Below are 51,578 nucleotides of genomic sequence, written 5' to 3'. Positions count from 1 at the left end.
TCATGGCCACCGGCACCAAGCCAGAAACCGTCCGCATTTCCACCGCAGCCGCCTGAAACGGAGCCGCTTCAGTTACACCCCAATTTCCACCACGTTGACGGACACGACCTCGTTGAATGGGTGAACAGGGTAGTTATGCCAACCAGCGGCGATAGGAATCCCTTCGACCGGCCATTGCCTCGACCTTGGCGCTGATGCGCCGCATCGAACTGCGCGTCGCTCCTGACCGGACAAGCCCATTCAGCACATCGAACAGGTCTTACTCACCGCAGGTTGGTGTCGGGCGCGGTCGCACTTTTGTCAGTCGCGCGGCCGAACTTTCTCGAAATGCTGTTGCGCGGCCGGGCCGGCCTCGGTCTGATGTTGCGAGCGCCACTGCTCGTAAGGCATGCCGTAGACGATCTCCCGGGCTTCGTCCTTGTTGATCGCCACACCGTCTGCTTCGGCTGCCTCGCGATACCAGTTGGACAGACAGTTGCGGCAAAAACCGGCGAGGTTCATCAGGTCGATGTTCTGGATGTCCGCCCGCTGCCTTAGATGATCCCGCAACCGGCGAAACGCCGCCGCTTCGTATTCCAGGCGTTGCCTTGCGCTGATCTCGTCCATGTTTCGCTACTCCTCACGTTGGGTGGCGCCTTCGGCCCCGCCCCGACATATCGAGCCGAACCGAACCGGCATCAAGCCCGCGGCATCGAAGATGATGGTATCGCGCCGCACGGGGCTCGAAAGCCACGCCGGGATAGTCTACTGGCAAGAGCGCCCGTGTAAGCCAGCCGGATCGCCGGGTCCACCTCGTTGACAGGTTCGGCCGCTATGCCAAGACTGAAATCATGAGAACAACCGCCTGTTTCGAGGATGGCACGATGATATCAAGATCCCTGCGCCGGCTGCGGAGCGCGGCCATGCTGTGCCTGTTTGCCGCCGGGTTTTTCCTGGCATCAGCTCCAATCGTCGCGGGCGCCGCGCAAGCGGCGTTCCGCGTATGCAACGGCACCCAGTCTCTGGTGGGCGTTGCCATCGGCTATCGCGCCGATGCGGGCTGGACCACGGAGGGCTGGTGGCGCATTCCGGCAACCACATGCAAGACGATCATCGAGGGACCGCTGTCGTCGCGGTATTACTATGTCTATGCCGAGGACGCGGAGGGGCAGGGGCGATGGGCCGGCTCGGTCGACCTTTGCATCGCCGAGAACGAGTTCAAGATCGCGGGCGTGACCGACTGTTTCAAACGGGGCTATCAAAAAATAGGCTTCCGGGAGTATGACACGGGCGAGCAGGCCAGTTGGATGGTTCAACTGACCGAGGCGCCGCGCGAAGGTACGGGGACAAAATGAGACGCAATCGCAGGGTCAAGATCCTCGCAACTCTGGGCCCCGCATCGTCATCGGAAGAGATGATTCGCAAGCTCCACGAAGCCGGTGCTGACGCCTTCCGAATCAATATGAGCCATGCCGACCACGATTTGATGCGTGAGCTGGTCCGGCGCATCCGCAAGGTCGAAACCGATGTCGGGCTTCCGATCGGGATTCTCGCCGATCTGCAGGGACCGAAATTGCGTGTCGCGCAATTTATCGGAGGCAAGGCCGAGCTCACGGTCGGCCAGGATTTCACCCTCGACGACAATTCCGAGCCGGGTGATTCGACCCGCGTCTTCCTGCCCCATCCCGAAATCCTCGAAGCGGTTGAAGTCGGCCATCGGCTGCTGATCGATGACGGACGGTTGCAGCTGGTCTGCACGGAGACGGACAAGCACCGGATCAAATGCCGCGTCGTCGCCGGCAACAAGATTTCCGACCGCAAGGGCGTCAGCCTGCCCGACACGACGCTCGCCACCGGCGCTTTGACCGACAAGGACCGGCGCGATCTCGACGCCGTGCTGGCGGAAAACGTCGATTGGGTCGGGCTGTCCTTCATCCAGCGGCCGGACGATCTTGCCGAGGCGCGCAAGATCTCGCGTGGCCGGGCGTTCCTGATGTCCAAGATCGAGAAGCCCCAGGCGGTCGAGCGTCTGGACGAGATCATCGATCTGTCCGACGGCATCATGGTCGCGCGTGGCGATCTGGGCGTCGAGATGCCGCTCGAAGCGGTTCCCGGCATCCAGAAGCGTATCACGCGCGCCGCCCGCAAGGCCGGCAAGCCGGTCGTCGTGGCGACCCAGATGCTGGAATCGATGATTTCGGCACCGGTTCCGACCCGCGCCGAAGTCTCCGACGTTTCGACGGCCGTCTACGAAGGCGCGGACGCCGTCATGCTCTCGGCCGAATCGGCCGCCGGTCAATATCCGGTCGAAGCGGTCGCGACCATGGACCGGATCGCCGTGCAGGTGGAAAAGGATCCGCTCTATCCGGGCATCATCTTTGCCCAGCGTCCGGCACCGGAAGCCACCGGCGCCGACGCGGTGTCGCTGGCGGCACGGCAGATGGCCGAAACGCTGGGGGTGGCGGTCATCGTCACCTATACGGCGACCGGGACGACCGGGCTCAGGACGGCGCGCGAGCGGCCGAACATCCCGATTCTGGCGCTGTCGCCCGTGGTCGAGACGGCGCGGCGGCTGTCGCTCGTCTGGGGTCTGCACTGCGCGGTGACGGAAGATGCCCAGGATCTCGACGACATGGTCGATCGTGCCTGCCGCATCGCCGTGGAGCATCGCTATGCCCGGGCGGGCCAGCGCTTGATCGTCACCGCCGGCGTGCCGCTCCGGACGCCTGGCGCGACCAACATGCTGCGCATCGCCTATATCGGCTCGGACGGCCTCTCGGCCGTGTGAGGTTGACAAGCATCGGCGCAACCAAACCGTAACAGCAACGGCAATCTGTTTCCCACGGCGCCCATTTTAGCCGTGACCGTGCCGGTGGTGCAGGTCGGGAAAATGCGGATGTTCGTGCCGCATGGGCGCGTGCCGATGCCAGTGCGAATGGGGCTCGCTCACCGGCCCGTCGTGATCATGACCATGGTGCGGATCATGCGTATGGGCGTGATCGTGTTCCAGAATCTCGTGGGCATGCTCGTGATCATGACGCTCGTTCAGATGCAGCCATAGACCAAGAGCCATCAGCGCTCCCGCGATGGCGAATTGAGCGGAGATCCCCTCGCCCAGCAGGATGATGGCCAGAGCGGCTCCGATGAAGGGCGCGAGCGAGAAATAAGCCCCGGTTCGAGCCGTTCCCAAGTGGCGAAGTCCGAGCATGAACATCACGAGGCTGACCCCGACGCCGAAAAAGCCGACGATAGCGCCAGCCGCGACATAGCCGGGCGAAGGCAGCGCCGCGCCGAGCCCGAAAGCCAGAGCCAGATTGACGAAGCCCGCAACGAGGCCCTTGATCATGGCGATCTGAACTGGATCGGCGGACGAGAGTTTGCGGGTCAGGTTATTGTCGATACCCCATGCGAGGCACGCCCCGGCAATCAGCAGCGCGCCCGTATCGAGTTGTAGGCCCTGGCCGTTCCATGTCAGCAAGACTGCCCCGGCCAGAATGGCGAAGGCGCCGAGCAGCAGGCGCCGGTCGACATTTTCCCGAAAGACCAGCCAGGCGATCGCCATCGTCGCCAGACCTTCGAGATTGAGGAGGAGGGAGCCGGACGCAGCGGACGTCAGGGAAAGGCCGAACATCAGTAGAATAGGCCCCACGCCACCGCCGATGACGACGACAGCGGCCAGCCATGGCAGATCGGCTTTGCGTAAAGGAGCTTCGACTCGCGGCAGTCCGATCGCCTGTCGTGCAAAATGGATCGCGGCCAGCCCGAGGCCCGCGCCCACGTAAAGAATTCCGGCCAGCAGCCACGGATCGACCGTGCCAAGCAACAGTTTGGAGAAGGGAGCGGACGCCCCGAACAGCACGGCCGCGCCGAGCGCAAGCGGAACGCCGGGCCAGCGATGGGAATGCAAGTTTTTCATACCTGAAATTAGCACATGCGGACGGCGCCAAGCACCGCCGTGGCGTGATTTTCCAGAACGCAATCACAGGGGGCAGTTTCAATTCGCGAACCCGTTCCTTAGATCGCCGGGCCGACGAGTTCCTCTGACAGCCGCCCGGCCGCGTCCTGAGCCGATTTCAGGGCCGGATAGACCGCAAGCACCCGCAAATAGGTCTCCAGCGCCTTGTCCTTGCGGCCGGTTCGCTCGAGAATCATCGCCAAGCCCATCAAGGCACCCCAGTGGCGCGGCTCGCGCGCAAGGGTCTGTTCGATGTCGGCCAGCGACTTACCCCAGGCTCCGGTGGTGAAATTGAGGGTCGCCCGGCGGTTCCAGGCTTCGGCATAGCCCGGATCGAGGACCAGCGCCTGATCGAGTACGTCGAAAGCGGCGGTGTTCTTCTGCTCGACCATCGCCTCAGCGGCGCGCAGCATCAAAAGATCGACCGTCGCACTGCCGCTCTTGCGCCACAGCCTTTCGATGCCGGCGGCGATCCGCCGTGCCTTGCTGTCCGACGGCTCCTTGCGCAGTTCCGCGAACAACCGATCGCGCTTTTCCGCTGGCGTCTCGTCAGCGGCGCGGCCCTCCGGCTCGTCGGTGGATTCGCTCTCGGCCGTCGGGGCGCCGCCGAAGGCCTCCGGCGCGTCGGTCGCCTCCTCGTCGGGAGGCGGGATCACCATGGGGGGCTGGTCTTCGGGGTGAGGGGCGGTGTCGGGGGATGCCTCAGGATCGACCTGGAAGTCGAACAATGGCGGGGCGGCGTCCTGGGCTGCCGCGGGCAGGGCGAGGAAGCCGGTAACCGCGAGGCCGATCGCACCGGAGATGACAAAGCTGCGCATGCGGAGAGGGTAATTCTCCACAGCGCAGCGTCAATCAGAATTTTCGTGATCGTCGGGGAAGGAGCGGACGCTCGGCTTCCTTTAGAATCAGCCCTGGCGCGCCTTGAAGCGTGGCGCCACCTTGTTGATGATATAGACGCGGCCCTTGCGGCGCACGAGACGATTGGCGCGATGGCGCGAGCGCAGGGACTTGAGCGAGTTCTTGATCTTCATGACATCACCGGATCGTCTGGTGCGACGATCGGATACCCCGCTCCGCCGCAAAATGAGCGGCGCGCCATCGCTGACGCGCCGAAAAGATTGGGGTCGAGATAGCTTCACCGGGCGCGCTTGTCAATGTTGGCGGCCGTGCGGCGGCTGCTTCGACGTCGTGCGAACTGGCTCTTCCGCTCAGACGTTTGCTGGGCCGGTCAACCGCGTGAAGTGCCCCATCTTGCGGCCGGCCCGCGCCTCCGCCTTACCGTAGAGATGAACCAGGACGGCCGGCTCGGTGAGGAGGCTTGTGGCGCGCTTCACATCGTCGCCTATCAGATTTTCCATGACACAGTCGGAATGGCGGGCCGGCGCGCCGAGCGGCAGGCCGGCAACAGCCCGGATGTGCTGCTCGAATTGCGAGATTACGCAGGCGGCTTCGGTCCAGTGGCCGGAATTGTGAACCCTGGGCGCGATCTCGTTGACGAGCAGGCCGCCGTCGGCGCCGACGAAAAACTCGACGCCGATGACGCCGACATATTGCAGCCGTTGGAGAATACGGGACGCGATACCCTTGGCTTCGCGCGCCACGTCCTCGGTGATTTGGCCCGGCACGGTAGAGCGCTGGAGAATGCCAAGCCCATGCACGTTTTCTGCCGGATCGAAGACCGCGATGGTCCCGTCGGTGCCGCGCGCGCCGATGACCGAGCATTCATAAGCAAAGGGGATGCGCCGTTCCAGAATCGACGGAACGCCGCCGAGGCTTTCGAAGACATTGGCAAGCGGCGCGTCCTTGCGGATCGTCGCCTGGCCCTTGCCGTCGTAGCCGAAGCGCCGCGTTTTCAGGATTGCCTCACCGCCAAGCTCGATCATCGCGTGGTTCAGTTCCGCGACGCTGTCGATCGCCCGCCATTCCGCGGTCGCGACGCCGATGCCGTTCAGAAATGCCTTTTCGACTACCCGATCCTGGGCGATTTCCAGCGCGTCAGCGGAGGGATGCAGTGGAACGGCCTGCACCGCGACGCGGAGCGGTTCGACCGGCACGTTCTCGAATTCATAGGTCACGATGTCGCAACGGCCGACCAGTCTGCCCAAAGCGGCGACGTCGTCATAGGCGGCGACCAGCGTCTCGTTCGCCAACTGCGCCGCCGGGCAGGCCGGATCCGGATCGAGCACGATTGTGCGGTAGCCGAGACGGGCGGCCGCCATCGCCAGCATGCGGGCCAGTTGGCCGCCGCCGATGATGCCGATGGTGGAGCCCGGCGGTAGCGGAGCCGAATTCATTCCGCATCCCTTGGAGCCAACGCAACCGAATCGGTCTGCGCCTTGCGCCAGCTGTCCAGCCGGGCGGCCAGTGCCTCGTCCGACAGGGCGAGGACGCTGGCGGCGAGCAAGGCGGCGTTGACCGCGCCGGCCCGCCCGATCGCGAGCGTCCCGACCGGAATGCCCGCCGGCATCTGCACGATCGACAACAGGCTGTCCTTGCCGGAAAGCGCACGGCTTTCAACCGGCACCCCGAAGACCGGCAAGGGGGTCAGGGCGGCGGTCATGCCTGGAAGATGGGCGGCGCCCCCGGCGCCCGCGATGATGACCTTGAAGCCCGCGGCCTTCGCTCCCTGGGCAAATTCGTAGAGCCGCTGCGGTGTGCGGTGGGCGGACACGATACGAGCCTCAAAACCAATGGCGAGCGCGTCGAGCGTGTCGGCGGCGTTCTTCATCACGGCCCAATCCGACTGGCTGCCCATGATGATCGCGACCGGAACGGGGCCTTCCTGTCGCGTCATGCGCTGATATCCGGAATGATCTCGTCCTCGAGATCCTGCAAGCGGTCCTTGATCGTCAACTTCTTCTTCTTCATTCGCTGCACCTGCAAACGGTCGCAGCCGGTCGCTTCCATGGCGTTCACCGCTGCGTCGAAATCGGCGTGCTCCTGGCGCAAGCGCGCGACTTGCAGCCTCAGGCCCGCCTGTTCCTGATCCTCCATTCCCATCCTTTCATGCGGCCGTGGACGCAACCGAATCGGGCCCTGAGGACTTACTGCCCAAGGCACTTCGCCGAGGATTAGCAAAAAGCCCATTCCGGCGATACCGGCCCGATCTTGCCGTTCGACAGTGTGGACGCATTGTGCCACTTTCGAACAGTCGAGGCCACGGCTCTCGAGGCACGCCGTGGCAAACCTTGAAGGGAGACGCACATGTCCTTGGATACTCATCTCGCAACGTTGGAACAACGCCATACGGCGCTTGATCACGAGATTTCGGCGGCACGGATCTCAAAACCGGCGATGAGCGATGCGNATGTCCTTGGATACTCATCTCGCAACGTTGGAACAACGCCATACGGCGCTTGATCACGAGATTTCGGCGGCACGGATCTCAAAACCGGCGATGAGCGATGCGGACCTCAGGGAGATGAAGCGAAAGAAATTGCAGTTGAAGGACGAAATCGAAAGGCTTCGTCAGACCAAGAACTGAATCAGTCCAATCAAAACCGGGCGCGCTGTTCAGCGCGCCCGGTTTTGTGCGTTCGGCCTGCGACGACGGTCGTCAGCCCACCATCTTGCGCAGGACGTATTTCTGAATCTTGCCGGTCGAGGTCTTCGGCACCTCCTCGAACCTGATCTCCTTCGGACATTTGAATCTCGCCAACGTCGCGCGGCAGTGGGCGATCAGGTCTTCGGCCGAGACGCTCTGCCCGGGCTTGAGCTCGACGAAGGCCAGTGGGGTCTCGCCCCATTTGTCGTCGGGCTTGGCGATTACCGCGGCGGTCTGGACCGCCGGATGCAAGTAGAGGGCGTTCTCCACCTCGATCGAGGAGATGTTCTCGCCGCCCGAGATGATGATGTCCTTGGCCCGGTCCTTCAGTTCGATGTAGCCATCCTCGTGCAGGACGCCGAGATCGCCCGAGTGGAACCAGCCGCTACGAAACGCTTCTGCGGAAGCGGCCGGGTTCTTGAGGTAGCCGCGCATGACGATATTGCCGCGAAACATCACCTCGCCGATCGTCTCGCCGTCCGGCGGGGTCCGCTCCATGGTCCGGGAGTCCATCACCGCGAGGTCTTCGAGCGAGGGGTAGCGAACCCCCTGTCGCGCGGTCTGGGCGGCGCGGGCGGGCCCGTCGAGCGCGTCCCATTCGTCCTTCCACTGGTTGACGACGGCAGGGCCGTAGGTCTCGGTCAAACCGTAGAGATGCGTCACCTCGAAGCCGGCGTCGCGCATGCCGGCGAGCACGGCCTGCGGCGGCGGGGCGGCGGCGGTGTTGAAAGTAACCGTCTGGTCGAAAGGGCGCTTGTCCGTTTCCGCTGCGTCGATCAGGATCGCCATGACCACGGGCGCGCCGCACAGATGGGTGACGCGATGATCGGCGATGGCATCGTACATGGCCTTGGCCCGTACCCAGCGCAGGCAGACATGGGTGCCGGCCTCGACGGCCAGGGTCCAGGGAAAGCACCAGCCGTTGCAGTGGAACATCGGCAGCGTCCACAGATAGACCGGATGCCGGCCCATGCCCGAGGCGATGACGTTGGAGTAGCCCATCAGCGCGGCGCCGCGATGGTGATAGACGACGCCTTTGGGATTGCCGGTGGTGCCCGAGGTGTAGTTCAGCGAGATGGCGTCCCATTCGTCGCCGGGCATTTGCCAGTCGTAATCGGGATCGCCCTCGGCCACGAGCGCCTCGTATTCGATCGTTCCAATCGCGTCGCCCTTCTTGGCCGGCGCATCCTCGGCAAAGTCGGGGTCGTCGTAGTCGATGACGATCGGCGTGACGTTCACCCTGGCCAGCGCCTCGGCCATGACGCCGGAAAACTCGCGGTCGACGATGACCATCTTGGCTTCTGCGTGTTCCAGCTGGAAGGCGATGATATCGGCGTCGAGCCGAGTGTTGATCGACAGAAGCACGGCGCCGGCCATCGGCACGCCGTGATGGGCTTCGAGCATCGGGGGCGTGTTGGCCAGCATGACGGCCACGGTCTCGCCCCGCTTGACGCCGCGCTTTTCGATCGCCGAGGCGAGCTGCCTGGAGCGGCGATAGAAATCGCCGTAGCTGCGGCGCAGCGATCCGTGAATGATGGCGATCCGGTCGGGATGGATCAGCGCCGCGCGCGACAGAAAGGTCAGCGGCGTCAGCGGTTGATAATTCGCCGCGTTGCGGTCGAGATGCTCGTCGTAAATGCCCATCGGTCCTCCCCAGTCGGCGCGGTTCGTCGACGCGCCAGCGCATGAGCTATAGAAGATCGCGCGCCCTGCGTCACGGCAAGCAAGGATCAGGGGAGCATAGCGGCGGCGCCGTCGAAAACGAGCTTGAGGCCCACCGGAACGAGCAGGGCATAGGTGAAAATGTAGAACGCGGCGGGATCGACCTTGCGGACGAGCCAGACGCCGATGAGCGTTGCTACCGGGGCGAGCGGCAATAGCACGGCGGAGGTCATCAGATTGCCGGTCGAAAACTGCCCCAGCAGGGAATAGGGCAGCAGCTTGACCCCGTTGACGCCGGCGAAAAACACCGCCGACGTGCCGACATAGATCTGCGGCGAGAGCCGCAAGGGCAATACGTAGATCTGATACGGCGGGCCGCCCGCATGGCTGACGAAGCTCGAAAAGCCGCTGATGGCGCCCCAGACATTTGCCCGGAGCGGGCGGCTTTCCTTCGACTCGCTTCTGTGGCGCGAACGGAAAAACCAGTCGGCGGCGAACCACAGGGCCAGGAGCCCGAGAAGAAGCCGAACGCCGTCGGCCGAGACGAACGCGGCTGTCAGATAGCCAAGGCCAACTCCGCCGATCGCAGCCGGCAGCATGGAGAGGAGCAGGGTGCGATCGAACCTGCCGCGCCAGGCGTAGAGGCTGATGGCATCCATGACGACCATGATCGGCAGGAGAATGCCGGCAGCGGCGACCGGTGAGATGATCATCGCCATCAGCGGGACGCCGACCAGCGATATGGAGCCGCCGAAGCCGCCCTTCGACAAGCCGATGAGCAGAACCGCGGGAATGGCGGCGAGGTAAAAGATAGGGTCTGTGATCACGTTGCGCTCAACCGGTCTTCGTGCGCCGTTCGGCCATTCGGACGCGCAAAGGATGCTCTACCATTTGGATTGAGCATCGGACCAAAAACCGGATTCCCGCTGACCCTCGAACTGTCGGCCGGCTCGACCGTAGCGCCGCTACACTCGTCGCCATGCTCCACGGGGATCGTCTCGGCGAACCGAGTAATAGAACTGCGTCCCTATTATCGTCCGATGCTCTGGGAAGGCGGTCCGGTCAATTGCGCTGAACGAAAGCGGCCTCCCGTCCTTCGACGGGAGGCCGCTGCGATGTCTTGATCCTGCTTCGGAATGCTGCTGGTCGGCGCTCCCCGACTGGAACCGATCACTTTCATGACGTCGGATCGACTCGATCCGACGTCACCGCGATCTAGTGTTCCGCGGCGCCCTGCTTGAGATCCTCGCGCATTCTCTGCGCCTTGATGATGGTCCGGGCATACTGCTCCCAGGTCGAGCGGACCCAGACCAAATTCGCGGTCAGCGCTTCGGCGATGCTTTCGAGTTCATCCAGCGAGTTCAGGTTCTTGTTGAACTGAGTCGCCAGGTCGCCCGAAATATCGCCGGTCTTCGTCGTATCCAGCAACGCTTTCAACGCGCGGCCGTTTTCCTGAACCTCCGGGACGATCCGGGCAAGAGCCTCGTGCAGCCTGGCATGTTCCGTTTCGGCAGATTCAAGCTGGGGCCGCTGCTGCTCCAGGAGGCGGACCGTATTCCTCCAGTCGCGGGCCCGGCGATCCAAGTCGTCGCCCACGCCCTGAAAGCCACCTGCGATGCGACGGGGTAAACGCGCAGTCGTGTCCGACGCACCTTGCGGCGCGGTGTTTTGCACCGCAGTGCCTTGCGTGACGGGCATGGGAGCGCTCGGGACGTTGCGATCGATTTCTCCCGCTGATCCCTTGATAGGCTTGCTGCGCAATATGTCACTGATGCCTGCGTTGAATTCGTCCACCGCATTTGTCGCCATGATACTCTCTCCGACTACTAATCTCGCGACGTGCTTTCACGTTCGACTTTACATTTGCACGAAGCGCCGTGGCGGGCCACCGCTATGTTAACAAGTGGTTAAAATCGCCGCAGTCTTCGCACCCGACGCAATGAATTCGGAGTTCGGAGAGGAATTTCGACCGCGCGGTCGGCGGGCCGCTGGCGTCGTTTTTGAGCCCCGGAAGGTAAGGCTTTGGCGGGGAGTGATAATCCAGCTTATCCACCGCAAAATCATGCCCGTGCGGCCCTCTGTTCACCATGCTGTGCTATTCGGAACTCCTGAGAGGGAGTTGGGGATGCAGATGGAATTGCGCACCCGCGCGGAGGCGTTGGGCGATCTTGCCGGACAGTTTGAATTGCGGGCGGACAGCCTGTGGAAACTGGGCAGGGACTTCGATCACTGGGGTTTGGGCGAAGAGGCGACAGAGGCGCGAGAATGCGCCTGCGCCATGCGGGTCGGTGCTGTGATCAACCGGGCCAAGGCTGCTGGTCTCAGCGCCGAGTTCGCGGCCCCGGATGATTCGTTTTACTGATCACGGCATCTCACGGAATTCGCTTCCGGTCCCTGCTGATGACCGTCTGGCATGGGCAAGGACCGGGATGTTTTCTTCACGTGGGTGATGCGACCGGCTGAAGGAACCGGTTCGGTTCGCGCGGGCCGCCCCTTGGTCTCTGCGTTTATCTGACATCGAAGGTTTCGCTGCCCCCGGTCAATTTGCTAGAAGGGCCGGGAAGACGGGCTGCCGTCGCCGAAATCGGATCGCCAGAACCATTCCATGACCGTCGACCTTGTTATCCGTCCGAGACTTGTCCTCTTGACCACCGCGCTTGGCGATGCCGGCGCGGAGGCCGCGATGCGCGCGGCGCTCGCGGGCGGTGATGTCGCCTCCGTCATTATCGACTCCGCCGGACGCGACTCCGCCTCGTTCCAGCTCTTCGCCGAGGGCCTGGTGCCGGTTATTCAGGCAGCTGGCGCGGCTGCCATCATCGCCGACGACAGCCGTTGCGCGGGCCGGGTCGGAGCCGATGGCATCCATCTGAGCGCGGGCGATCTTCGAGCCCTGGACGAAGCGATGGAGCGATATTCGCCGAAACTGATCGTCGGCGCTTCCGGTTTCGAGACCCGGCATGACGCTCTGGAGGCCGGTGAGCGGCTGCCCGATTATCTGTTTTTCGGTCGCTTCGGTGGCGACGTCGCCGATCCGCCGCACGAAAAGAACCTGGAAATGGCGGAGTGGTGGGCCGAGATCGTCGAGCTTCCCTGTATCGTCATGGCGGGCCGGAGTGTGGACAGCGTGAGCGCCGCGGCGGACACGGGGGTCGAATTCATCGCGCTTTCCGGGGCGGTGTTTGACAAGCAGCAGGAGGCCGGCGCCATGGTCGCGCGGGCGAACGCGATCATCGATAGCTGGATGGAGAGCGAGGCAGCCTAATGCCGTGGTCTTTTCGCCCGTCGATCCGACTCGTCGCAGCCCTGGCCCTGGTTCTCGGCAGCTTGTCCGGAGCCTTGGCGGCCGGGCCCAGCGCTGAGGAAGCAGCAACGGACGCCGACACGTCAGGCTCGGTGCTCGATGGCGCGAGTGGCACAGATCTGCCGGCGCCTTCGGACGCCGCGTCGGAATCCGGCGCGGCAAATGGGGCGGACGATGGCGCGGCGCCCTCGAAAAGCGAATTGGCCTATGGCGCCTTCCAGCGCGGCTTTTATCTGTCGGCGCTGAAGCTTGCCGAGCCGATCGCCAATCTCGGCGATTCCGCGGCCCAGACGCTGCTCGGAGAAATCTATTCCCGTGGTCTGGGAGTCGCCCAGAACCTGAAGGAGGCGGCGCGCTGGTACGAGGCCGCCGCCGCGTCGGGCAGCCCGGAGGGGCAGTTCCGCTACGCGATGATGTTGCTGGACGGTACGGTGGTGGCCCCTGATGTCGCCAAGGCCCGCGATCTGATGAAGGCGGCTGCCGACGAAGGCTTGCCGCTCGCGCAGTACAATTACGGGCAAATGCTGATCGAAGCGGCTCCGACCGCGGGGTTCCAGGAAGCGAAGGACTATTTCGCCAAGGCGGCCCATGCAGGCGTCGCCGACGCGCAATATGCCATGGCGCAGCTTTATGTATACGGGCGAGGGGTTCCCGCCGACTCCATCAAGGCGCGCGCATGGCTGAAGGCCGCGGCCATCAACGGTCAAGATACCGCCCAGGTGGAATACGGTATCTGGCTGGTCAACGGCAAAGGCGGCCCCGCCAAGCTCGAGGACGGGTTCCAGTTTCTCAAGCGTGCCGCCCTGCGCGGCAATCCCATCGCCATCAATCGCATCGCGCATCTTTACAAGGACGGCATCGGCACCGCGCCTGACCGGATGGAGGCGGCCAAATGGTCAGTCCTGGCCAAGCGGGTGGAGAACACCGACCCGGTTCTCGACGATTTCTTCCGAGGCCTCGATCCCGCGACGCAAAAATCCGCCCTCGAAGCGGCAAACCGCTTTCGCTCGAGCTGACGCCGGGGGCGCGACGGCCGGCCGCCTTGAGCGGCGTTCGGGGCCGACCGGCGGCGCGTCGAGGCTTGAATGGATCGGGGATTTATGGTCTTGAGCGCCAACCGGCAGATACAGCGCACCTATTTATCGTCCGACGCCCTCGCGGCGTTGCTGTCGACCATCTAGCCAATCACTGACGCCGCCACGCTCGGACCTCCCGCCGCCGGCGCCGAAACCTTCGAGAGCTTCGATGAAGATCAACGGAAACGAAATTCGCCCAGGCAATGTGATCGAGCACAATGGCGGCCTGTGGGCGGCTGTCAAAACCGCCCATGTTAAGCCGGGCAAGGGCGGTGCCTTTGCCCAGGTCGAGCTCAAGAATCTCATCGACGGCACCAAGCTGAACGAACGCTTCCGGGCTTCCGAGACCGTCGAGCGGGTGCGCCTGGAGCAGAAGGACTATCAGTTTCTCTATGCCGAAGGCGAGATGCTGGTGTTCATGGACACCGAAACCTACGAGCAACTGGAGTTGCAGAAGGAGTTCGTCGGCGAGCGGGCGGCCTTCCTCCAGGATGGCATGATGGTGACCGTCGAAAGCCACGAGGAGAAGCCGATTGGCATCAAGCTGCCCGATCAGGTCGTGCTGTCGATCATCGAGGCCGACCCGGTGGTGAAGGGTCAGACGGCCACCTCGTCCTATAAGCCGGCTGTGATGGAAAACGGCATGCGGGTGATGGTGCCGCCGTTCATCGATTCCGGCGAGAAAATTCTGGTCGACACGAACGAAATCACCTATCTGCGCCGCGCCGACTGAGGCGCTCGACTTTGGGACTGCGCTGCGGCGCACGTCCCAAGATACCGAATGACACCATGTTTGGCGGCACTCATACCCGACGCCTGACGCCGCTCCGGCGGCCACGCCGCATCTGACGAAAGCAACCAATGGCCCGTTCCGCGCTTCTCAATGTGATGACGCAGGCTGCCATGAAGGCCGGCCGAGCCCTGACCCGCGACTTTGGCGAGGTGCAGAATCTCCAGGTGTCCATGAAAGGGCCGGCGGACTTCGTCTCCAATGCCGACCGCCGGGCGGAGGAGATCGTCTACCAGGAGCTGTCTCGTTCCCGTCCGGACTGGGGCTTCCTGATGGAGGAGCGCGGCGTCATCGAGGGCAAGGACCCCCAGCACCGCTGGATCGTCGACCCGCTCGACGGCACCACCAATTTCCTGCATGGCATCCCGATGTTCGCCGTCTCCATCGCTCTGGAGCGTGACGGCCAGATCGTCGCAGGCGTCGTGTTCAACCCGGCGATGGACGAGCTCTATACGGCGGAAAAGGGCGGTGGGGCGTTTCTCAACGACCGGCGTTTGCGGGTGGCAGGGCGCCAGCGACTGCCGGACGCCTTGTTCGGCACGGGAATTCCGTTCCTCGGGCGCGGCGATCATGCCGGCTTCCTCTACGAATTGCGGCAGATCATATCGGAGACCGCCGGCATCCGGCGGATCGGCGCTGCGTCCCTCGACATCGCCTATGTGGCGGCCGGCCGCCTCGACGGCTTCTGGGAGCGGACGCTCAAGCCGTGGGACCTGTCGGCGGGGGCGATCCTGGTCCGCGAAGCCGGTGGGTTCGTCACCGGCATGGATGGCAAGAAGTTCGACCACATCGCCGGCGACATCGTTTGCGGCAACGAGTTTATGCACAAGGCTCTGATCGACCAGTTGCAGCAGGCGGAGGCAAAACGCCAGGCGGTCATGACCAACTCAGCCGCGCCAGTTTAACGATGAATTAATTCAAAGGCGTTCCGGTAACCGTCGCGGACGTTTGAAAGTGCCGTATTATTCCTTATCCTGCTTCAGGGATCTGGCCGGAATGCGAACCGGTCGACTCACGAGGACGCGGGGCAGCGGTACGAGGCGCCCGGGCCGGCTCGCGGAAGCGGTCGAGGCCGGTGGCCGTGCCAACTGCCGCAGGAGTTGATTGGAACGTAATGCAGGTCTTCAGTTCGCCGAACGACAAGACGGTAAGACCGGACGATTTCGACCCGAATCGGCTTTCGAGTCCCATGGTGTTCTTGTGGTCGATGCTCGTGTTCCTGGCACTCGCCGGGTTCGTCGCGGCGATCCTCAGCCGTCAGATTTCTTCGGCCTTCGCCACCAATCCCGGGCTAAACGGTCTGATCATCGGCGTCCTCGCCGTGGGTATCTTTCTGGCGATGCTGCAGGTCCTGCGCCTGGCGCGGGAGGTGCGCTGGGTCAACGCCTATCGCGAGGGCGCGGCGGATTTCGAGACGCTGAAGGACCCGGTGCTGTTGGCGCCGATGCGCGGGCTGCTCGGTCGGCGGCGATCGATCTCGCTGTCGACCCATTCGATGCGCTCGATCCTCGATTCGATCGCGACTCGCCTCGACGAGACCCGTGACATCGCCCGTTACCTGATCGGCCTGCTGGTCTTCCTGGGCCTGCTGGGAACATTCTGGGGTCTGTTGCGCACGATCGGATCGATTGGCGCGACGATCCAGGGGCTGGATCCCGGCGCCGGCGATACGGCGAGTGTCCTCGACTCGCTGAAAGCCGGTCTCGCGGCTCCGCTGTCCGGCATGGGAACGGCCTTTTCCTCATCGCTGTTCGGTCTGTCCGGCTCGCTCATCCTCGGTTTCCTCGACCTGCAGATCGGCCGCGCCCAGAACCGCTTCTACACCGAGCTGGAGAACTGGCTCTCGTCGGTGACCGACGTCGGGTCGGACATGGTCCTGGCGCCGCATGCTGGCCAGAGTCCCGCCCAAGGCGAGCAATTGCGGGCCCTGTCGGATCAAGTCACCAAGCTTGTCCAGGACCAGGGCGCCAGCCCGCGCACCAGCGCCGCCATGGCCAATCTCGCCGAAAGCATTCAGGGGTTGGTCACGCACATGCGCAGCGAGCAGCAGCTCTTGCGCGATTTCGTCGAGACGCAAGCCGGCGAGCAGCGCGAGTTGCGCCAGGTGCTCGACCGTCTTTCCCGCCAGATCGGCGACATGAGCAAGGACCGCTGAGCGATGGCGCTGGCGCGTAACCGCAGGAGCGAACGCACCGTCGATTATTGGCCGGGCTTCGTTGACGCGCTGTCGACGTTGCTTTTGGCGATCATGTTCCTGCTCTCGGTCTTCGTACTGGTGCAGTTTCTGCTCAGCCGCGAAATCTCGGGCAAGGACGAGGTGCTCGACCGGCTGAACACGCAGATCAATGAACTGACGCAGCTCTTGGCGCTCGAACGCTCGACCGGCCAAGACTATCAGGATCAAATCGCGACGCTGCGCGCCTCGCTGTCCTCTACGGAAACGGAAAAGAGCCGGCTGCAACGCGCGCTGGAATCGGACTCCGGTTCGGCTGCGGCGGCAAGCGCCGAAGTCGAGGGTCTGCAATCTGCCCTCGACGACGAACAGCAGTTCTCCCAGCGAGCGCGATCGCAAGTCGAATTGCTCAATCAGCAATTGTCGGCCCTGCGCCAGCAGATTGCGGCCTTGGAGAACGCGCTCGGCGCGTCGGAGAGCCGTGATCAGGAAAGCCGAACCAAGATCGCCGATCTCGGCCGCCGTCTCAACGTGGCATTGGCGCAGCGGGTGCAGGAATTGTCACGTTATCGTTCGGATTTCTTCGGGCGGCTGCGGGAGATCCTGTCGGACCGCGAGAATATCCGCATCGTCGGCGACCGTTTCGTTTTCCAGTCGGAGGTGTTGTTTCCCTCAGGCTCGGACGTGTTGCAGCCGGCCGGCACCGAGGAGATGGCCAAGCTCGCCACGGCGATCAAGGAGCTGGCGCGCGAGATTCCGTCCGACATCAACTGGATTCTCCGCGTCGACGGACACACCGACAATATTCCGATTACCGGTGGCCGCTTCGAGGACAATTGGGAACTCTCGACCGAGCGGGCCGGAGCCGTGGTGAAATATCTGATCAGCCAGGGCGTGCCGCCAGAGCGGCTGGCAGCGACTGGCTTCGGCGAGTTCCAGCCGCTCGACACCGACGATACGCCCGAAGCGCGTGACCGCAACCGCCGTATCGAGCTCAAGCTCACCGAGCGCTAGAACGCCCCGCACAGCCTCCGGCGTGTCGTAACCGCGTGCGACTGCCCCGAGTCGCTGTCGTTACAAGTGTAACGATTGACGATGCCGCCGCAGCCATGCGAGCCTTTCCTCGAAGGGAAGGGCACCCCTTCTTGAGGACCGCGCATAAAGCGCGGCTGGGAGGAAAAATTGAAACATCTATTACTCAGTAGCGTGGCCGCGCTCGGCCTGATTGCTGCGACACATGCGGTCGCTCAGACTGCCGACAATATGGAAAAACTCCAAGGGATGCAGACGACCGGCACCTCGATGGATTTCAAGACCATCGAACAGACCGGTGAATACGCGGATCAGCTGCGCAAGAATCTCGAAAGCGTCAAACTGCCGGACGGGTTCAAGATCGAACTCTATGCGGTCGTGCCGGATGCGCGGCACATCGCCATCGGGTCGCAGGGCGTTGCCACCTTCGTGGGCACGCGCAAGCAGAACGTCTGGGTGGTCACCGATCGCGACAAGAACCGCGTCGCCGACGAGGTCAAGGAGTTCGCCCCGTCGATCGATTTTACCATTCCCAATGGCGTCTGCTTCTCCAAGGACGGATTCCTTTACATCGCCGAGCAGAACCGGGTGCTGGTGCTGCCGGCCGCCGAGTTCTTCTATGAAAGCCCGGATGTCGCCGTCGGAATCGTGGTGGAACAGGGCAAGCTGGTTCCGACATCGGAAGAGTCGTTCAACCACACCGCCCGTGTCTGCCGGATCGGCCCGGACGACAAGCTCTACATAGCGCTCGGGCAGCCATTCAACGTGCCGCCGCCGGAAAAGGCGGATCTCTATCAGCGCGAGGGCATTGGGGGGATCATCCGCATGAACCGAGACGGCTCGGGCCGTGAGGTTTATGCCACCGGTATTCGCAATTCCGTCGGTATGCAGTTCAACCCGGCAAATGGCGATCTCTGGTTCACCGACAATCAGGTCGACGGCATGGGGGACGACATTCCTCCCGGCGAGCTGAACCGCAGCACGGGATCGGGTCAGAATTTCGGCTTCCCCATCTATGGCGGCGGCAGTGCGCGCACCAACGAGTACAAGGATGCCGAGTTGCCGACCGACGCGGTCATGCCGGAAGTCGAGATGGTCGCGCATGCCGCCGACCTCGGCATGGACTTCTACACTGGTACAAGCTTCCCGCGTCAGTATCGGGGCGGCATCTTCTCGGCTCAGCATGGCTCATGGAACCGCACCGAACCGGTGGGCGCGCGCGTCATGTTCACTCCGGTCAACGATGACGGCACAGCCGGGGAAACGGAAGCCTTCGCGGAAGGCTGGCTGACGCCGAGCGGCGAATATATCGGCCGGCCCGTCGACGTGGAGGTGATGAAGGACGGATCGCTGCTGGTCTCCGACGATCTGGCTGGCGCGCTCTATCGCATCTCCTACGAGAAGTAGGGAATGCCGACTTGAAAACCGGGCGGTCGTCAGGCCGCCCGGGAACTTGCGTGGAGGGCGCACGTTCCGCCCCGCGAGCTATGCGACGAGGACGTCGCTACGATATCGTTTTCAATTGAGGCGCCTGGATAAATTTTTCGCGCCCTTTTCCCGGAATTCCCCATGATCAATACCGTGACCTGGATCCTCTCGGTGCCACTTTTTCTGGCGAGCTTCGTCCTGCCTGGGCAGGCGGGGGAACTGGCAGCCGGTAAGGACAAGGCCGGCATGTGCGCGACGTGTCATGGGCTCGACGGCATCGCTAAGGCGCCGAATGCGCCCAATCTGGCCGGGACGAATGTTTTCTATATCACCGAACAGCTGAAAGCCTTCCGGTCCGGCGCGCGCCAGCACCAGCAGATGTCGATCATCGCCCAGGGCCTCAGCGACGAGGACATCGCGGACCTCGCCGCCTGGTATTCGGCGATCGAGGTCACGGCGACGATGCCGGCGGTCGAATAGACGGGCACCGCTCGGCCCGCCTTCGCTACTCCGCTGCGCCGAGCAGCGTCCCGGCATGACCGGCCTCAAATTGCAGGCGGGCGAGGCGGGCATAGATTCCGTTCTTGGCAATCAGCGAGGCATGGGTGCCTTCCTCGACGACCCGCCCGCCGTCGAGTACCAGAATACGGTCGGCCTTGAGGACGGTGGCAAGGCGGTGGGCGATGACGAGCGTCGTGCGCCCCTCCATCAGCTTTTCCAGCGCCTTTTGCACGAGCTTCTCGCTTTCCGCGTCGAGCGCCGAGGTGGCTTCGTCCAGTAGCAGAATCGGTGCATCGCGCAGGATCGCCCGGGCGATCGCGATGCGCTGGCGCTGGCCGCCCGACAGAGTGATGCCGCGCTCGCCGATGGTCGTGCGATAACCGTCCTCCATCGCCTCGATGAAGCCGTCGGCCAGCGCCGATTTCGCGGCCGCTCTGATTCGATCCTCGGAGGCGTCCGGGTCGCCAAAGCCGATATTGTCCGCCGCGCTCGCGGCGAAAATCGTCACGTCCTGCGGCACGAGCGCGATGCGCTGGCGCAGATGCTCGAGATCGGCTTGCCGCGCATCCACGCCGTCGATGAGAATCCGTCCGGCATCCGGATCGTAGAAGCGTTCGATCAGCGAGAAGATCGTCGATTTTCCGGCGCCCGACGGGCCGACGATGGCAACGGTCTCGCCATGCCGGATCGTGAAGGACAGGTCGTGGACGGTCGAAACGCCCGGACGGCTCGGATAGGCGAAGCTGACGCGCTCGAACACGACTTCGCCGCGCGCCGGGACCGGCAGCGCGACCGGATCGCTGAGCGACTGCACCGCCGCCTCCTCGCCGAGCAGTTCGGTCAGGCGCTCGGCAGCGCCGGCGGCCTGGGCGAGTTCGCCCCAGACCTCCGACAGCTGGCCGAGCGCGCCGGCGGCGAAGACGGCATAGAGCAGGAACTGGCCGAGCGTGCCGCCACTCATGGTCCCTTCCGCCACCTGCTGGGCGCCGATCCACAGGACCGCGACGACCGAGGCGAAGATCAGGAAGATCGCGAAGGCGGTGAGAAAGGCGCGTGCCTTGATCGAGGAACGCGCAGCTTCGAAGGCCCGGTCGACGGCCGAGGAGAACCGACCGCTCGTCGCCGCCTCGCTGGTGAAGGCCTGGACGGTGCGCACGGCGCCGATCGCCTCCGTGGCATAGGCGGTGGCGTTGGCGAGCGTGTCCTGAGCGAGGCGCGAGCGCCGGCGGACCGAGCGGCCAAAGGCGACGAGCGGCAACACGATCAGCGGGATCGCGCCGATCACGATCAGCGACAGGCCGGGGCTCGTCACGATCATCATCGTCACGGCGCCGAAGAAAAGGATGACATTGCGCAAGGCGAGCGACGCGGTGGAGCCGACGGCGGATTTGATCTGCGTCGTATCGGCGGTCAGCCGCGAGATGATTTCGCCGGTCAGCGCCTGATCGTAGAAGCTGGGCGACAGCCGCGTCACATGGGCAAAGAGGTCCTTGCGAAGGTCCGCGACGACCCGTTCGCCCAGCGTGATGACGAAGTAATAGCGGCCGGCGCTGGCCACGGCGAGGAGGGCGGCGAGCACCAGGAGCATGCTGAAATAGGTATCGATGAAGGCGGTGTCTGATGCCGAGAAGCCCTTGTCGATCACGCGCCGCACGGCCAGCGGCAGCGACAGGGTCGTCAGCGCGGCCATCGCGAGGAAGAACACCGCGCCGGCGACCTTGCCCTTGTAACGCTTCAGATAGGGAACCAGCCGTGCCAGGGGTCTCAGATTGCGTCGCTTCCGCTCTGTCTCGCGGTCGACCGGTGTCATTTCGCGCAAACGCGCCTCCCCTTTATGCGTGGCTCCGGTCGCCCCTTGTGCCCCTGCCGGCCCTCATGTATAGGCTCCTCCTCGAATTTGGAAGCGATTGCGCCGACCCTTTCCCCACGGCAATCGAGTCGCGCAAGCGGCTTGGCCGCCTCGGCGTCGGCGTGTCGGAGAAGCCGGCAAGACCAAGGATCGAAGACGATGAAGAAAGAAATTCACCCCGATTACCACGCGATCACCGTGGTGATGACCAATGGTACCGAGTATCAGACTCGCTCGACCTGGGGTTCGGACGGCGACAAGATGAATCTCGACATCGACCCGACCAGCCATCCGGCCTGGACAGGCGGCAACCAGCACCTTCTCGACCGCGGCGGCCGCGTGTCGCGCTTCAAGAAGCGCTACGAAGGCCTCGGCATGTAATCTGTCGCTTGCGGCTGGAGCATTGCTCCGGTCGTGGCAACGACATCGGCCCGGCCGCGATGAGCGCGCCGGGCTTTTTGCGTCAGGTCAGTCGGCGGAGAGGTTCTGCTCAGGCGAAGATGCGCGTCTGGCGGTCGGAAAGATCGCGAAAGCTCTCTGACACATGCTGTGCCAGAGCATCGGCCGCCGGACCGACGCCGTCCCGCTTCATCATGAAAACGCGATAGCTGCCGAGCGGCGGCAGGCGTTCCGGATCGTTCAACCGGGCCAGGGTCGACGACAGCACGCTCGCGGGCAGGGGGGCGATCGCCAGATCGGCTTCGACGGCCGCAATCTGGCCCTGACAAAGCTCGCTTGAATAGGCGATGCGGTAGTCCCTTCCGACGCTGTCCAGCGCATCGAGCGCCCGACCGCGCCAGGAGCAGCCCGGATCGGCCAAGGCCAGAGGCAGGGGCGTCTGCTCGGCCGCGCGGCCATTGCGCAGCCCGACCCAGACAAGCGCCTCGCTGTAGATCTCCTCGCTCGAAGAATTGGGTTTGTCGCCGCAACTGACGATCGCCACGTCCAATTCTCCCGCTGCGCAGCGACGCCGGAGTTCGGCACTGCAATCGAGCCTGACATCCACGGCCACCTGCGGATGAGTCGAGGCGAAGCGCTTCAGAATGCCGGGAATGGCGAAGATGCCCGAATCGTTCGGCGCGCCGAAACTCACCCGCCCCTCGATCTGCGGAACCAGGAAGCGCGCCATCGCCTCGTCGTTCAGCCGCAAGAGCCTGCGCGCATAGCCGAGCAGCATCTCGCCGTCGCCGGTTGGCACGACGGCTCGCGGCTCGCGGCGAAACAACGCGCGGCCGACCATGTCCTCCAGCTTCTTGACCTGCAGGCTGACGGCCGACGGCGTGCGGTGCACGAGCTCGGCGGCTCTGGAGAAGTTTCCGCTTTCACAGATGGCGACGAAGGTGCGGGCCAGATCCATGTCGAGATTGGGTAGCGATGCCAGGGGGCGGCTCATGGCGGATTCCTCGCGAATGGATTTTTCTATTCTAAAAACTCATAGTAAGTCTTACATCTTCTCGTTCGACTCATCAATAGCGTTTCGGCAGGGTGTGGTCTCAGGACAAAAGGAGACCACCATGCTGCGATCCGCATTTCTTCCCAAACACGTCGACGAGGCTTCCGCACAGACGTCAACGAACGGCTTCGCCTGGTTGCGTTCATGGAGTTTGGAGCGCCGCCGCCAGCGGCTGCGGCGCGAGGCCTTCGATACCTTGCTCAGGGTCGATGCCGACATCCTTGAAGACGTCACAGGGCTCCAGCGCAAGCAGCTGGAACACGCCGCACGCCTGCCGCTGTCGATCGATGCGCTGAAAGCGCTCCGCTCGATGCAAAGGCAGGAGCCCGATTCTCAATAAAGGTGGCAGAGGATCCTTCGTGCGTCCGAACGGCGCACGAAGCTCTCATACGGACGTGAGAGGCTTTCTTAGGCGGACTGAGGGGCGTCCCCAGATCAGCGTCCCCTCACCGACCATTGCCCAGACCCGCTGAGAGCGGCTAGCCGTGGAACGCGGTCTTCAGAAGATTGATCTGCTCGCCGACCGGGTTGTTCCCGTCCGTATTCTCGCGGGAGACGTCGCCGTAGATCTCGCGGTCGAGCATGGCGATTCGGCGTTCCAGCCTGAGGGCGCGCTCGACGAGGCCGCGGAAAGCCTCGGGAAGTTCGCCATATTGCGGCGAGTCCTTGGCGCTACCCAGGCCTTCGAGCCGAACCTTGACCTTCTCGGCTTCGACCTGCGCGCGCGACATGTCGCCCTGGTTCGCCGCGCGCTGGAGCAGCAGCCAGGATGCCACTTGCATCAGACGCGTGGTCAGGCGCATCGACTCGGCCGCATACAGCGTCGCTGCAAGTCGGGACAGCGCCTTGGCGTCGGTCCGCCCGTCGCTGTCGAGATAGACCGCCGTTTCGTCGACGAGCGTCATGCCTTCGTTGAACAGCGGCTGGAAGGACCGCGAGAAGGCGAGGTGCTCAGCCAGCCGAATGGTGTGGTCGTCGTCTTTCGAACCAGTCATCTGAATCGTCATCGGCTGCGACGGTCCCCCAAGTGTAAAATTGATCTCTCGGCAGGCCGCGATACCGAAGGCATCCTGCGTCGTCAAAGGGTGCGGCGAGAGCGGCCGGTTTGCAAGCGAACTCCCGCACAATTGTTAATTCCGGTTAACGGGTGAATCGCCGGCAAAAAAAAGAGCCGCAGCGAGCGGCTCTCAGGAGTTTACAACAGGGAGGCGTCAAACGAGGCGGGAAGCCGCTTCGTCTATCCATCAAGCTGCCAATGCATCAATCTGGACCGGGATTAGTTAAACACTGGAAACCTTACCTGAAGATTAATCCGCGCCCGCCCTCGCAAGATTTTCTCTACCTTTGCACCTGAACCCGACACATGGAGACATCAAGACTCATGACGATTCCCCAGGAAATGACAGCGGTTCTCCTCGATGGGTTTGGTGGCCCCGAGGTGTTGAAGGCCGGACAGCGCCCCGTCCCGACGCCGGGACCGGCCGAGATCCTGATCGCCGTCGAGGCCGCCGGGGTCAACCGACCCGACGTCTTGCAGCGCCAGGGCGCCTATCCGCCGCCGCCGGGCGCGCCGGACTGGCCGGGACTGGAGGTGGCCGGCACGGTGGTCGCGCTCGGGGAGGGGGCAGGTCGGCACGGGTTGGGCGACCGGGTCATGGCGCTCGTCCCTGGCGGCGGCTACGCCGAATACGCAACCGTTGCCGAAACCAACGCCATCGCGGTGCCGGGCGCCCTGTCGATCGAGGAGGCGGCGGGCGTTCCGGAAACCTTTTTCACCGTCTGGCATAACGTGTTTCAGCGCGGCGGCCTGAAGGCGGGCGAGAGCTTCCTGGTCCATGGCGGTACGTCCGGCATCGGCACCACGGCGATCCAACTCGCCAAGGCGTTCGGTGCCACCGTTTTCGCGACGGCGGGCAGCGACGACAAATGCCGCGCGGCCGAACAGCTTGGCGCCGAGCGATGCATCAACTACCGCAGCGCCGATTTCGTCGAGGTATTGCGCGAGGCGACCGGCGGGCGCGGCGTCGATCTCACGCTCGACATGGTCGGCGGGGATTACACCAACCGCAATCTCGCCGTAGCGGCCGAGGACGGCCGCATCGTCCAGATCGCGTTCCTCAAAGGGCCGGAGGTTCAGATCGATCTCAATCTGGTGATGCGCAAGCGGCTGACGCTGACCGGTTCAACGCTGCGCAACCGCTCGATCGCGTTCAAGGCCGCCATCGCGCGGGACATCGAAGAAAAGGTCGGTCCGCTTTTCGCCAATGGCAAGGTGAAGCCGCTGATCGACACGCTATATCCGCTCGTCGACGCCGCCAAGGCACACCAGCACATGGACGAAGATCATGTCGGGAAGATCATCCTGACGACGCGGCATTCGAAAGGCTGATATCTCGTGAATAATCGGGGCGCCGCGATCCGCGGCGCTCCGGCCCCGCAGCGCCTGTCAGGTCGGTGGTCTGGACGCCAAGGCGCTTGCCTTGCTGCTGCGCTGGGTGGCGAGATAAAGGCTCGTCTCGCTGGCGACGATGCCGTCGATCAGGCGCAGGCGTTTCAACGCCTCGTCGAGATCGGCCAGGGTTTCGGTGCCGAATTCGACGATCAGATCCCACCGCCCGTTGGTGGAATGGATGGTCTGGATTTCGGAAAAGCCCCGGAGACGCGACACGATCCGCTCGTTTCCCTTGCCTTCGATTTCGATGAGCGTGATGCCGCGAACCGGCATTTCGGTGGCATCGCCTCTGAGCACCACGGTGAAACCGAGGATTTCGCCGCTCGCGACGAGCCGCTCCATGCGGGAGCGGATCGTGGCGCGGGAGACGCCGAGCTCCGCCGCCAGATCGGAAATCGCCATGCGGGCATTCCGGCGCAAGGCGCCGACGATTCTTCGATCGGAGTCGTCCATTTCGGAATTTTTGCTTGCCATTTCGCGAAGTTTCCTGCCCGTTTTGATCAGTTTTTAGCATTGTCGTCGCCATCCGATCCAGATCGAATATCCGGACTGAATTCTTTCGGATTGCGACCCAGATGACATCCCAACGCTCTATCGCCCTGATCGGCGCCCCGGCCGATACCGGCGGTGCCTATGCCGGTTGTCTGATGGGACCGGACGCCTTGCGGACCGCCGGCATCGTCGGCGCACTCTCGGAGTTGGGGCACCGGGTGGAGGATCTGGGCAATTTCCATGCGGTCGCCGGCGAATCGAAATCCCACTCCAACGCAACGGTTCATGATCTGGCCAGCTATGCCGCCCTTATCGCCATGCTCGGGGACGTCTGCCGGCAATCGCTCGACGGCGACCATGCCCCGATCTTCATGGGAGGCGATCATTCGATTGCCGCCGGAACCCTGCCGGCTATCGCTCGGCGGGCCAGGCAGGAGGGCCGCGAGCCATTCGTGCTCTGGCTTGACGCGCATCCGGACCTGCACACGCTCGACAGCACTAGAAGCGGCAATCTGCACGGAACGCCGGTCGCCTATGTCACCGGAGCGCCGGGGTTCGAGGGGGCGGTTCCGGCCCTCGACGAGCCGATCCGGCCGGACAACATCTGCATGATGGGTATCCGCTCGGTGGACCCGGCCGAGCGCCTGCGCATCGTCGAGACCGGCATCACCGTTCACGACATGCGGGCGATCGACGAATTCGGCATCGCGGCGCCGTTGCGCGCCTTTCTGGAGCGGGTACGCGCGGCGGACGGCCGCCTGCACGTCAGTTTCGACGTGGATTTTCTCGACCCCGAGATCGCGCCGGCCGTCGGCACGACCGTTCCCGGCGGCGCCACCTTTCGCGAGGCCCATCTGGTGATGGAAATGCTGCATGACAGCGGCCTGGTCTCATCGCTCGATATCGTCGAACTCAACCCCTTTCTCGATGAACGCGGCCGCACCGCGAAATTGATCGTCGACCTCGTCGCCAGCCTGTTCGGCCGGCAGGTCCTCGACCGCCGCACCAGGAGCTACTGACCATGACCGCCAAACCGCCGAAGAACATCAACATCGTCCCCTTCGTCAGCGTCGACAACATGATGAAGCTCGTCCTCAGCGTCGGCGTGGAGACGTTCCTTCAGGAGCTGGCAGGCTTCATCGAAGCGGATTTCCGGCGCTGGGACCTGTTCGACAAGACGCCGCGCATCGCCTCCCATTCCGCCGAGGGCGTGATCGAGCTGATGCCGACCAGCGACGGCGAGGTCTACGGCTTCAAATACGTCAACGGGCATCCGAAGAACTTCAAGGAAGGCCTGCAGACCGTCACGGGGTTCGGCGTGCTGTCGCGGGTCGACAACGGCTATCCGGTGCTGTTGTCCGAAATGACGATCCTGACGGCGCTCAGGACGGCCGCGACGTCAGCCATGGCCGCAAAGTATCTGGCACCCAAAGGGGCCGAGTGCATGGCGATCATCGGCAACGGGGCGCAGTCGGAATTCCAGGCAATGGCCTTCAAGGCGCTGCTCGGGATCGACAAGTTGCGGCTCTTCGACATCGACCCGGCGGCGACCGAGAAGTGCCTGCGCAACCTTTCCGGCAAGGGCTTCGAGATTGTCGGCTGCGCCAGCGCGGAAGCCGCGGTCGAGGGGGCCCAGATCATCACGACCGTGACCGCGGACAAGCAATACGCGACCATCCTGACCGACAACATGGTCGGGTCCGGTATCCATATCAATGCGGTCGGGGGGGACTGTCCCGGCAAGACGGAGCTGCACAAGGACATCCTGCTGCGCTCAGATATTTTCGTCGAGTATCCGCCGCAGACCCGGGTCGAGGGGGAGATCCAGCAGTTGCCGGGCGATCATCCGGTGACGGAGTTGTGGACGGTGATCGCTGGCGACGCGGTCGGCCGTCGGGATGCGCGTCAAACGACGCTGTTCGATTCGGTCGGCTTCGCGATCGAGGATTTTTCGGCGCTTCGTTATGTGCGCGAGAAGGTGGCATCGACGGCGTTCTTCGACCGGCTCGACATGATCGCCGATCCGGATGACCCGCGCGATCTGTTCGGCATGGTGCTCAGGGCCGACAAAGCCGCGTAATCCGCACCAAGGAATCTCAGAACACCAGGACCTTGTCCGCGGCCAGCGTGGCCTCGGCCAATTCGTTCATCGTGCTGCGCGTCGAGCAGTCGATCACCTCGTCGTCGGACAGGCCGCGCGCATCCATGCAGGTGCCGCAGAGCAGCACCCGCCCATTCGCGCTGAGAACCCGGCGGAGCATGCGCTCCATGTTGTAATAGCCGTCGGGCGTCTTCTGCCCCTTCTTCGCACAGATGACCGCGTCGGCCATGAGGAACACCGTCACGGTGCCCTCCGGGTCGTGCTTGGCCAGCGCATGGGCCATGCGCAGCCCGTTGAAGCTGCGTTCGGTGCCATAGGGCGGGTCGTTCAGGATGAGAAGATGTTGCATGTCGGTTCGCTCCGCTTGACCAATCTCCCGGACCGGGAAGGTGCCGCGCCATCGTCCGGCGCGGCGTGGGCTCAAGGCCGGACGTCGCCGGACCGCTCTTTCAGTTCGGTAAGGACCGCGCGGATCCGTTTCGCGTTCACTCCCCGATCGAGGCGCCCAGTGCGCGAGCGCGAGCGGACGTCGATGATCGCGCCGCCGTCCGAAGGCGTGACGCGGATGATGACCTCGTCCTTGAAGTCGTAGAGGAAACTGCCGGCGACGGCTTCGATCCGGCCATCCTCGGGCTCTTCCGCGACGATCTCCCAGCCTTCGTCATCGACGAGCTCGCGAGCCAGGGAAAAGGCCTGGTCGGGCGTGACCGTCAGCGCCAGGGGCGCCAGATCGGGGTAGGCCGCGCGCTGCAACTCGGCGACCTCTCCGCCCGGATAGTCGGTCGGCTTGGGCATGTCCCAGAAAACCGGCGGGTCCTCGATATCGGTGCTAACGTCATTGATCGGCGGATAGGCCCGGGTGGCGTATTCCCACTCTGCCGCCATCGCGACCACCGGCAAGGAGGCCGCGAGACCGAGAAGCCCCACCAGAAAGCCGCGCCGCTCGCCGCCGGGACGCGATCGCGCGAGGCCGATGACCGAGAGTACGAGGCCGAGCGCCGCCGTATAGGCCGCATAGGTCGAGATGTTCAGCGCGGTCGTGACCTGCCACCAGCCATACCGGTAGCCGATGCCTGATAGCGCGATCCCGGCGATCGCGCCCAGGCCGAGCGCGAAGCCGGTGAGCGCGGTTCGGGACCACGGTCTGTCGCCGCGATGTCCTGTGGTCTCATTCATGCGTCGTTCCTCTGATGGGGTTGGCCGGTGCCGGGAGAAAAGCCTGTCGGCGGCCGCTCGATAGGCCCGCAAAAGTCGAGCCGATCACGGCCAATCCGCGCGGGGGCCCTCCTCGGCCTTTTCCCCGCGCTTCCGATTGATTGCGTAGCCGCTTGCCGGTCCCTTGACCGGCTGGATCAGCATCCGGTCGAGCCAGAGATCGCGACGGGTGCGAAACTGCTCGATGCCGATGGTCATGGCTTCGTGGCCATCCCTCGGCTGTGCCTTGTAGGTTCCGAGTAGTCGGTCCCACCACGGCACGTTGAAACCAAAATTGCTGTTGGTCTCGCTCGGGTGGATGGAGTGGTGGACCCGGTGCATGTCCGGCGTCACCACGAACAATCGCAGTACCCGGTCGACGGCCAGCGGGATGCGGATGTTGCTGTGATTGAACATGGCGGTGCCATTCAAGAGCACTTCGAAAATCAGCACCGCCACCGCCGGTGGCCCGAGCGCGGCGACGACCGCCAGCTTGATCCCCATCGACAGAAGGATTTCGACCGGGTGGAAGCGCAAGCCGGTGGTCACGTCGAATTCCAGATCGGCGTGATGCATCCGGTGCAACCGCCACAGGGCGGGCACGGCGTGGAACATGACGTGCTGCAAATAGATCGCCAGATCGAGCGCCAATATCGCCACGATCACCGCGATCCAGCCCGGCACCTCGAAAATGTTGAACAGGCCCCAGCCGCGCTCCTCGGCGAGAAGCGCGAGGCCGACCGCGACGATCGGAAAGGTGAGGCGGACGAGGAGCGTGTCGACGACGACGACGCCGAGATTGTTGGTCCAGCGCAGGAGGCGGGGAATTTCCCCCCGCCGCCGCGGCGCGGCAACCTCCCAGAGCGCCATGGCGAGCAGGATGCCGAGGAAGATCGACGTGCGGATGAGCGGTTCGTTTGCCAGAAGGGACTGGGTCATGCGGCCATCCTTTGCGCGAGTGGCTTGTTTTATGATCCGCTTCGCATTACATTCAAACGAAGCTTTGAATGATATAGTGAGAGCGTGGCAGTGATGTCAATCGGCCCGAAGCAGGCCCTCTATGCGGAGTTTGCGGTCGTGGCGAAGGCGCTCGGCTCGCCTCATCGGCTGGAGATGCTGGAGCATCTGGCGCAGGGCGAGCGAAGCGTGGAAGGGCTGGCAGCGCGGGTGAGGCTGCCGCTTGCCAATGTCTCGCATCATCTCCAGCAGATGAAGCGCGCCGGCCTGGTCGCGGCGCGGCGGGACGGCAAATTCGTGCGCTATCGTCTCGCCGACGACGCGGTGCTCGATCTGATGGCGGCGCTTTCGCGGCTGGGGACGCGAACCCTCGACGAAGTCGCACAGATCCAGCGATCGTATTTCGACGCGCGGGACACGCTTGAGCCCGTGACGCGCGAGGAGTTGGTGGCCCGCGCAAGCGACGGCCGGGTCACTGTCCTGGATGTCCGCCCGGCGGACGAGTTCGCCTCCGGCCATCTGCCGGGCGCGATCAACGTCCCTCCCGGCGAGCTGGAGGCGCGGCTTGGCGAACTCGATCCGAGCCATGAAATCGTCGCCTATTGCCGCGGTCCCTGGTGCGTCTTTTCCTTCGAGGCAGTCGCCGCGATGCGTTCGCACGGGCTTCTAGCCCGCCGCCTGGAAGACGGCTATCCCGAATGGAAAGCTGCGGGGTTGCCGATCGAGGTCGGCGCCTAAACCGCGCCGCGATCGTATAGCCGCGGCCGCGCGCACGCGCGCCCCAATGCCTCCGAATCCCCTACGGCAGAATGCGGATATCGAATAAACCGAACCACCGTTGATTTGGGTCAATAGTCGCGAGCGCCGTTTGACGTAGCGTTCAAGAGGTGAAGTTATTCGAAGGAGATCATCAGATGAAACGGATTGCAATCCTGCTTCCGGTCGCCGCGTTGTTGTTGTCGTCGGCCGCGCAGGCCGCCGGAGACCTCAGCCGGGCGGACCCAACGGAAATCGTCATCGAAATGGGCACATCCGGTGACAAGATGTATTTCAAGCCGGACCACATCGAGTTGGAAACCGGCAAGGCCTACAAGATCGTGCTGAAAAACGTCGACGACGTGAAGCACGAGTTCGAAGGCCATGAATTCATCGAGAAGATTTTCACGCGTAAGGTGGAAATCACGGACCCGGCCGGAGAGTTGGTCGCCGAAATAAAGGGTCCTGTGACTGAGATCGAAGTCGGGCCAAACCGCGAGGTCGAATGGTTCATCGTACCGGTTCAAACCGGCGAAGATATCCCGGTGGATTGTGCGCTTCCCGGGCACAAGGAAGCCGGCATGTTCGGCACGATCACCATCAAGTGACACTGTCGGCGTTCGTCTCGATCTGAGGCGACCGCCGTCCTTTCGCGTGCCGTGAAAGGCTCCGCGGTTGCGGATCGGCCGAAGGGAGCGCCGCCGTGTCCGTCAGGCGCGGCTGGCCGCAAATCTGCTCTCGATACTCGGCGTCGTCGCCCAGCGTGCTCGCTTGCGGTGCAACCGCAGCGTGGTACTCGGCCGCGCGCGCGGACGTTGCCGCCGCCCCCGCCGCCCCGATCCTCCGATCCTGATAATTCGTTTCGATTTCCTTGCGTCGCCGCGGCGACGCGCCTATAAGGGCGGCCGAATTCCCGGACATGTGGTTGAACATCCACGGCTTGCCTCCCGGGGCAGGCACTAAGGAGGATTGTATTCATGGCACAGCAATTATTGATGCCGAAAGCGACGGCCGTCTGGCTTGTCGACAACACCTCGCTGTCCTTCGAACAGATCGCGGATTTCTGCACGCTGCATCATTTGGAGGTCAAGGCGATCGCGGATGGCGAATCGGCGCAAGGCATCAAGGGGCTCGACCCCGTTATGACCGGGCAGCTATCGCGCGACGAGATCGAGGCGGCGGAGAAGGACCCCAATCGCAAGCTGAAGCTGTCGGCGCCCAAGGTGCGTGTGCCGGAAGCCAAGCGCAAGGCGCCGCGCTATACGCCGGTCTCCAAGCGCCAGGACCGGCCGAACGCGATCCTCTGGCTGGTGCGCAGCCATCCGGAACTGAAGGATCCGCAGATTTCGCGTCTGGTCGGTACGACCAAGAACACCATCCAGCAGATTCGCGATCGGACCCATTGGAATTCCGCTAATCTCCAGCCGATGGATCCGGTAACGCTTGGTCTGTGCACGCAGATCAATCTCGACCTGGAAGTGGAAAAAGCGTCTCGCGGTATCGTGCGGCCGGAAGAACTGGCGGAGGAAGAGCGGCTTTTGTCGGCGTCGCAGACGCAGAATTGGGGCCGCGGCGAAGCCGCCGCCGAGGACGAGGAACTGGATGCGGCCGCGGTGTTCGCCAAGCTCACCTCGATGCGCAGCAGCGAGCCCGAGGACGGCGAGGAGCAGGGCTGAAGCAGTCCGTCAGACCGATCGGAAGAATGACGCGGCGTCGGAGCAATCCGGCGCCGTCGCTTTATGAAGGGACAGTGGCGGTGATCAGTCGTCCTCCGCGACGTTCACCGTATAGTTGAGACCGAGACGGCCGCCATCGGCATAGATCGTTTGCCCGGTGATATAGCTGGCGTCGTCAGACGCCAGGAAGGCGGCGATCGCCGCGATCTCCTCCGGCTGGCCGATCCGGCCCAGCGGCGTGCGTGACAGGATGCGCCGCGAGGCTTCCTTGTCCTCTGCCACAGCGCGCAGCATGTCGGTCATGATCGACCCGGGACCGATGGCGTTGACGCGAATGCCGTGCGGCGCCAGCGACAGCGCCATGACCTTGGTCAACTGATTGACGCCGCCCTTCGAGACCGAATAGCCGACCTGGTCGGCGATCGCGAAGACAGCGTTGACCGACGACATGTTGACGATCGCGCCGGGGGCGCCGCCAGCCTTGACCTTTTCGACCAAATGACGGGCGACCGCCTGGCCGCAAAGGAAGGATCCCTTCAGATTGATGTTCAGCACGCGGTCGAACGCCTCTTCGTCGAGGTCGAGGAAGTCCGCCTTGTGGACGATACCGGCATTGTTGACGAGGATATCGACGTCGCCGAACTGGTCGAGCGCTGCGGCGAGGAGGTTGTGGACATGCAGCCGGTCGGCGACGTTGCAGACGATCGACCGGACCTCGCCGAGTTCGCCGAGTTCGGCCGCGGCGGCGGTGCCGGCCTTTTCGTCGACGTCGGCGATGACGACTTTGGCGCCGTCCTCGAGAAAGCGACGCGAAATCGCGTAGCCGATTCCCTTGGCGCCGCCGGTGACAATCGCAACCTTGCCGTTCAGGGCCATGGCGCTTCTCCTTTTGCTGCGTCGGTCGCGAGCCGTGCGAAACGACGCGATTGAACGCGCCTCCATAGCAGATGCGAAAGGAAAGGGCAGGGCGGGGGTTTTTCCTCGATGCCGGCCGTTCAGCCGTTGCCCTTGAAGCCGGGATACAGCGTCATGCCGCCGTCGAGGAAAATGGTCTGTCCAGTCAGGTAATCGGCCGCGTCGCAGACCATCCAGGCAACGGTGCGGCCGACGTCGACCGCCTCGCCGATCCGGCCATAGGGAATGAGCTTGAGCATCGCGTCGCGGTGGTTCTCGCGCTCATCGGCGTTGATGGCCGTTGCGATGGCGCCGGGCGCGATCGAGTTCACCCGGATCTTCTCGGCCGCGACCTCCTGGGCGATCGAGCGCATGAGCATGTCGACGCCGCCTTTGGAAGCGGCGTAATTGACGTGAAAGGCCCAAGGGATCAACTGGTGAACGGAGGAGTCGAAGACGAGCTTGCCGAGCGCCGGGCTGACGTCTTCGCGCAGTCCCTTCTGGCGGAACCGCCGCACCGCTTCCCGCCCGACCAGGAAAGCGCCGGTCAGATTAACTCCGATCACCATGTTCCAGTCGTCGAGACTCATCTCGGTCAGGGGAGCATCCTTTTGCACGCCGGCGTTGGACACGACGATGTCGATCGGCCCGAGTTCGGTTTCTGCTTCGTCGAACATGGCGATGACATCGGCCTCGTTGGAGACGTCCGCCGCGATTTTGATGGCGCGTCGCCCGAGCGCGCGGACGTCTGCGACGACGGTGTCGGCGTCTTGGTCAGAGCCATAAAAATTGATGACCACATCGGCACCGGCCCGCGCCAGTTCCCGCGCGGTGGCCTCGCCGATACCCGACGAGGAGCCGGTGACGATCGCAGTCTGTCCGGCAAGGCTGTGCAGGTCAGAAGACGCCATCTGGATCCTCCAGCATCTGGAACTCGAAATGGTTCGGGTCTTGTCTATCACCGTTCAACGCGCGATCGAGCCAAATGGCTGCAGAGATCAGCGAAAGATGTGTCAGGCCTTGCGGGAAGTTGCCCAGATGGTCGCCGGCCGAAGACAGCTCCTCCGAATAGAGCCCGAGATGGTTCGCGTAGGTGTGGAGCTTTTCGAACAGCAGCCGTGCCTCGGCGACGTATCCGGTCCGCGCCAATGCCTCGACGTACCAGAACGAGCAGATGGTGAAGGCGCCCTCTTCCCCATCGAGGCCGTCGTGGTTCTCTTCGGTGTTGATGTAACGCTTGACCAGGCAGTCGTGAACGAGATGGCGTTTGACCGCCTTCAGGGTCGACGTCCACATCGGGTCGCGCGGGTTGATGAACTTGACCAGCGGCATGAGCAGTACGACGGCGTCGAGCCCCTTGCTGCCTTTGAACTGGGTAAAGGCGCCGATGTCCGGATCCCAGAATTCCTCGAGAATCGACTGCTGTATCAGGTCGCGCTGGCCGCGCCAGCGAGCTGTGTCGGCGGGCATCGACTGGTCGTTGGCGATACGAATGCCACGATCGAGCGCCACCCAGCACATCAGTCGCGATGACAGATACTCCCGCGGTTCGCCCCGGCTTTCCCAGATGCCCTTGTCGGGCAGGTGCCAATTGTCGCAGAGCCAGTCGAGAATGCCGGACAGCTTCTTCCAGACGGAATAGGCGGGCTTTCCGCGGGCCTTGGATGCGATATAGACCGCGTCCATGAACTCGCCGTAGATATCCATCTGGCGCTGGCTGTAGGCTTCGTTGCCGATCCGTACGGGCTGAGAACCGAAATACCCTTCGAGATGATCGAGATTGGATTCCGGCAGCTGCTCCGACCCGTCCATGCCGTACATGATCTGCAGGCCCGATTCGCCGGTTTCCACGGCCCGAACCATGAGGAAATGGACGAATGCCTCGGCTTCGTCGTAATAGCCGAGGCGTGACAGGCTGTAGAGGGTGAAGGCGGCATCGCGCACCCAGGTGAAGCGATAGTCCCAATTTCGCTCGCCGCCGATCACCTCGGGCAGGCCGAATGTCCCGGCGGCGGCGATCGAGCCGTATTCGGATGAGGTCAGAAGCTTGAGCGTCAGCGCCGATCGCACAACGAGATCACGCCAATAGGTCGGATAGGTGCCGCTCTCGACCCATTCGTGCCAGTAATCGCGGGTTCGGGAGGAGACCTTGGCGACGTAGCCGTCATCGACCGTCGGCTGATCCTTACGGCCGGGACAGAAGACCACGTGACAGGTCTCGTCCTCGGCCAATTGAATGGTTCCGTGAACGTTCTCGCCGTCGATCTCGAGGGGGATTCTCGTATAGAAATAGACAATGTCATTCGACCCCTCCCACCCAACGGTGAAGCCGCCTTCGATCGGCTGGATGACAGGCGCGCGCCGGCCGTAGTCGGGCCGTGGCGCGATCGTCAGCTCGAAGGTGACTGCACCCATGATCGCCTTGGCGCGGCGCACGATGCGGCCGGAGCCGTCGACCGGCATGAAATCACAGACCTCGCCGATGCCGTCATTGTCCAGAAACCGCGTGATCAAAATGTTGGTGTCCGGCAGATACATCTGCCGATGCTTGCGCTCGTCGGTGCCTCCGCCCGCCGTGAGCCGGAAGAAACCACCGTTCTTCGGGTCCAGGAGGCCGGCGAACAGCGTCGGCGCGTCGATGTTCGGATGGCAGAAAAAGTCGATGGTTCCGTCCATGGCGACCAGCGCCAGCGTCCGCATGTCTCCAATCACCCCGTGATCGGCGATGCGGTTGGGAAGCTCGGGCGCGTGCTTTGATGACATCTCTGACTCGTTCGTTTGGGGCTTGTTCGTGGCGGGACATTCTCCACCGCAAAGTGACGTCAATTTCGCGAGCCGCCACCCAAGGAGCGGCTGTGCACGGCAGATGCGGGATTGAATGCCGCCACGCCCCCCGGTACAAGCCGTGCTGGCCTCTTTTGCTATATATCGAAGGAGGCGCAGCTTTTCTTACCGACAAGGGTGGAAAATCGTGATCAGCGCGATCGAACGGGGCGTCAGACGCGCTCTGGAAAAGGGCAACGCGGCCGATCCGGATTTCCGCGTCAAGGTTTATGAGGCGGCCGAGCGCGCGATGATTCGCGTGGTGACCGACAAGAATCAGGACGAGGCGGAGGCGAATCGCCAGCGCGACGAGTTGATGGCGGCGATCGAGGCGATCGAAGCCGACTATCCTCCGGCGGCCTTTCGAGACTGGCAAGGCGGGGAGGCAATCCCGGCCGATGTCGCGGTTGCCACATCCGGTGGTGGCCGATCTCCCTTTGTCGCCGAGTCGCCCCCCGGCGGGCTCGACGCACCGGTGCGGCAGGCGACTGCGGCCGGCGCCGCGCGGCTGGCGGGGGAACGCGGGATCGACACCGTGCCGATTTTAAGCGACCCGGAGCAAGATCGGATCGCGCAGGCCGACGACGCCTGGTCGCCGGGTGGTCGTCGCGCCCCGCCGGCGCGATGGGCGCACCGGCGTCTCGCCATTTCGGTGATCGCCCTCGTGATTTTACTGCTCGTTGCCGTGGCCACTTGGTTCGCACTGTCCCGCACGTCATCAGACCCGACGGCTGTCGGGTCGGAGCAGGAAACCACCGGACGGCGTGTCCGTGTCGGATCTTCTGACGGAGTCGCGGCCGGGGCCTCTCAAGAAAACTGGATTGAGGTTTTTGCCGGCGGTCAATTCGACCGCGTGTCGGCCGAAACCGGTGGCCGGGTAAAAGCGATCGACGGCGCCGGCGGACGCGCCGCCGTCCAGATCGAGGGGCCGGCTGATACGGAGGAGGCCGAAATCGCGCTGCTGATTGGACCCGGTATCGTTGCGCGACTGGCCGGCCAGAAGGCGCGCGGCGAACTGACCGTCGGCTCGCCGGACGATACGCCTCGCGAGTTCACCATCCGGTGCCTGTTCGCCGGCAAAACTGTTTGTGGCCGGCAGCGCTTTTCGACGACAATCGGGGAGGAAACCTTCGTGTTCGACATGGATGTGCCGGCAGGTGTCGACGGACCGGCGCAGCTTGCGATCGGTCCGGGCGTCGGCGGAAACGCGCGCGACCTCAATGTTTACGGGTTTCGCCTTCGGCCGGTCGAATGAGGGATCGGCGCAGCCGCCCCGGCGCGGCGACGCAATCCGCCACCTCGTCATGAAAATCTGACGGGACCGTCGTAGGCTCGCTCCATGCTGTTTCCCTTGCGATTCGCAAATTTCCCGGCAAAGGCAGACCGATGGCTTTGACCGGACGACCGGAAGATGAACTGAGCACCGACGCCACTGGCGTAAGCAGAACCAGCCATACCAAACGCACGAGCCTTGCTGCAGCCGTGGCGCTTGGTGCTCTCGCCTGGTGGGTTCCCGAGGCCGCGGTCGGCGCGCTGCTCGTGTTCGTTCTGCTCATGCTTGTCATGCATTGGCCTCGTGGACGTGGAGCGGCCCGCGGGCGAGCCCCCGCCGCGGATGGAGGGCAGTCGATTTGGCCGGCGCGGGGCATGAAGGCAGTGGTCGAGGCGCTTCAGGAGCCAGGCTTTATCGTCGACCGTGCGATGCTGCTGCGCTACCGGAACCCGGCCTCGCTGATCGCCTTCGGCAACATGGCGCTCGGGGACCCGATTTCGCTTCGCTTCCGCTCGCCGGAATTGCTGGGCACTATCGAGGGCGCCATCGCAAGCCTTCAGCCGGCCTATGCCATGCTTGAGGAGCGGCGGCCCGAGCGAACCTGGCAAGCCGAGATCGTGGCGATTCCGCCGCATCAGGGCGAGCGGCCGCATTTCTTCCTGATTCTGTTCCGCGACCGGACGGCGGAATTGCGGATCGAGCGCATGCGGACGGATTTCGTCGCCAATGCGAGCCATGAGCTGCGCACACCGCTGGCGTCGCTGACCGGCTTCATCGAGACGCTGCAGGGACCCGCCCGCAACGACGCCGCCGCGCGCGAGCGCTTTCTGCAGATCATGCGCGAGCAGGCCACGCGGATGTCGCGGCTGATCGACGATCTGTTGTCACTTTCCCGGATTGAGATGAAGCGGCATGTGCCCATCGCGGCGACCGCCGACCTGGCGGCGGTCTTGAACAAGGTCCGATCGCACTTAACCCCGCTCGCCGCGGAACTTGGTATGACGATCGATTTTTCCGTTCCCGAGGGCGCCTTCGTCGTTGCCGGCGACGAGGACGAACTGATCCAGGTGTTCTCGAACCTCGTCGAGAACGCCTGCAAATACGGTGAGAGTGGCAAGCGCGTTGAAATGGAGTTGTCCCTAACCAGCGAACGGGGAGAACCGGTGATCGACGCTTCGGTTCGCGATTTCGGTCCCGGCATTCCCGCCGAGCACGTACCGCGGCTCACCGAGCGTTTCTACCGGGTGGATGTGGGCAACTCGCGCGCCAAGCACGGCACCGGTCTGGGCCTGTCGATTGTCCGCAATATCCTCCTGCGCCATCGCAGTCGGCTTGTGATCGTCTCGCGTATCGGTGAGGGGTCGGTCTTCACGGCGCGCTTTCCCGATCCGCGGCGAACGTCAGTGCAATCTTAAAATACAATAATAATCAATGCGTTATGGTGTCATAAAACTGAGTTCAAGGTGTCATATAGAGTTCGTGCGACGTCGATAGAGGTGACGGCGAACCGTAGCCGCCAAGCAGGGTGGCAATTCAACGCTCGGTTCTCAACGAAACTCCTCAAGGAGATCTTCCCGTGAACAACAGACTCATCGCCGGCCTTGCGCTCGGCACCGCAATCGCTTTGACCGGCCAGGCTGGCGCGCAGAGCCGTGATCAGATCCAAATCGTGGGCTCTTCGACTGTTTTTCCCTACACCCAGGCTGTCGCGGAACAGTTCGCGAACCAGTCGGAGTTTTCCTCACCGGTTGTCGAATCCACCGGTACCGGCGGCGGCATGAAAATCTTCTGCGAAGGTGTTGGCGCCCAGACCCCGGACATCACTGGCGCGTCGCGTGCCATGAAGCCGTCCGAGTGGGAGTTGTGCCAGAAGAACGGCGTGACCGACATCACCGAGGTGTTGCTCGGCTATGACGCGCTTTCGCTCGCGTCGTCGCAGAACGGCCCGGATCTGTCCGTCACCAAAGAGCAGCTCTACAAGGCGCTTGCCGCCGAAGTGCCCGTCGACGGCGAGATCAAGGCCAATCCGTACAAGAGCTGGAACGAGATCGATGCTTCGCTGCCCGCCGAGCCGATCCTGGTTTACGGCCCGCCGCCGACGTCCGGCACCCGCGACGCCTGGGTCGAACTCGTCATGGAAGAAGGCTGCGGCGAGCTTGCCGAAGTCGAAGCTCTCGAAGACGACCGCAAGGCCGAAGTCTGCCAGCGCATGCGCACCGACGGCGCGTTTGTCGAAGCCGGCGAGAACGACAACCTCATCGTCCAGCGTCTGGAGTCCGATTCGAGCGCCTTCGGCATCTTCGGCTATTCCTTCCTGTACGAAAATCAGGACAAGCTGAAGGGGGCGGAGATCGGTGGCGTCACGCCGTCGGAGACGACCGTTGAATCGGGCGAGTATCCGGTATCCCGTCCGCTGTTCGTCTACATCAAGAATGCACACCGTCAGGCGATTCCCGGCCTCAACGAGTTCGTCGCGGAATATGTCAGCGAAAACGCGATGGGACAGGATGGCTATCTGCTGGACCGCGGCCTCGTCCCGCTGAAGGACGAAAAGCTGAAAGAGATCCAGGACAAGACTGTGAACGGCGGCTCGATGGAAGCTCCTCAGGGCTGACATCCGGCGTTTCCTAGCCTACGCCTTCAAGCAATCCCGTCGGCCTATCCGGGTCGGCGGGACCCCAACGGAGCCTGGCCGTGCCGCTGAGCATCATCTTCGCCATTCCGGTGCTGTTGAGCATCGCCGGCTTCATTCTTGCCAGCCGCAAGGCACGCCGTTCGGGCGCGGCGAGCGAAGCGCGGCTCCACTCGCTTCCGAAATATCACGGATATCTGGCGGTGCTGCTGGTGTTGGTGCCAAGTCTCGCGCTGATCGTCGCCTGGCTGTTGCTCGAGCCGGCCATCCTGAACGCCTATATTCGCACGCTGCTGCCGTCGTCAGTGACGGACGGACTGAGCCCATCACGGCTCAGCCTCATCGTCGGCGAGGTCCGGCAGGCCGCTGTGGGTATTACCTTCGGCGAGCCCAGTGCGGCGGTTTTGGCCGCCGCGGAGCGCTTCAAAAGCGCTGCCACCCTGTCGCGGTGGATTTTGGCGGGGCTCCTCCTGCTTATCGGTGCCGGCGCCATTGCCTGGGTGCTGGCGCGGGTCCGGGTGCGGTTCCAGGCGCGCAACAACGCCGAGCGGATCCTGAAATGGCTGCTGATTGGTTGCGCCACCGTGTCGATTCTGGCGACGGCGGGAATTTTCTTCTCACTGGTATTCGAGGGATTCCGGTTCTTCGCGGTGGTCTCGCCGATCGAATTCTTCTTCGGAACGAAATGGGATCCGCAGATCGCCATTCGTGCCGATCAGGTCGGCAGCACTGGTGCATTCGGCGCCGTGCCGATCTTCGTCGGAACCTTCGTCATCGCGACGACCGCGATGATCGTCGCGCTGCCCGTCGGGCTGTTCGCGGCGATCTACATGTCCGAATTCGCGCCGAGGGCGGTTCGCGGCCTGGTCAAGCCACTCATCGAGGTCCTGGCTGGGATCCCGACCATCGTCTACGGCTTCTTCGCGGTCCTGGTTGTGTCTCCGGCGATCCGAGGAGCCGGCGAGGTAGTCGGCGTCTCCGTCTCGCCGACGGCGGCGATCGTGCCCGGCCTGGTGATGGGCGTGATGCTGATACCGTTCATCTCCTCGCTCTCCGACGATGCGCTGAATTCGGTGCCGCAGTCGCTGCGGGATGGTTCGTTCGGCCTCGGCGCGAACAAGGCCGAAACCGTCATGCGCGTCGTGCTACCGGCGGCCCTTCCGGGCATCGTCGGCGGTGTTCTCCTGGCCTCGAGCCGGGCGATCGGCGAGACGATGATCGTGGTGATGGCTGCGGGGCTCACCGCCAATCTGACCGCCAACCCCTTGGAAGGCGTCACGACGGTCACAGTCCAGATCGTCTCGCTGCTCACTGGCGACACGGAATTCGACAGCCCCAAGACACTCGCCGCGTTCGGTCTCGGTCTGACGCTGTTTATCGCGACGCTCGGCCTGAATCTCATCGCGCTGCAGGTCGTCAAGCACTTCCGGGAACAATATGACTGAGATCGTGTCTTCCGGCGGCGAGACCTCCCGCACGCAGCAATTGGTTCGGTCGAGCCTGAAACGGCGCAAGGCCGCGCAGACGCGTCTCAAGCTGTACGGGATCGTGGCGATCCTGTTCGCCCTCACAATGCTCGCGATCCTGGTCGGGTCGGTCGTCAGCTCGTCCATGGGCGCCTGGACGCAGACCCAAGTCCGCATCGAAATACCGCCCTTTTCCAGCGTCGAGGAGGCGGCGGCAAAAAGCCCCCGCTCGGCTGCCAACGATGCCATTTTGTCGTTCTTTCCCGCGACCGAGGGTCGCAAGGAGCGCCGCGAGATCACCTCGATCCTCAGCGACGGCGCGCAATACGACGTCAGGGATGCGATCGCTGCAGCTGGCGCTGCCGTTACCGAGGGGCTCGATGTGTGGGTTCCGGTATCCGACCCCTATGAGCAGCTCTATGAGGGCGTGATCGATCCCACCGTCGACGCCAGTCGGCGTCCGCTCAGCGACCGGCAGATCGAGGTTTATCAGGCGCTCGATGAGGCCGGGCGCATCCGCTCGACATTCGACTGGGGTCTGTTCACCAACGCGGACAGCCGCTTTCCGGAGCTGGCCGGCCTCAAGGGCGCAATCATCGGCTCGTTCTTCCTGCTGCTCGTCTGCCTGGTCGTGGCCGTGCCGCTCGGCGTCGGAGCCGCAGTCTATCTGGAGGAACATGCCAAGAAAAACCGGCTGACGGATTTCATCGAGATCAACATCAACAATCTTGCCGCGGTGCCGTCCATCGTCTTCGGCCTCCTGGGCCTTGCGCTGTTCCTGGGCTTTTTCGGATTGCCCCGTTCCGCGCCGCTCGTCGGCGGGCTCGTGCTGGCGCTGATGACGCTTCCGACCATCATCATCACGACGCGCAGCGCGCTCAAGGGCGTGCCGCCGTCGATCCGTGAAGCGGCGAGGGGCGTTGGCGCCTCCGAGATGCAGGTCATCGGCCACCACGTTCTTCCCGTGGCGTTGCCCGGCATCCTGACTGGAACGATCATCGGTCTGGCCCAGGCACTCGGCGAAACCGCACCCTTGCTGCTGATCGGCATGAACGCGTTCATCACGTCGGCGCCATCCAGCATAGTGGACGCGTCCACCGCGCTCCCGACCCAGATCTTCATCTGGTTCGACAGTCCCGAGCGCGGATTCGTCGCGCGCACCAGTGCCGCGATCGTCGTGCTCTTGATGTTCCTAACCGTGATGAATCTTACCGCGGTTCTTCTGCGCCGCCGTTTCGAGAGGCGCTGGTGATCTTGCGACAGGAATCCGCCATGGTGGACGATATGCAAACGACGTCAGCGAAGGGAGCTGCGGTGCGACCCAACCATCCGATCAAGATGCGGGGCGAAAAGGTCTCGGTCTATTACGGCCAGAAACAGGCCCTGTTCGACGTCGATCTCGACATCGAGGAGCGTCAGGTCACCGCCCTGATCGGCCCGTCCGGCTGTGGGAAATCGACCTTCCTGCGCTGTCTCAACCGGATGAACGATCCGATCGACATCGCCAGGGTCGAAGGCCATATCACGCTCGACGGCCGGGATATCTACGATCCCGACATCGACGTGGTGGAGCTACGCGCCAGGGTCGGCATGGTCTTCCAGAAGCCCAATCCATTTCCCAAGTCGATCTTCGACAACGTCTCCTACGGACCGCGTATCCACGGCCTGGCGACGTCGAAGACGGAGATGGAAGAGATCGTGGTGACCAGCCTTCGCAAGGCTGGCCTGTTCGAGGAGGTCAAGGACCGTCTCGATGAACCGGGGACCGGCTTGTCTGGCGGTCAGCAGCAGCGTCTGTGCATCGCTCGCGCCATCGCCGTCTCGCCCGAGGTGATCCTGATGGACGAGCCGTGTTCGGCCCTCGATCCGATCGCGACCGCCAAGATCGAGGAACTGATCGACGAATTGAAGCAGAACTACACGATCGTGATCGTTACCCACTCGATGCAGCAGGCGGCGCGGGTGTCGCAGCGCACGGCGATGTTCCATCTGGGCCGCGTCGTCGAGGTCGGGGCGACGGAGAAAATGTTCTCCAACCCCGACGACAAGCGCACCCAAGACTACATCACCGGGCGCTTCGGCTGAACGAAAACTATGAGGAAAGCGGCAGATGACCGAGCATACCGTCACGTCCTACGAGGACGAACTCAAATTCATCGTGCGCCGGATTTCGGAGATGGGCGGCCAGGCCGAGCGGATGGTCGAGCAGTCGGTCGCGGCCTTGATGCGCAGCGACTGGGATCTGGCGCAGTCGGTCGTCGCCGATGACGTGTTGCTCGACGCGGCCCAGCGCGACCTCGACGAGCGGGCGATCCGCACCATCGCCAAGCGCCAGCCGATGGCCGTCGACCTGCGCGAGATTGTTGGCGCCATCCGCATTTCCAACGATCTGGAGCGGATCGGCGATCTGGCCAAGAATATCGCCAAGCGTGTGATCGCCGTGCACGACCATTCCCAGCCGGTGCAACTCGTGCGCGGCATCGAGCATTTGTCGGAACTGGCGCTGGTGCAGCTGAAGGAAGTGCTCGACGCCTATGGCGAGCACGATCACCTTCGGGCGATGGCGGTTCGCGACAATGACGAGCAGATCGACGCGATGTACACCTCGATCTTTCGTGAGCTGCTGACCTACATGATGGAAGATCCGCGCAACATCACCGCCTGCACGCATCTGCTGTTCAGCGCGAAAAACATCGAGCGCATCGGCGACCACGCGACCAACATCGCCGAGACGATCTATTATATCCAGACCGGCGAACAGATGGAGGCGGAGCGGCCGAAAGGCGACAGCACTCCGTCCTTGGTGCAGCAGGGGTCCAACCTGCCGCCCGCCGGCCCCGAAGGGTAAACGGACATGGCCACACGCATCGCCGTGGTGGAGGACGAGGACGCGCTCGGCGTCCTGCTTCGCTACAATCTCGAAGCCGAAGGTTACCAGGTCGACGTCATTACCCGGGGCGACGAGGCGGACCTGCGCCTCAAGGAAGAATTACCCGACCTCCTGATCCTGGATTGGATGCTGCCGGGTTTGTCCGGCGTCGAACTTTGCCGCAGACTTCGTCAGCGCGGCGAGAGCGAGAAACTTCCGATCATCATGCTGACCGCCCGCGGCGAGGAAAGCGAACGCGTGCGCGGCCTGTCGGTCGGCGCCGACGATTACGTGGTCAAGCCGTTCTCGACGCCGGAACTGATCGCACGGGTTCGGGCAATGCTGCGGCGGGCAAAGCCCGAGAAAATCTCCAAGCTTTTGACCGCCGGTGATATCGACCTCGATCGGGAGAACCACCGGGTTCGCCGGGCCGGCCGCGAGATCAAGCTCGGCCCGACCGAGTTCAAGCTGATGGAGTTCTTCATGCAGTCCCCAGGGCGGGTGTTCTCCCGCGAGCAACTGCTCGATGGCGTCTGGGGCAGGGACATCTATGTGGATGAGCGCACCGTCGACGTCCATGTCGGACGCCTGCGCAAGGCAATCAAACGCGGCCGCGAGCGAGACCCGATCCGGACTGTTCGCGGTGCCGGCTACGCCCTCGACGAGCAATTCTCCGCCACCGCCAAACCGTCGGCGACAAGCGCGATGGAGAGCGCGGGGTCGTAGAGGAACGAGCATCCGCGGCCGTTCAAGACGAAGAGACCTCCGAATACCAAGAGACCGCCGAATGGCGGTCTCGATTTCCCGGAAAGTGAAAGCTCGGAAGGACGCGCGCTTGTCAGCGCGCCCGTCGCCGTTCGGATGCCGGCTGGAAGGCCAATGACGCGTGGTATTCGCAATAGGGCGAAGACTCGTTCGAGCCGTTGCCGCAAAAGTGGAAACCCGGCTTCAGCGGATCGCCCACTGGCCATTTGCAGGTGCTCTCGGTCAGTTGCACGAGGCTGAGCTTACGCGCGATCGGGACCACTTCGCCAGATTGACGTTGGGGTTCGGCGATCACTTCCGTCTCCTCCTCGGGATCCATCTTCAAAGCCGTCGCACCGTGGGTGCGGGGCATCGAGCGCGCCGAAACCGATTGCGCCGGCATAAAACGTGCCGGCTGCACCATTTCGATGGTCTCGACTTCCTTCAAGTGGGGCGACGCTTGCCGTTCCGCAACCGGAGCCGCGACATTGGGAGACTTCGCGCGCGATTCCAGCTTCAGCCGATGGACCTTTCCGATCACCGCATTGCGGCTGACACCGCCCAGCTTCTCGGCAATCTGGCTGGCACTGAGGCCCTCCGTCCAAAGCTGCTTCAGCAACTCCACGCGTTCGTCGGTCCAGCCCATGACAAGCTCCTTACAGCAAAAATATGCGGCGGGCGGAATCCTTCACCCCGCACAAACGGTGTGCGAGGTGACGCACTACATTTATTGAGGAACTAGGTCCGCCGCACGAAATCTAGTATCTTGAATTCAATTTAGCCCATCGCTGGACTCTGTGACAAGAGTCCAGCGTGTCACAGGCGAATCGATTTGTCGTTTTCCCCAGACTTGTGGGTTAATGGGGCGTTAACGCAGACCGTGAATTTTGCGCGGAACGCGAGGCACGCCGAATTCGCACTCCATCGCGGCCCGGTTCCAGCCACCCCTATCGGCCGCTGCCGCGTAGGTCGATTGCAGGAACCGCAGCAGCGTCGCTTCCGGATCGGCGCTTGTCCGGACCGATTCATACGGCAGCAGAAACTCTCCGAGCTTCGCGTCGAAGCGCGCGGCGACCGGCTCCACCGCACGGTCCGCGAAGCCATTCGGCACGGGGTAGGCGTAGGAATAGAACATCGCCTCGTCGATGCCGCCGCCCCCCGGCCAGAACCCTGCCGAAGAGACCTCGTGGCTGTAGGCCTCGCGCGTCACCACATCCGGCAAGTTTGGAAAACCGCCGGGATGCAAAGGGGCGGGGCGACCGGAAAAACGTGTCACGGCAAGATCGAGCGCGCCCCAGAAGAGATGCACCGGGCTGACCTTGCCGACAAAGCCTGTGCGAAAACGTCCGAACACACGATCGATATGGATAAGGGCTTGGTGGAAGCGGCGCACCGCGTCGCGGTCGTAAGGCCGCTCCTCGGTGTCGGAGGCGAATGGAACCTCGTCCGGCAATTCGTTAGGGCGGCCATGAATGGAAGGCTCACCGCCCACGGACGTGACCAATCGCTTGGTGCGGTCGAAGAAGGCGGCGACGCTCATCGGCTGTAGCGGAAAGCTTTCACGCGAACCGCTTGCGGCTTCGGCCACAAGAGCATGGTCGCAAAAGTCGAAGCTGAGCGTGACCACGCCGCCGGGATCCGGGATCGGACCGGTCGTCAACCCGCGTGGGGTGACATAGAGGGTGGCGTGCCAGGAATGATTGACCCAGGGGGTATGGGCGAGCCGGTATTTGCCGACAATCTGCGACCAGAGATGAAGGGCCTTGCAGGTTTCCCGCCAGGCCGGGAAAGGCAAGACGGGCCAATCGGAATTCATTCAATCGACCTCTTTTCGCCAAAGCCCTCGCGGCGAAGGCGGTTGCCCACGGGGCAAACGATCGCTTCCGATAGTATCCTTCTGCGGGTTTCATTGACACCCGCCCGACCCGCTGTGGTATAGCTAGGCATCCGATGCATTCGGAGCGACCCGCAAAGCCTGCCCTCTCGGCAGGCTTTGACGTTTCCAGAACCTGATCCAAGACGATCCCACCCGGGAGCCGAACCGGATCATCAGCGAAGTCGATCGCCATGGCTGACAGCAAGGACCATCAATCGCCTCTCTTCGAGACCTACGCGCGCGCCGATCTCGCCTTCGAGCGCGGTGAAGGCGTCTGGCTGGAGACGCGCGATGGCCGACGGTACATGGATTTTGGCGGCGGTATCGCGGTCAATTCCCTCGGTCATGCCCATCCGCATCTCGTCGCCGCGCTCAAGGACCAGGCGGAGAAGCTCTGGCATGTGTCTAATCTTTATGAGATTCCCGGCCAGCGGCGCCTCGCCGAACGATTGACCGCCGCGACCTTTGCCGATCGCGCCTTTTTCACCAATTCGGGCGCCGAGGCGCTGGAATGCGCGATCAAGACGGCGCGGCGTTATCACTTTGTCAGCGGCGCGCCCGAACGTTTCCGGATTCTGACCTTCGAGGGCGCGTTCCACGGGCGGACCCTCGCGACGATAGCCGCCGGCGGCCAGAAGAAATATCTCGAAGGCTTCGGCCCGAAGGTCGAGGGCTTCGATCAACTGCCGTTCGGCGACCACGAAGCGCTGAAACAGGCCGCTGCCGCGCCGGACGTCGCCGCGATCCTGATCGAGCCGATCCAGGGGGAGGGCGGCATCCGCAAGGTCCCGCCCCAGTGTCTCCGGGGGTTGCGCGGGCTTTGCGACAAGCATGGCATCCTGCTGATCTATGACGAGGTGCAGACCGGGATCGGGCGAACCGGCACGCTCTACGCCTACGAGCATTCGGGCGCCGCGCCGGATATCCTGGCCTCGGCCAAGGGTCTCGGCGGCGGCTTTCCCATGGGCGTATGCCTGGCGACGGCGGAAGCGGCCATCGGCATGACGCCGGGAACCCATGGCACGACCTATGGCGGCAATCCTCTGGCCATGGCCGTGGGCAACGCGGTTCTCGACATCGTGCTGGCGGACGGTTTCCTTGAGCATGTCCGCGACACCGCACTGTTGTTCAAGCAGTCGCTGGCATCGCTGGCCGACCGCTATCCCGACGTCGTCGAGGAGATCCGCGGCGAAGGTCTGCTACTCGGCCTCAAGGCCAAGGTTCCCAACACCGAACTGGTGGCGGGCATGCGGGAGCAGGGGCTCTTGGCGGTTCCGGCCGGAGACAATGTCGTACGTCTGCTGCCGCCGCTGATCCTGACGGCGGACGAAGTCCGGGAAGGAATGGCCCGCATTGAAACGGCCGTTGCTTCCCTGTCGCTGGGCAACCGGCGCAAGAGTGCATGAGGCCGGAGCGATGATGAACGGACATCCCAAGCATTTTCTCGATATCGCGGCGGTCGAAAGCGGCGAGCTTCGCGCCATCATGAGCGATGCGGCGGAGCGCAAGGCGCTCGGCCGCAATGGCCCGAAACCGCTTGCCGGCAAGGTGCTGGCGATGATCTTCGACAAGCCCTCGACGCGCACCCGCGTGTCGTTCGATGTCGCCATGCGCCAGCTCGGCGGCGAGACGCTGTTTTTGTCGGGCGCGGAAATGCAGCTTGGCCGTGAGGAGACGATCGCTGATACGGCGCGGGTGCTTTCGCGCTATGTCGACGCAATCATGATCCGCACGACCGCGCACGCGCGGCTGATGGAACTCGCCGAGTTCGCCACCGTGCCGGTGATCAACGGACTGACCGACGACACGCATCCCTGCCAGATCATGGCCGATCTTCTGACCTTCGAGGAAAAGCGCGGGCCGGTTCGCGGCAAGACCTTCGCCTGGACCGGCGACGGCAACAACGTCTTGTCCTCCTTCGTCGAGGCGTCGGCCCGGTTCGATTTCGCCTTGCGGGTCGCGACACCCGCCGGATCGGGACCCGACATGCACTTCGTCGAAAGGGCTCGCAATGCGGGGGCCTCGATCCTAACTACCGACGACCCGGTGGAAGCGGTGACCGGCGCCGATTGCGTCGTCACCGATACCTGGGTGTCCATGGGCCGCGAGGACCAAGCCCGCGGCCACAATGTCTTCATGCCCTATCAGGTGAACGAGCGCCTGATGGCGCATGCCAAGCCCGAGGCGCTTTTCATGCATTGTCTCCCGGCCCATCGCGGCGAGGAAGTGACCGACGCCGTCATCGACGGACCGCAGTCGGTGGTCTTCGACGAAGCGGAAAACCGGCTTCACGCGCAAAAATCGATCCTGGCCTGGTGTTTCGGCGAAGTCGTCGCGGACCCATCGCAGCAGGGCATGGCGGGTAAGAAGCATGGCTGAGGCAGAACGCGCGCTCGGCGAGTTTGGCTATGCCGGCGACGACGCCGTAGTCCCCTTCAACGTCGAGGCGCTCGAAGCGCGCGGCCGGGCGGTCCAACTCGGCCCCATGCTGGATCAGATCCTCGGGCGTCACGATTATCCCGAGCCGGTGTCGCGCCTGCTCGCCGAGATGATCGCGCTGACGGTGTTGCTCGGCACGTCGCTGAAATTCGACGGCAAGTTCATCGCCCAGACTCAGACGGACGGGCCGGTGGACCTTCTCGTCGTCGATTTCGCCACGCCCTCGAGCGTCAGAGCCTATGCCCGCTTCGACGACGCCAAGCTCGACGCGGCCATCAGCGCCGGCACGACGCATTCCGAGGCGCTTTTGGGCAAGGGCGTCATGGCGCTCACCGTCGACCAGGGCGCCTATATGCAGCGCTACCAGGGCATTGTCGAACTGAACGGCACATCGATGGAAGAAGTGGCCGAGGCCTATTTCCGCCAGTCGGAGCAGATTCCGACGGCGGTGAAGCTGGCGGTCGCCAAGATCGCCCGGCGCGGCGAGAACGGGTTCGTCGAGGGTTGGCGAGCCGGCGGCCTCATCGCGCAGTTCCTGCCCGAGGCGCCGGAGCGCATGCGTCTGCCCGATCTGCCGGGCGGAGACGCGCCGGAAGGGGCCGACGATCCCGAGGGGAGCTTCGAGCCGGACGACGCCTGGGTCGAGGTGCGCGCGTTGGTCGACACGATCGATGCGTCCGAGCTTGCCGACCCCGATGTCGGTGTCGAGCGGCTGCTATTCCGACTCTTTCACGAGCGCGGAGTGCGGGTGTTCCCTGCCAAACCCGTCGCCGACGACTGTTCCTGCACGCGCGAGCGAATCCGCGACGTCCTGTCGAACTTCTCCCAGGAGGAGATCGGCGAGAGCGTCGAGGACGGCAAGATCGCAGTCACCTGCGAGTTCTGCGGCGAGGGCTACGAGTTCGACCCGGCCGAATTTGAGGCGGACGCGACGTCGGGCGACGCGCCGGCGTCAGAATAGGCGGATCAGACCGCGCTCATGCCGATGGTCTCGGCCTAATTCAGCACCCGCTGCCGCACGGGTACGTCCAGCGAGAACGCCGGGATCTCCACCGTGAAGAACGTGCCGTCGGGTCCCTGCATCTCGTAATGGCCGCGCATGAAGCCGGAGGATGTGCCGAGTGGGCAGCCGGAGGTGTAGGTAAAACTGTCGCCAGGCGACAGCACCGGCTCCTCCCCGATGACGCCGGGGCCGCGAACCTCCTCGACATGGCCGTTGGCATCGGTGATGTGCCAGTATCGTGATCGCAGTTGCGCCGGTTCACGGCTGCCGTTGGTGATCTCGACCGTGTAAGCCCAGAACCAACGGCCGTCGTCCGGTTGGGACTGGTCCTCAAGGTAGGCGGGCGTCACGGTGACCGTGATCTCGCAAGTCGTCGCCTTGTACATGGCCAGTTCCAATGCCTGTCGCCTCGTTCCCTTTATCGCGGTGCGGCGTGCCAGGGTCAATCGCGCGACGTCAGAAGTTTGGACGGTAAAAGTTTGCTCGACGGTGTCCTGAAGAAACGGATCGATCCGCCGATGAACCGGCTGGCTGTGGTCCTGTGCCGCCGGGGCGTCGGTGCCAACAGCGTGACGGTCGCCGGCCTCGTCCTCGGCCTCGCCGCCGCGGTGGCGATCGCCTTCGGTTCTCTCTGGGGGGGGCTGGTCCTCATCTTGGTGTCGCGGCTGGCCGACGGGCTCGATGGCGCGGTGGCGCGGCAAACCGCTCCGACCGATCTCGGCGGCTATCTCGACATCGTCTTCGACTATGTCTTCTACGGCATAATCCCGCTCGCCTTCGCGATCCTCGATCCGGCGGCGAACGGGCTGGCGGCGGCGGTCCTTTTGATGAGCTTCTACGCCAATGGCGCGAGCTTCCTTGCCTTCGCGATCATGGCCGAGAAGCGCAAGCTTGCCACGGAGCAACGGGGCAGGAAGTCGCTGTTCTTTACGACCGGGCTCGCGGAAGCGACCGAGACGATCGCGGCCTTCGTGCTGTTCTGCCTGTTTCCGCAATATTTCGCGGCCATCGCCTATGTGTTCGCGGCGATGACGACCTGGACCTTTGTGTCGCGAATCCGGCTGAGCCTCAACAGCTTCGGCTAGAGCATCCGGCGAATAATTTGAATCGACGGGTTCCCATTTGATGTTCGGTTTGATTCTCTGTGAGCAGGAGGTGCTCTATGGGAAAGGCTGTTTCATCAGATTT

The 51,578-nt window shown here is 63.6% G+C and carries 56 protein-coding genes; 32 read left to right on the top strand and 24 right to left on the bottom strand.

Going from position 1 to position 51,578, the window contains the following annotated elements; translation table 11 throughout:
- Positions 1-300: 300 nt before the first annotated feature.
- Complete coding sequence (locus tag VSX60_RS15760) at positions 301-606, bottom strand: DUF1244 domain-containing protein (RefSeq protein ID WP_327625203.1); 306 nt, start codon at positions 604-606, stop codon at positions 301-303.
- 296 nt (positions 607-902) lie between these two features.
- Between VSX60_RS15760 and VSX60_RS15755 the strand changes: the two genes are divergently transcribed.
- Positions 903-1,334: a DUF1036 domain-containing protein gene (locus tag VSX60_RS15755; protein ID WP_327625212.1), complete on the top strand. Its 432-nt coding sequence runs from the start codon at positions 903-905 to the stop codon at positions 1,332-1,334.
- The gene (gene pyk / locus VSX60_RS15750) at positions 1,331-2,767 is read left to right on the top strand and encodes a pyruvate kinase (protein WP_327625202.1); all 1,437 of its coding nucleotides are present in this window, start codon (positions 1,331-1,333) and stop codon (positions 2,765-2,767) included. The genes VSX60_RS15755 and pyk overlap by 4 nt, the downstream gene beginning before the upstream one ends.
- Positions 2,768-2,833: 66 nt before the next feature.
- On the opposite strand, the gene VSX60_RS15745 is transcribed toward pyk, so the two are convergent.
- The 6 genes from VSX60_RS15745 to VSX60_RS15720 form a co-directional block, all read right to left on the bottom strand.
- Complete coding sequence (locus tag VSX60_RS15745) at positions 2,834-3,895, bottom strand: DMT family transporter (RefSeq protein WP_327625201.1); 1,062 nt, start codon at positions 3,893-3,895, stop codon at positions 2,834-2,836.
- Between the two features lie 98 nt (positions 3,896-3,993).
- On the bottom strand, positions 3,994-4,752 hold the full coding sequence (locus VSX60_RS15740; RefSeq protein WP_327625200.1) for a tetratricopeptide repeat protein: 759 nt from the start codon (positions 4,750-4,752) through the stop codon (positions 3,994-3,996).
- Between the two features lie 87 nt (positions 4,753-4,839).
- Positions 4,840-4,965 (bottom strand): type B 50S ribosomal protein L36, encoded by a 126-nt coding sequence (gene ykgO, locus VSX60_RS15735; protein ID WP_206452832.1) that lies wholly within the window; start codon positions 4,963-4,965, stop codon positions 4,840-4,842.
- Between the two features lie 177 nt (positions 4,966-5,142).
- Entirely contained in the window at positions 5,143-6,228 is a 1,086-nt protein-coding gene (locus tag VSX60_RS15730; protein ID WP_327625199.1) for a 5-(carboxyamino)imidazole ribonucleotide synthase, read from the bottom strand.
- A complete protein-coding gene (gene purE / locus VSX60_RS15725) occupies positions 6,225-6,728 on the bottom strand; it encodes a 5-(carboxyamino)imidazole ribonucleotide mutase (protein WP_327625198.1) in 504 nt (167 codons plus the stop codon). Before purE ends, VSX60_RS15730 begins: the two co-directional genes overlap by 4 nt.
- A complete protein-coding gene (locus VSX60_RS15720) occupies positions 6,725-6,928 on the bottom strand; it encodes a YdcH family protein (RefSeq protein WP_442872843.1) in 204 nt (67 codons plus the stop codon). The genes purE and VSX60_RS15720 overlap by 4 nt, the downstream gene beginning before the upstream one ends.
- Before the next feature lie 307 nt (positions 6,929-7,235).
- Here VSX60_RS15720 and VSX60_RS15715 point away from each other — a divergent pair, with 307 nt between their 5' ends.
- Positions 7,236-7,418, top strand: a complete 183-nt coding sequence (locus VSX60_RS15715) for a YdcH family protein (protein ID WP_442873111.1) — start codon at positions 7,236-7,238, stop codon at positions 7,416-7,418.
- A 72-nt stretch (positions 7,419-7,490) separates the two neighbouring features.
- On the opposite strand, the gene VSX60_RS15710 is transcribed toward VSX60_RS15715, so the two are convergent.
- From VSX60_RS15710 to VSX60_RS15700, 3 genes are all read right to left on the bottom strand, one after another.
- Positions 7,491-9,122 carry an acyl-CoA synthetase gene (locus tag VSX60_RS15710; protein WP_327625197.1) on the bottom strand — a complete coding sequence of 544 codons (1,632 nt, stop codon included), beginning with the start codon at positions 9,120-9,122 and terminating at the stop codon, positions 7,491-7,493.
- 86 nt (positions 9,123-9,208) lie between these two features.
- Positions 9,209-9,967, bottom strand: a complete 759-nt coding sequence (locus VSX60_RS15705; protein WP_327625196.1) for a sulfite exporter TauE/SafE family protein — start codon at positions 9,965-9,967, stop codon at positions 9,209-9,211.
- A 388-nt stretch (positions 9,968-10,355) separates the two neighbouring features.
- A complete protein-coding gene (locus VSX60_RS15700; protein ID WP_327625195.1) occupies positions 10,356-10,949 on the bottom strand; it encodes a hypothetical protein in 594 nt (197 codons plus the stop codon).
- Positions 10,950-11,271: 322 nt separating this feature from the next.
- Here VSX60_RS15700 and VSX60_RS15695 point away from each other — a divergent pair, with 322 nt between their 5' ends.
- The 9 genes from VSX60_RS15695 to VSX60_RS15655 all read left to right on the top strand — a co-directional run bounded on the left by VSX60_RS15695 (position 11,272) and on the right by VSX60_RS15655 (position 19,420).
- Positions 11,272-11,502 carry a hypothetical protein gene (locus VSX60_RS15695; protein ID WP_327625194.1) on the top strand — a complete coding sequence of 77 codons (231 nt, stop codon included), beginning with the start codon at positions 11,272-11,274 and terminating at the stop codon, positions 11,500-11,502.
- A 243-nt stretch (positions 11,503-11,745) separates the two neighbouring features.
- A complete protein-coding gene (locus tag VSX60_RS15690) occupies positions 11,746-12,402 on the top strand; it encodes a thiamine phosphate synthase (protein ID WP_327625193.1) in 657 nt (218 codons plus the stop codon).
- Positions 12,402-13,457: a tetratricopeptide repeat protein gene (locus VSX60_RS15685; protein WP_327625192.1), complete on the top strand. Its 1,056-nt coding sequence runs from the start codon at positions 12,402-12,404 to the stop codon at positions 13,455-13,457. The genes VSX60_RS15690 and VSX60_RS15685 overlap by 1 nt, the downstream gene beginning before the upstream one ends.
- 229 nt (positions 13,458-13,686) lie before the next feature.
- The gene (efp, locus tag VSX60_RS15680) at positions 13,687-14,250 is read left to right on the top strand and encodes an elongation factor P (RefSeq protein WP_327625191.1); all 564 of its coding nucleotides are present in this window, start codon (positions 13,687-13,689) and stop codon (positions 14,248-14,250) included.
- A gap of 128 nt (positions 14,251-14,378) precedes the next feature.
- Positions 14,379-15,212, top strand: a complete 834-nt coding sequence (locus VSX60_RS15675; RefSeq protein ID WP_327625190.1) for an inositol monophosphatase family protein — start codon at positions 14,379-14,381, stop codon at positions 15,210-15,212.
- Between the two features lie 209 nt (positions 15,213-15,421).
- On the top strand, positions 15,422-16,462 hold the full coding sequence (locus VSX60_RS15670) for a flagellar motor protein MotA (RefSeq protein WP_327625189.1): 1,041 nt from the start codon (positions 15,422-15,424) through the stop codon (positions 16,460-16,462).
- Positions 16,463-16,465: 3 nt separating this feature from the next.
- Complete coding sequence (locus VSX60_RS15665; RefSeq protein ID WP_327625188.1) at positions 16,466-17,494, top strand: peptidoglycan -binding protein; 1,029 nt, start codon at positions 16,466-16,468, stop codon at positions 17,492-17,494.
- Positions 17,495-17,662: 168 nt separating this feature from the next.
- Positions 17,663-18,919, top strand: coding sequence for a PQQ-dependent sugar dehydrogenase (locus VSX60_RS15660; protein WP_327625187.1), 1,257 nt, complete (start codon positions 17,663-17,665; stop codon positions 18,917-18,919).
- A 162-nt stretch (positions 18,920-19,081) separates the two neighbouring features.
- A complete protein-coding gene (locus tag VSX60_RS15655) occupies positions 19,082-19,420 on the top strand; it encodes a c-type cytochrome (RefSeq protein ID WP_327625186.1) in 339 nt (112 codons plus the stop codon).
- A 25-nt stretch (positions 19,421-19,445) separates the two neighbouring features.
- On the opposite strand, the gene VSX60_RS15650 is transcribed toward VSX60_RS15655, so the two are convergent.
- Positions 19,446-21,251 (bottom strand): ABC transporter transmembrane domain-containing protein, encoded by a 1,806-nt coding sequence (locus VSX60_RS15650; protein ID WP_327625209.1) that lies wholly within the window; start codon positions 21,249-21,251, stop codon positions 19,446-19,448.
- A 198-nt stretch (positions 21,252-21,449) separates the two neighbouring features.
- Here VSX60_RS15650 and rpmE point away from each other — a divergent pair, with 198 nt between their 5' ends.
- Positions 21,450-21,671 carry a 50S ribosomal protein L31 gene (rpmE, locus tag VSX60_RS15645; RefSeq protein WP_327625185.1) on the top strand — a complete coding sequence of 74 codons (222 nt, stop codon included), beginning with the start codon at positions 21,450-21,452 and terminating at the stop codon, positions 21,669-21,671.
- Between the two features lie 109 nt (positions 21,672-21,780).
- On the opposite strand, the gene VSX60_RS15640 is transcribed toward rpmE, so the two are convergent.
- Positions 21,781-22,683, bottom strand: a complete 903-nt coding sequence (locus VSX60_RS15640) for a LysR substrate-binding domain-containing protein (RefSeq protein ID WP_327625184.1) — start codon at positions 22,681-22,683, stop codon at positions 21,781-21,783.
- A gap of 121 nt (positions 22,684-22,804) precedes the next feature.
- Here VSX60_RS15640 and VSX60_RS15635 point away from each other — a divergent pair, with 121 nt between their 5' ends.
- On the top strand, positions 22,805-23,083 hold the full coding sequence (locus VSX60_RS15635) for a hypothetical protein (protein ID WP_327625183.1): 279 nt from the start codon (positions 22,805-22,807) through the stop codon (positions 23,081-23,083).
- Between the two features lie 139 nt (positions 23,084-23,222).
- On the opposite strand, the gene rcdA is transcribed toward VSX60_RS15635, so the two are convergent.
- Positions 23,223-23,738: a protease adaptor protein RcdA gene (gene rcdA, locus VSX60_RS15630; protein WP_327625182.1), complete on the bottom strand. Its 516-nt coding sequence runs from the start codon at positions 23,736-23,738 to the stop codon at positions 23,223-23,225.
- Between the two features lie 386 nt (positions 23,739-24,124).
- Here rcdA and VSX60_RS15625 point away from each other — a divergent pair, with 386 nt between their 5' ends.
- Complete coding sequence (locus tag VSX60_RS15625) at positions 24,125-25,132, top strand: NAD(P)H-quinone oxidoreductase (RefSeq protein WP_327625180.1); 1,008 nt, start codon at positions 24,125-24,127, stop codon at positions 25,130-25,132.
- A 57-nt stretch (positions 25,133-25,189) separates the two neighbouring features.
- Here VSX60_RS15625 and VSX60_RS15620 read toward each other — a convergent pair whose 3' ends face one another.
- A complete protein-coding gene (locus VSX60_RS15620; RefSeq protein WP_327625208.1) occupies positions 25,190-25,648 on the bottom strand; it encodes an Lrp/AsnC family transcriptional regulator in 459 nt (152 codons plus the stop codon).
- A 122-nt stretch (positions 25,649-25,770) separates the two neighbouring features.
- Here VSX60_RS15620 and rocF point away from each other — a divergent pair, with 122 nt between their 5' ends.
- Together rocF and VSX60_RS15610 are read left to right on the top strand one after the other, a co-directional pair.
- On the top strand, positions 25,771-26,706 hold the full coding sequence (rocF, locus tag VSX60_RS15615) for an arginase (RefSeq protein ID WP_442873110.1): 936 nt from the start codon (positions 25,771-25,773) through the stop codon (positions 26,704-26,706).
- 2 nt (positions 26,707-26,708) lie between these two features.
- Positions 26,709-27,767: an ornithine cyclodeaminase gene (locus VSX60_RS15610; RefSeq protein WP_327625179.1), complete on the top strand. Its 1,059-nt coding sequence runs from the start codon at positions 26,709-26,711 to the stop codon at positions 27,765-27,767.
- Between the two features lie 16 nt (positions 27,768-27,783).
- Here the strand turns inward: VSX60_RS15610 and VSX60_RS15605 are convergent, their stop codons facing one another.
- The 3 genes from VSX60_RS15605 to VSX60_RS15595 form a co-directional block, all read right to left on the bottom strand.
- Positions 27,784-28,137: a DsrE/DsrF/TusD sulfur relay family protein gene (locus VSX60_RS15605; protein WP_327625178.1), complete on the bottom strand. Its 354-nt coding sequence runs from the start codon at positions 28,135-28,137 to the stop codon at positions 27,784-27,786.
- A gap of 71 nt (positions 28,138-28,208) precedes the next feature.
- Positions 28,209-28,964 (bottom strand): DUF1499 domain-containing protein, encoded by a 756-nt coding sequence (locus VSX60_RS15600; RefSeq protein ID WP_327625177.1) that lies wholly within the window; start codon positions 28,962-28,964, stop codon positions 28,209-28,211.
- A gap of 84 nt (positions 28,965-29,048) precedes the next feature.
- The gene (locus tag VSX60_RS15595; RefSeq protein ID WP_327625176.1) at positions 29,049-29,921 is read right to left on the bottom strand and encodes a sterol desaturase family protein; all 873 of its coding nucleotides are present in this window, start codon (positions 29,919-29,921) and stop codon (positions 29,049-29,051) included.
- Between the two features lie 93 nt (positions 29,922-30,014).
- Here VSX60_RS15595 and VSX60_RS15590 point away from each other — a divergent pair, with 93 nt between their 5' ends.
- A complete protein-coding gene (locus tag VSX60_RS15590) occupies positions 30,015-30,677 on the top strand; it encodes an ArsR/SmtB family transcription factor (protein WP_327625206.1) in 663 nt (220 codons plus the stop codon).
- Positions 30,678-30,853: 176 nt separating this feature from the next.
- Positions 30,854-31,303: a cupredoxin domain-containing protein gene (locus VSX60_RS15585; protein WP_327625175.1), complete on the top strand. Its 450-nt coding sequence runs from the start codon at positions 30,854-30,856 to the stop codon at positions 31,301-31,303.
- On the opposite strand, the gene VSX60_RS15580 is transcribed toward VSX60_RS15585, so the two are convergent.
- Positions 31,296-31,628, bottom strand: a complete 333-nt coding sequence (locus VSX60_RS15580) for a hypothetical protein (protein WP_327625174.1) — start codon at positions 31,626-31,628, stop codon at positions 31,296-31,298. The genes VSX60_RS15585 and VSX60_RS15580 overlap by 8 nt on opposite strands.
- A 44-nt stretch (positions 31,629-31,672) precedes the next feature.
- Here VSX60_RS15580 and VSX60_RS15575 point away from each other — a divergent pair, with 44 nt between their 5' ends.
- On the top strand, positions 31,673-32,371 hold the full coding sequence (locus VSX60_RS15575; protein WP_327625173.1) for a DUF1013 domain-containing protein: 699 nt from the start codon (positions 31,673-31,675) through the stop codon (positions 32,369-32,371).
- 84 nt (positions 32,372-32,455) lie between these two features.
- Here VSX60_RS15575 and VSX60_RS15570 read toward each other — a convergent pair whose 3' ends face one another.
- From VSX60_RS15570 to VSX60_RS15560, 3 genes are all read right to left on the bottom strand, one after another.
- Positions 32,456-33,247: an SDR family NAD(P)-dependent oxidoreductase gene (locus VSX60_RS15570; RefSeq protein ID WP_327625172.1), complete on the bottom strand. Its 792-nt coding sequence runs from the start codon at positions 33,245-33,247 to the stop codon at positions 32,456-32,458.
- Between the two features lie 119 nt (positions 33,248-33,366).
- On the bottom strand, positions 33,367-34,176 hold the full coding sequence (locus VSX60_RS15565) for an SDR family oxidoreductase (protein WP_327625171.1): 810 nt from the start codon (positions 34,174-34,176) through the stop codon (positions 33,367-33,369).
- A complete protein-coding gene (locus tag VSX60_RS15560) occupies positions 34,163-36,028 on the bottom strand; it encodes a glycoside hydrolase family 15 protein (RefSeq protein ID WP_327625170.1) in 1,866 nt (621 codons plus the stop codon). The genes VSX60_RS15565 and VSX60_RS15560 overlap by 14 nt, the downstream gene beginning before the upstream one ends.
- 208 nt (positions 36,029-36,236) lie before the next feature.
- Between VSX60_RS15560 and VSX60_RS15555 the strand changes: the two genes are divergently transcribed.
- The 8 genes from VSX60_RS15555 (at position 36,237) to phoB (ending at position 45,054) form a co-directional block, all read left to right on the top strand.
- Positions 36,237-37,343 (top strand): hypothetical protein, encoded by a 1,107-nt coding sequence (locus VSX60_RS15555; RefSeq protein ID WP_327625169.1) that lies wholly within the window; start codon positions 36,237-36,239, stop codon positions 37,341-37,343.
- Between the two features lie 392 nt (positions 37,344-37,735).
- Complete coding sequence (locus tag VSX60_RS15550) at positions 37,736-38,776, top strand: ATP-binding protein (RefSeq protein ID WP_327625168.1); 1,041 nt, start codon at positions 37,736-37,738, stop codon at positions 38,774-38,776.
- 161 nt (positions 38,777-38,937) lie between these two features.
- On the top strand, positions 38,938-39,975 hold the full coding sequence (locus VSX60_RS15545) for a substrate-binding domain-containing protein (RefSeq protein ID WP_327625167.1): 1,038 nt from the start codon (positions 38,938-38,940) through the stop codon (positions 39,973-39,975).
- 80 nt (positions 39,976-40,055) lie between these two features.
- Positions 40,056-41,438, top strand: a complete 1,383-nt coding sequence (gene pstC, locus VSX60_RS15540) for a phosphate ABC transporter permease subunit PstC (RefSeq protein WP_327625166.1) — start codon at positions 40,056-40,058, stop codon at positions 41,436-41,438.
- A complete protein-coding gene (pstA, locus tag VSX60_RS15535) occupies positions 41,431-42,711 on the top strand; it encodes a phosphate ABC transporter permease PstA (protein ID WP_327625165.1) in 1,281 nt (426 codons plus the stop codon). The genes pstC and pstA overlap by 8 nt, the downstream gene beginning before the upstream one ends.
- Before the next feature lie 32 nt (positions 42,712-42,743).
- Positions 42,744-43,544 carry a phosphate ABC transporter ATP-binding protein PstB gene (gene pstB / locus VSX60_RS15530; protein WP_327625204.1) on the top strand — a complete coding sequence of 267 codons (801 nt, stop codon included), beginning with the start codon at positions 42,744-42,746 and terminating at the stop codon, positions 43,542-43,544.
- 25 nt (positions 43,545-43,569) lie between these two features.
- Positions 43,570-44,307, top strand: a complete 738-nt coding sequence (gene phoU, locus VSX60_RS15525; RefSeq protein WP_327625164.1) for a phosphate signaling complex protein PhoU — start codon at positions 43,570-43,572, stop codon at positions 44,305-44,307.
- Positions 44,308-44,313: 6 nt separating this feature from the next.
- A complete protein-coding gene (gene phoB, locus VSX60_RS15520; RefSeq protein ID WP_327625163.1) occupies positions 44,314-45,054 on the top strand; it encodes a phosphate regulon transcriptional regulator PhoB in 741 nt (246 codons plus the stop codon).
- 112 nt (positions 45,055-45,166) lie between these two features.
- On the opposite strand, the gene VSX60_RS15515 is transcribed toward phoB, so the two are convergent.
- Positions 45,167-45,718: a GcrA family cell cycle regulator gene (locus VSX60_RS15515; RefSeq protein ID WP_327625162.1), complete on the bottom strand. Its 552-nt coding sequence runs from the start codon at positions 45,716-45,718 to the stop codon at positions 45,167-45,169.
- Positions 45,719-45,940: 222 nt separating this feature from the next.
- The gene (locus VSX60_RS15510) at positions 45,941-46,888 is read right to left on the bottom strand and encodes a DUF5996 family protein (protein ID WP_327625161.1); all 948 of its coding nucleotides are present in this window, start codon (positions 46,886-46,888) and stop codon (positions 45,941-45,943) included.
- Positions 46,889-47,139: 251 nt separating this feature from the next.
- Here VSX60_RS15510 and VSX60_RS15505 point away from each other — a divergent pair, with 251 nt between their 5' ends.
- From VSX60_RS15505 to VSX60_RS15495, 3 genes are read left to right on the top strand one after another with little or no spacing between them, the layout of a single operon-like run.
- Positions 47,140-48,354 carry an aspartate aminotransferase family protein gene (locus VSX60_RS15505; RefSeq protein WP_327625160.1) on the top strand — a complete coding sequence of 405 codons (1,215 nt, stop codon included), beginning with the start codon at positions 47,140-47,142 and terminating at the stop codon, positions 48,352-48,354.
- A 10-nt stretch (positions 48,355-48,364) separates the two neighbouring features.
- Positions 48,365-49,327, top strand: a complete 963-nt coding sequence (gene argF / locus VSX60_RS15500; RefSeq protein WP_327625159.1) for an ornithine carbamoyltransferase — start codon at positions 48,365-48,367, stop codon at positions 49,325-49,327.
- Positions 49,320-50,348, top strand: a complete 1,029-nt coding sequence (locus tag VSX60_RS15495; RefSeq protein ID WP_327625158.1) for an Hsp33 family molecular chaperone — start codon at positions 49,320-49,322, stop codon at positions 50,346-50,348. Before argF ends, VSX60_RS15495 begins: the two co-directional genes overlap by 8 nt.
- Before the next feature lie 35 nt (positions 50,349-50,383).
- Here VSX60_RS15495 and apaG read toward each other — a convergent pair whose 3' ends face one another.
- Positions 50,384-50,776: a Co2+/Mg2+ efflux protein ApaG gene (apaG, locus tag VSX60_RS15490; protein WP_327625157.1), complete on the bottom strand. Its 393-nt coding sequence runs from the start codon at positions 50,774-50,776 to the stop codon at positions 50,384-50,386.
- Between the two features lie 93 nt (positions 50,777-50,869).
- Between apaG and VSX60_RS15485 the strand changes: the two genes are divergently transcribed.
- Complete coding sequence (locus tag VSX60_RS15485; RefSeq protein WP_327625156.1) at positions 50,870-51,475, top strand: CDP-alcohol phosphatidyltransferase family protein; 606 nt, start codon at positions 50,870-50,872, stop codon at positions 51,473-51,475.
- The last annotated feature ends 103 nt before the right edge of the window (positions 51,476-51,578 follow it).

It is taken from the genome of Aurantimonas sp. A3-2-R12, assembly GCF_036016755.1.
GTDB classification, from domain to species: Bacteria; Pseudomonadota; Alphaproteobacteria; order Rhizobiales; family Rhizobiaceae; genus Aurantimonas; species Aurantimonas coralicida_A.
This window is presented reverse-complemented; position numbering and strand designations above follow the sequence as displayed.

What these genes read in the sequence shown, in the direction of transcription:
- VSX60_RS15510 (WP_327625161.1), bottom strand. Translation starts at nt 46,888, where the DNA reads ATGAATTCCGATTGGCCCGTCTTGCCTTTCCCGGCCTGGCGGGAAACC.
- rpmE (WP_327625185.1), top strand. Translation starts at nt 21,450, where the DNA reads ATGAAGAAAGAAATTCACCCCGATTACCACGCGATCACCGTGGTGATG.
- VSX60_RS15745 (WP_327625201.1), bottom strand. Translation starts at nt 3,895, where the DNA reads ATGAAAAACTTGCATTCCCATCGCTGGCCCGGCGTTCCGCTTGCGCTC.
- VSX60_RS15600 (WP_327625177.1), bottom strand. Translation starts at nt 28,964, where the DNA reads ATGAATGAGACCACAGGACATCGCGGCGACAGACCGTGGTCCCGAACC.
- phoU (WP_327625164.1), top strand. Translation starts at nt 43,570, where the DNA reads ATGACCGAGCATACCGTCACGTCCTACGAGGACGAACTCAAATTCATC.
- VSX60_RS15495 (WP_327625158.1), top strand. Translation starts at nt 49,320, where the DNA reads ATGGCTGAGGCAGAACGCGCGCTCGGCGAGTTTGGCTATGCCGGCGAC.
- pyk (WP_327625202.1), top strand. Translation starts at nt 1,331, where the DNA reads ATGAGACGCAATCGCAGGGTCAAGATCCTCGCAACTCTGGGCCCCGCA.
- efp (WP_327625191.1), top strand. Translation starts at nt 13,687, where the DNA reads ATGAAGATCAACGGAAACGAAATTCGCCCAGGCAATGTGATCGAGCAC.
- VSX60_RS15740 (WP_327625200.1), bottom strand. Translation starts at nt 4,752, where the DNA reads ATGCGCAGCTTTGTCATCTCCGGTGCGATCGGCCTCGCGGTTACCGGC.
- VSX60_RS15730 (WP_327625199.1), bottom strand. Translation starts at nt 6,228, where the DNA reads ATGAATTCGGCTCCGCTACCGCCGGGCTCCACCATCGGCATCATCGGC.
- ykgO (WP_206452832.1), bottom strand. Translation starts at nt 4,965, where the DNA reads ATGAAGATCAAGAACTCGCTCAAGTCCCTGCGCTCGCGCCATCGCGCC.
- VSX60_RS15665 (WP_327625188.1), top strand. Translation starts at nt 16,466, where the DNA reads ATGGCGCTGGCGCGTAACCGCAGGAGCGAACGCACCGTCGATTATTGG.
- rcdA (WP_327625182.1), bottom strand. Translation starts at nt 23,738, where the DNA reads ATGACTGGTTCGAAAGACGACGACCACACCATTCGGCTGGCTGAGCAC.
- purE (WP_327625198.1), bottom strand. Translation starts at nt 6,728, where the DNA reads ATGACGCGACAGGAAGGCCCCGTTCCGGTCGCGATCATCATGGGCAGC.
- VSX60_RS15575 (WP_327625173.1), top strand. Translation starts at nt 31,673, where the DNA reads ATGGCACAGCAATTATTGATGCCGAAAGCGACGGCCGTCTGGCTTGTC.
- VSX60_RS15570 (WP_327625172.1), bottom strand. Translation starts at nt 33,247, where the DNA reads ATGGCCCTGAACGGCAAGGTTGCGATTGTCACCGGCGGCGCCAAGGGA.
- VSX60_RS15580 (WP_327625174.1), bottom strand. Translation starts at nt 31,628, where the DNA reads ATGTTCAACCACATGTCCGGGAATTCGGCCGCCCTTATAGGCGCGTCG.
- VSX60_RS15560 (WP_327625170.1), bottom strand. Translation starts at nt 36,028, where the DNA reads ATGTCATCAAAGCACGCGCCCGAGCTTCCCAACCGCATCGCCGATCAC.
- VSX60_RS15595 (WP_327625176.1), bottom strand. Translation starts at nt 29,921, where the DNA reads ATGACCCAGTCCCTTCTGGCAAACGAACCGCTCATCCGCACGTCGATC.
- VSX60_RS15685 (WP_327625192.1), top strand. Translation starts at nt 12,402, where the DNA reads ATGCCGTGGTCTTTTCGCCCGTCGATCCGACTCGTCGCAGCCCTGGCC.
- VSX60_RS15585 (WP_327625175.1), top strand. Translation starts at nt 30,854, where the DNA reads ATGAAACGGATTGCAATCCTGCTTCCGGTCGCCGCGTTGTTGTTGTCG.
- VSX60_RS15700 (WP_327625195.1), bottom strand. Translation starts at nt 10,949, where the DNA reads ATGGCGACAAATGCGGTGGACGAATTCAACGCAGGCATCAGTGACATA.
- VSX60_RS15675 (WP_327625190.1), top strand. Translation starts at nt 14,379, where the DNA reads ATGGCCCGTTCCGCGCTTCTCAATGTGATGACGCAGGCTGCCATGAAG.
- argF (WP_327625159.1), top strand. Translation starts at nt 48,365, where the DNA reads ATGATGAACGGACATCCCAAGCATTTTCTCGATATCGCGGCGGTCGAA.
- VSX60_RS15515 (WP_327625162.1), bottom strand. Translation starts at nt 45,718, where the DNA reads ATGGGCTGGACCGACGAACGCGTGGAGTTGCTGAAGCAGCTTTGGACG.
- VSX60_RS15620 (WP_327625208.1), bottom strand. Translation starts at nt 25,648, where the DNA reads ATGGACGACTCCGATCGAAGAATCGTCGGCGCCTTGCGCCGGAATGCC.
- VSX60_RS15635 (WP_327625183.1), top strand. Translation starts at nt 22,805, where the DNA reads ATGCTGCGATCCGCATTTCTTCCCAAACACGTCGACGAGGCTTCCGCA.
- VSX60_RS15695 (WP_327625194.1), top strand. Translation starts at nt 11,272, where the DNA reads ATGGAATTGCGCACCCGCGCGGAGGCGTTGGGCGATCTTGCCGGACAG.
- VSX60_RS15505 (WP_327625160.1), top strand. Translation starts at nt 47,140, where the DNA reads ATGGCTGACAGCAAGGACCATCAATCGCCTCTCTTCGAGACCTACGCG.
- VSX60_RS15710 (WP_327625197.1), bottom strand. Translation starts at nt 9,122, where the DNA reads ATGGGCATTTACGACGAGCATCTCGACCGCAACGCGGCGAATTATCAA.
- VSX60_RS15755 (WP_327625212.1), top strand. Translation starts at nt 903, where the DNA reads ATGCTGTGCCTGTTTGCCGCCGGGTTTTTCCTGGCATCAGCTCCAATC.
- VSX60_RS15690 (WP_327625193.1), top strand. Translation starts at nt 11,746, where the DNA reads ATGACCGTCGACCTTGTTATCCGTCCGAGACTTGTCCTCTTGACCACC.
- VSX60_RS15720 (WP_442872843.1), bottom strand. Translation starts at nt 6,928, where the DNA reads ATGGAGGATCAGGAACAGGCGGGCCTGAGGCTGCAAGTCGCGCGCTTG.
- apaG (WP_327625157.1), bottom strand. Translation starts at nt 50,776, where the DNA reads ATGTACAAGGCGACGACTTGCGAGATCACGGTCACCGTGACGCCCGCC.
- VSX60_RS15605 (WP_327625178.1), bottom strand. Translation starts at nt 28,137, where the DNA reads ATGCAACATCTTCTCATCCTGAACGACCCGCCCTATGGCACCGAACGC.
- VSX60_RS15550 (WP_327625168.1), top strand. Translation starts at nt 37,736, where the DNA reads ATGAAGGCAGTGGTCGAGGCGCTTCAGGAGCCAGGCTTTATCGTCGAC.
- rocF (WP_442873110.1), top strand. Translation starts at nt 25,771, where the DNA reads ATGACATCCCAACGCTCTATCGCCCTGATCGGCGCCCCGGCCGATACC.
- VSX60_RS15760 (WP_327625203.1), bottom strand. Translation starts at nt 606, where the DNA reads ATGGACGAGATCAGCGCAAGGCAACGCCTGGAATACGAAGCGGCGGCG.
- VSX60_RS15655 (WP_327625186.1), top strand. Translation starts at nt 19,082, where the DNA reads ATGATCAATACCGTGACCTGGATCCTCTCGGTGCCACTTTTTCTGGCG.
- VSX60_RS15590 (WP_327625206.1), top strand. Translation starts at nt 30,015, where the DNA reads ATGTCAATCGGCCCGAAGCAGGCCCTCTATGCGGAGTTTGCGGTCGTG.
- phoB (WP_327625163.1), top strand. Translation starts at nt 44,314, where the DNA reads ATGGCCACACGCATCGCCGTGGTGGAGGACGAGGACGCGCTCGGCGTC.
- VSX60_RS15625 (WP_327625180.1), top strand. Translation starts at nt 24,125, where the DNA reads ATGACGATTCCCCAGGAAATGACAGCGGTTCTCCTCGATGGGTTTGGT.
- VSX60_RS15670 (WP_327625189.1), top strand. Translation starts at nt 15,422, where the DNA reads ATGCAGGTCTTCAGTTCGCCGAACGACAAGACGGTAAGACCGGACGAT.
- VSX60_RS15640 (WP_327625184.1), bottom strand. Translation starts at nt 22,683, where the DNA reads ATGAGCCGCCCCCTGGCATCGCTACCCAATCTCGACATGGATCTGGCC.
- VSX60_RS15565 (WP_327625171.1), bottom strand. Translation starts at nt 34,176, where the DNA reads ATGGCGTCTTCTGACCTGCACAGCCTTGCCGGACAGACTGCGATCGTC.
- pstA (WP_327625165.1), top strand. Translation starts at nt 41,431, where the DNA reads ATGACTGAGATCGTGTCTTCCGGCGGCGAGACCTCCCGCACGCAGCAA.
- pstB (WP_327625204.1), top strand. Translation starts at nt 42,744, where the DNA reads ATGCAAACGACGTCAGCGAAGGGAGCTGCGGTGCGACCCAACCATCCG.
- VSX60_RS15650 (WP_327625209.1), bottom strand. Translation starts at nt 21,251, where the DNA reads ATGACACCGGTCGACCGCGAGACAGAGCGGAAGCGACGCAATCTGAGA.
- VSX60_RS15610 (WP_327625179.1), top strand. Translation starts at nt 26,709, where the DNA reads ATGACCGCCAAACCGCCGAAGAACATCAACATCGTCCCCTTCGTCAGC.